General features: G+C 71.8%; 48 protein-coding genes and 1 pseudogene (1 of these 49 running past the window's edge). 26 read left to right on the forward strand and 23 right to left on the reverse strand.

The features are described from left to right. Both FMEAI12_RS37970 and FMEAI12_RS09845 read right to left on the reverse strand, forming a co-directional pair. Positions 1 to 313 (reverse strand): CoA transferase (locus FMEAI12_RS37970; protein WP_235013863.1); only part of this gene is annotated, 313 nt, incomplete at its 3' end. 137 nt (positions 314 to 450) lie between these two features. Continuing rightward, positions 451 to 1,215 carry an SDR family NAD(P)-dependent oxidoreductase gene (locus tag FMEAI12_RS09845; RefSeq protein ID WP_112105776.1) on the reverse strand — a complete coding sequence of 255 codons (765 nt, stop codon included), beginning with the start codon at positions 1,213 to 1,215 and terminating at the stop codon, positions 451 to 453. Positions 1,216 to 1,748: 533 nt separating this feature from the next. Between FMEAI12_RS09845 and FMEAI12_RS09850 the strand changes: the two genes are divergently transcribed. The 3 genes from FMEAI12_RS09850 (at position 1,749) to FMEAI12_RS09855 (ending at position 4,357) form a co-directional block, all read left to right on the forward strand. After that, the gene (locus FMEAI12_RS09850) at positions 1,749 to 2,783 is read left to right on the forward strand and encodes a dihydrodipicolinate reductase (RefSeq protein ID WP_112105777.1); all 1,035 of its coding nucleotides are present in this window, start codon (positions 1,749 to 1,751) and stop codon (positions 2,781 to 2,783) included. 204 nt (positions 2,784 to 2,987) lie between these two features. Next, on the forward strand, positions 2,988 to 3,158 hold the full coding sequence (locus FMEAI12_RS36565; RefSeq protein ID WP_157904370.1) for a hypothetical protein: 171 nt from the start codon (positions 2,988 to 2,990) through the stop codon (positions 3,156 to 3,158). Beyond that, the gene (locus FMEAI12_RS09855; RefSeq protein WP_112105778.1) at positions 3,155 to 4,357 is read left to right on the forward strand and encodes a CaiB/BaiF CoA-transferase family protein; all 1,203 of its coding nucleotides are present in this window, start codon (positions 3,155 to 3,157) and stop codon (positions 4,355 to 4,357) included. Before FMEAI12_RS36565 ends, FMEAI12_RS09855 begins: the two co-directional genes overlap by 4 nt. 55 nt (positions 4,358 to 4,412) lie before the next feature. On the opposite strand, the gene FMEAI12_RS09860 is transcribed toward FMEAI12_RS09855, so the two are convergent. Beyond that, a complete protein-coding gene (locus FMEAI12_RS09860; protein ID WP_071066754.1) occupies positions 4,413 to 5,132 on the reverse strand; it encodes an enoyl-CoA hydratase/isomerase family protein in 720 nt (239 codons plus the stop codon). A gap of 234 nt (positions 5,133 to 5,366) precedes the next feature. On the opposite strand from FMEAI12_RS09860, the gene FMEAI12_RS09865 reads away from it, so the two are divergent. From FMEAI12_RS09865 to FMEAI12_RS09895, 7 genes are all read left to right on the forward strand, one after another. Then, the gene (locus FMEAI12_RS09865; protein WP_112105779.1) at positions 5,367 to 6,962 is read left to right on the forward strand and encodes an AMP-binding protein; all 1,596 of its coding nucleotides are present in this window, start codon (positions 5,367 to 5,369) and stop codon (positions 6,960 to 6,962) included. Between the two features lie 30 nt (positions 6,963 to 6,992). Beyond that, positions 6,993 to 8,171 carry an amidohydrolase family protein gene (locus FMEAI12_RS09870; RefSeq protein WP_112105780.1) on the forward strand — a complete coding sequence of 393 codons (1,179 nt, stop codon included), beginning with the start codon at positions 6,993 to 6,995 and terminating at the stop codon, positions 8,169 to 8,171. Continuing rightward, positions 8,168 to 9,601, forward strand: coding sequence for a FadD3 family acyl-CoA ligase (locus tag FMEAI12_RS09875; protein WP_112105781.1), 1,434 nt, complete (start codon positions 8,168 to 8,170; stop codon positions 9,599 to 9,601). The genes FMEAI12_RS09870 and FMEAI12_RS09875 overlap by 4 nt, the downstream gene beginning before the upstream one ends. A gap of 121 nt (positions 9,602 to 9,722) precedes the next feature. Next, complete coding sequence (locus FMEAI12_RS09880; protein ID WP_112105782.1) at positions 9,723 to 11,300, forward strand: methylmalonyl-CoA mutase family protein; 1,578 nt, start codon at positions 9,723 to 9,725, stop codon at positions 11,298 to 11,300. Next, positions 11,300 to 11,701: a cobalamin-dependent protein gene (locus tag FMEAI12_RS09885; protein ID WP_018505316.1), complete on the forward strand. Its 402-nt coding sequence runs from the start codon at positions 11,300 to 11,302 to the stop codon at positions 11,699 to 11,701. The genes FMEAI12_RS09880 and FMEAI12_RS09885 overlap by 1 nt, the downstream gene beginning before the upstream one ends. A 55-nt stretch (positions 11,702 to 11,756) precedes the next feature. Further along, on the forward strand, positions 11,757 to 12,713 hold the full coding sequence (locus tag FMEAI12_RS09890) for an LLM class F420-dependent oxidoreductase (RefSeq protein WP_112105783.1): 957 nt from the start codon (positions 11,757 to 11,759) through the stop codon (positions 12,711 to 12,713). Next, positions 12,710 to 13,762, forward strand: a complete 1,053-nt coding sequence (locus FMEAI12_RS09895) for a CaiB/BaiF CoA-transferase family protein (protein WP_112105784.1) — start codon at positions 12,710 to 12,712, stop codon at positions 13,760 to 13,762. Before FMEAI12_RS09890 ends, FMEAI12_RS09895 begins: the two co-directional genes overlap by 4 nt. On the opposite strand, the gene FMEAI12_RS09900 is transcribed toward FMEAI12_RS09895, so the two are convergent. After that, entirely contained in the window at positions 13,753 to 14,742 is a 990-nt protein-coding gene (locus tag FMEAI12_RS09900; RefSeq protein ID WP_112105785.1) for a ferredoxin--NADP reductase, read from the reverse strand. The two genes, FMEAI12_RS09895 and FMEAI12_RS09900, sit on opposite strands and share 10 nt — an antisense overlap. Positions 14,743 to 14,856: 114 nt before the next feature. Here FMEAI12_RS09900 and FMEAI12_RS09905 point away from each other — a divergent pair, with 114 nt between their 5' ends. From FMEAI12_RS09905 to FMEAI12_RS09915, 3 genes are read left to right on the forward strand one after another with little or no spacing between them, the layout of a single operon-like run. Next, a complete protein-coding gene (locus FMEAI12_RS09905; RefSeq protein WP_112105786.1) occupies positions 14,857 to 16,260 on the forward strand; it encodes a class I adenylate-forming enzyme family protein in 1,404 nt (467 codons plus the stop codon). Next, a complete protein-coding gene (locus FMEAI12_RS09910) occupies positions 16,238 to 17,143 on the forward strand; it encodes an acyl-CoA dehydrogenase family protein (RefSeq protein WP_112105811.1) in 906 nt (301 codons plus the stop codon). The genes FMEAI12_RS09905 and FMEAI12_RS09910 overlap by 23 nt, the downstream gene beginning before the upstream one ends. Next, a complete protein-coding gene (locus FMEAI12_RS09915) occupies positions 17,130 to 18,218 on the forward strand; it encodes an acyl-CoA dehydrogenase family protein (protein ID WP_112105787.1) in 1,089 nt (362 codons plus the stop codon). The genes FMEAI12_RS09910 and FMEAI12_RS09915 overlap by 14 nt, the downstream gene beginning before the upstream one ends. Before the next feature lie 39 nt (positions 18,219 to 18,257). Here the strand turns inward: FMEAI12_RS09915 and FMEAI12_RS09920 are convergent, their stop codons facing one another. Then, complete coding sequence (locus tag FMEAI12_RS09920; protein WP_071066743.1) at positions 18,258 to 19,022, reverse strand: SDR family NAD(P)-dependent oxidoreductase; 765 nt, start codon at positions 19,020 to 19,022, stop codon at positions 18,258 to 18,260. A 209-nt stretch (positions 19,023 to 19,231) separates the two neighbouring features. Between FMEAI12_RS09920 and meaB the strand changes: the two genes are divergently transcribed. Further along, entirely contained in the window at positions 19,232 to 20,107 is an 876-nt protein-coding gene (gene meaB, locus FMEAI12_RS09925; protein WP_071066742.1) for a methylmalonyl Co-A mutase-associated GTPase MeaB, read from the forward strand. A 71-nt stretch (positions 20,108 to 20,178) separates the two neighbouring features. Here meaB and FMEAI12_RS09930 read toward each other — a convergent pair whose 3' ends face one another. After that, on the reverse strand, positions 20,179 to 20,871 hold the full coding sequence (locus FMEAI12_RS09930; RefSeq protein WP_071066759.1) for a TetR/AcrR family transcriptional regulator: 693 nt from the start codon (positions 20,869 to 20,871) through the stop codon (positions 20,179 to 20,181). A 393-nt stretch (positions 20,872 to 21,264) separates the two neighbouring features. On the opposite strand from FMEAI12_RS09930, the gene FMEAI12_RS09935 reads away from it, so the two are divergent. From FMEAI12_RS09935 to FMEAI12_RS09950, 4 genes are all read left to right on the forward strand, one after another. Further along, positions 21,265 to 22,263 carry an acyl-CoA dehydrogenase family protein gene (locus tag FMEAI12_RS09935; RefSeq protein ID WP_112105788.1) on the forward strand — a complete coding sequence of 333 codons (999 nt, stop codon included), beginning with the start codon at positions 21,265 to 21,267 and terminating at the stop codon, positions 22,261 to 22,263. Continuing rightward, a complete protein-coding gene (locus FMEAI12_RS09940) occupies positions 22,247 to 23,422 on the forward strand; it encodes an acyl-CoA dehydrogenase family protein (RefSeq protein ID WP_020461814.1) in 1,176 nt (391 codons plus the stop codon). The genes FMEAI12_RS09935 and FMEAI12_RS09940 overlap by 17 nt, the downstream gene beginning before the upstream one ends. A 10-nt stretch (positions 23,423 to 23,432) precedes the next feature. Beyond that, entirely contained in the window at positions 23,433 to 24,224 is a 792-nt protein-coding gene (locus tag FMEAI12_RS09945; protein ID WP_112105789.1) for an enoyl-CoA hydratase, read from the forward strand. A gap of 221 nt (positions 24,225 to 24,445) precedes the next feature. Beyond that, positions 24,446 to 25,672, forward strand: coding sequence for a CaiB/BaiF CoA-transferase family protein (locus FMEAI12_RS09950; protein WP_112105790.1), 1,227 nt, complete (start codon positions 24,446 to 24,448; stop codon positions 25,670 to 25,672). 284 nt (positions 25,673 to 25,956) lie between these two features. Here the strand turns inward: FMEAI12_RS09950 and FMEAI12_RS09955 are convergent, their stop codons facing one another. The 10 genes and pseudogenes from FMEAI12_RS09955 to FMEAI12_RS10000 form a co-directional block, all read right to left on the reverse strand. Further along, a complete protein-coding gene (locus FMEAI12_RS09955; protein ID WP_112105791.1) occupies positions 25,957 to 26,811 on the reverse strand; it encodes an acyl-CoA dehydrogenase family protein in 855 nt (284 codons plus the stop codon). A gap of 2 nt (positions 26,812 to 26,813) precedes the next feature. Further along, a complete protein-coding gene (locus tag FMEAI12_RS09960) occupies positions 26,814 to 27,911 on the reverse strand; it encodes an acyl-CoA dehydrogenase family protein (RefSeq protein WP_112105792.1) in 1,098 nt (365 codons plus the stop codon). Further along, positions 27,908 to 28,318 (reverse strand): nuclear transport factor 2 family protein, encoded by a 411-nt coding sequence (locus tag FMEAI12_RS09965; protein ID WP_071063054.1) that lies wholly within the window; start codon positions 28,316 to 28,318, stop codon positions 27,908 to 27,910. Before FMEAI12_RS09965 ends, FMEAI12_RS09960 begins: the two co-directional genes overlap by 4 nt. Beyond that, a complete protein-coding gene (locus FMEAI12_RS09970) occupies positions 28,308 to 29,516 on the reverse strand; it encodes an amidohydrolase family protein (RefSeq protein WP_112105793.1) in 1,209 nt (402 codons plus the stop codon). Before FMEAI12_RS09970 ends, FMEAI12_RS09965 begins: the two co-directional genes overlap by 11 nt. A gap of 1 nt (position 29,517) precedes the next feature. Beyond that, complete coding sequence (locus FMEAI12_RS09975; RefSeq protein ID WP_020461807.1) at positions 29,518 to 29,841, reverse strand: hypothetical protein; 324 nt, start codon at positions 29,839 to 29,841, stop codon at positions 29,518 to 29,520. Then, a complete protein-coding gene (locus FMEAI12_RS09980) occupies positions 29,825 to 31,096 on the reverse strand; it encodes an aromatic ring-hydroxylating dioxygenase subunit alpha (protein ID WP_112105794.1) in 1,272 nt (423 codons plus the stop codon). Before FMEAI12_RS09980 ends, FMEAI12_RS09975 begins: the two co-directional genes overlap by 17 nt. Positions 31,097 to 31,705: 609 nt before the next feature. Beyond that, positions 31,706 to 32,566 (reverse strand): NAD(P)-dependent oxidoreductase, encoded by an 861-nt coding sequence (locus FMEAI12_RS09985; RefSeq protein WP_112105795.1) that lies wholly within the window; start codon positions 32,564 to 32,566, stop codon positions 31,706 to 31,708. Continuing rightward, positions 32,563 to 32,946 carry a carboxymuconolactone decarboxylase family protein gene (locus FMEAI12_RS09990; protein WP_020461804.1) on the reverse strand — a complete coding sequence of 128 codons (384 nt, stop codon included), beginning with the start codon at positions 32,944 to 32,946 and terminating at the stop codon, positions 32,563 to 32,565. The genes FMEAI12_RS09985 and FMEAI12_RS09990 overlap by 4 nt, the downstream gene beginning before the upstream one ends. Positions 32,947 to 32,961: 15 nt before the next feature. Beyond that, the gene (locus tag FMEAI12_RS09995) at positions 32,962 to 34,383 is read right to left on the reverse strand and encodes an aldehyde dehydrogenase (protein ID WP_112105796.1); all 1,422 of its coding nucleotides are present in this window, start codon (positions 34,381 to 34,383) and stop codon (positions 32,962 to 32,964) included. 54 nt (positions 34,384 to 34,437) lie between these two features. Further along, positions 34,438 to 35,576, reverse strand: a pseudogene (locus FMEAI12_RS10000) (acyl-CoA dehydrogenase family protein). 976 nt (positions 35,577 to 36,552) lie between these two features. On the opposite strand from FMEAI12_RS10000, the gene FMEAI12_RS10005 reads away from it, so the two are divergent. Both FMEAI12_RS10005 and FMEAI12_RS10010 read left to right on the forward strand, forming a co-directional pair. Next, entirely contained in the window at positions 36,553 to 37,296 is a 744-nt protein-coding gene (locus FMEAI12_RS10005) for a CoA transferase subunit A (protein ID WP_071063147.1), read from the forward strand. 1 nt (position 37,297) lies between these two features. Continuing rightward, on the forward strand, positions 37,298 to 37,945 hold the full coding sequence (locus FMEAI12_RS10010) for a CoA transferase subunit B (protein WP_112105797.1): 648 nt from the start codon (positions 37,298 to 37,300) through the stop codon (positions 37,943 to 37,945). Positions 37,946 to 38,065: 120 nt separating this feature from the next. Here the strand turns inward: FMEAI12_RS10010 and FMEAI12_RS10015 are convergent, their stop codons facing one another. Continuing rightward, entirely contained in the window at positions 38,066 to 39,232 is a 1,167-nt protein-coding gene (locus tag FMEAI12_RS10015) for a glycoside hydrolase family 43 protein (RefSeq protein ID WP_112105798.1), read from the reverse strand. Between the two features lie 497 nt (positions 39,233 to 39,729). Here FMEAI12_RS10015 and FMEAI12_RS10020 point away from each other — a divergent pair, with 497 nt between their 5' ends. Next, positions 39,730 to 41,124: a lamin tail domain-containing protein gene (locus FMEAI12_RS10020; protein ID WP_200835241.1), complete on the forward strand. Its 1,395-nt coding sequence runs from the start codon at positions 39,730 to 39,732 to the stop codon at positions 41,122 to 41,124. Positions 41,125 to 41,164: 40 nt separating this feature from the next. On the opposite strand, the gene FMEAI12_RS10025 is transcribed toward FMEAI12_RS10020, so the two are convergent. From FMEAI12_RS10025 to FMEAI12_RS10035, 3 genes are all read right to left on the reverse strand, one after another. Then, positions 41,165 to 42,472 (reverse strand): EAL domain-containing protein, encoded by a 1,308-nt coding sequence (locus FMEAI12_RS10025; RefSeq protein ID WP_112105800.1) that lies wholly within the window; start codon positions 42,470 to 42,472, stop codon positions 41,165 to 41,167. A gap of 98 nt (positions 42,473 to 42,570) precedes the next feature. Continuing rightward, entirely contained in the window at positions 42,571 to 43,806 is a 1,236-nt protein-coding gene (locus FMEAI12_RS10030; RefSeq protein ID WP_112105801.1) for a pentapeptide repeat-containing protein, read from the reverse strand. A 23-nt stretch (positions 43,807 to 43,829) separates the two neighbouring features. After that, entirely contained in the window at positions 43,830 to 44,216 is a 387-nt protein-coding gene (locus FMEAI12_RS10035; RefSeq protein ID WP_071063080.1) for a VOC family protein, read from the reverse strand. A gap of 264 nt (positions 44,217 to 44,480) precedes the next feature. Between FMEAI12_RS10035 and FMEAI12_RS10040 the strand changes: the two genes are divergently transcribed. The 3 genes from FMEAI12_RS10040 to FMEAI12_RS10050 all read left to right on the forward strand — a co-directional run bounded on the left by FMEAI12_RS10040 (position 44,481) and on the right by FMEAI12_RS10050 (position 51,649). After that, positions 44,481 to 48,098 (forward strand): proline dehydrogenase family protein, encoded by a 3,618-nt coding sequence (locus FMEAI12_RS10040; RefSeq protein ID WP_112105802.1) that lies wholly within the window; start codon positions 44,481 to 44,483, stop codon positions 48,096 to 48,098. A 211-nt stretch (positions 48,099 to 48,309) separates the two neighbouring features. Beyond that, positions 48,310 to 49,197, forward strand: a complete 888-nt coding sequence (locus tag FMEAI12_RS10045; RefSeq protein ID WP_112105803.1) for a siderophore-interacting protein — start codon at positions 48,310 to 48,312, stop codon at positions 49,195 to 49,197. A gap of 232 nt (positions 49,198 to 49,429) precedes the next feature. Beyond that, on the forward strand, positions 49,430 to 51,649 hold the full coding sequence (locus tag FMEAI12_RS10050) for an NADP-dependent isocitrate dehydrogenase (protein ID WP_112105804.1): 2,220 nt from the start codon (positions 49,430 to 49,432) through the stop codon (positions 51,647 to 51,649). Between the two features lie 190 nt (positions 51,650 to 51,839). Here the strand turns inward: FMEAI12_RS10050 and FMEAI12_RS10055 are convergent, their stop codons facing one another. Then, positions 51,840 to 52,979: an aromatic ring-hydroxylating dioxygenase subunit alpha gene (locus tag FMEAI12_RS10055; protein WP_368672064.1), complete on the reverse strand. Its 1,140-nt coding sequence runs from the start codon at positions 52,977 to 52,979 to the stop codon at positions 51,840 to 51,842. Positions 52,980 to 53,694: 715 nt separating this feature from the next. Here FMEAI12_RS10055 and FMEAI12_RS10060 point away from each other — a divergent pair. Beyond that, positions 53,695 to 53,934 (forward strand): hypothetical protein, encoded by a 240-nt coding sequence (locus FMEAI12_RS10060; protein ID WP_020461788.1) that lies wholly within the window; start codon positions 53,695 to 53,697, stop codon positions 53,932 to 53,934. 103 nt (positions 53,935 to 54,037) lie between these two features. Here FMEAI12_RS10060 and FMEAI12_RS10065 read toward each other — a convergent pair whose 3' ends face one another. Next, on the reverse strand, positions 54,038 to 55,063 hold the full coding sequence (locus tag FMEAI12_RS10065) for an alpha/beta hydrolase fold domain-containing protein (protein ID WP_112105812.1): 1,026 nt from the start codon (positions 55,061 to 55,063) through the stop codon (positions 54,038 to 54,040). Between the two features lie 313 nt (positions 55,064 to 55,376). Beyond that, positions 55,377 to 56,813 (reverse strand): hypothetical protein, encoded by a 1,437-nt coding sequence (locus tag FMEAI12_RS10070; RefSeq protein ID WP_112105805.1) that lies wholly within the window; start codon positions 56,811 to 56,813, stop codon positions 55,377 to 55,379. A 434-nt stretch (positions 56,814 to 57,247) separates the two neighbouring features. Here FMEAI12_RS10070 and FMEAI12_RS10075 point away from each other — a divergent pair, with 434 nt between their 5' ends. Next, a protein-coding gene (locus FMEAI12_RS10075; RefSeq protein WP_112105806.1) for a hypothetical protein crosses the window boundary here: on the forward strand, positions 57,248 to 57,671 show its start. 623 nt of this gene lie beyond the right edge of the window; the window shows 424 of its 1,047 coding nt (coding positions 1-424); its start codon is at positions 57,248 to 57,250; its stop codon lies off the right edge, out of view.

Consider the following 57,671-nt stretch of genomic DNA (forward strand, 5'->3'; position numbering starts at 1 on the left):
CACGCTCGACGTGCTCGATCTTGATGACGTCGGCACCCCAGTCGGACAGCAACGCGGACGCAGCGGGTACGAACGTGTGCTCAGCGACCTCGAGGATCCGTACACCCTGCATCACCGCGGTCATGAAACCCCTCCCGCCCAGGAAGCGGTCGGCGTTCCTGCCGGCCGACAAGTATTTAACATTGACGTCGATACCAGCTTCTACTCGAGTCGGTCCAGGGACAGCCCGGCGCCCGTGTCGGGTGCCCCCGGGACGGGCTGCCGCCGGACGCCGCCGGCCGCGGCCCGCCGACACGCTCGGGCGGAGCCGCACAAACACCCCGCAACGTCTGTGACGACACTCTCATGTCGCCGTCGCAGAGGCCAGGAGCTCTCTCGGTAGCTGGTGATCGGCTTGTCGGCCGGTGGAGGTGCCGGTCGCGTCGGCGCGGTGCCGGCACCGACGCGGTGTCAGCGGGGCGCCATCCGCAGGGCGCCGTCGAGCCGGATGACCTCGCCGTTGAGGTAGGAGTTCTCGAGCAGGTCGGTGGCCAGGCGGCCGAAGTCGGCCGGAGTGCCCAGCCGCTTCGGGTGCGGCACCCCCGCGGCCAGGCCGTCACGGATGTCGTCGCGCAGCCGGCCCAGCATCGGGGTCTCGAACACGCCGGGGGCGATGGTGTTCACCCGGATCGCCCAGCTCGCCAGGTCCCGGGCCGCGACGATCGTCATCCCGCGCACGCCGGCCTTCGCGCTGGCGTAGGCGGTCTGCCCGATCTGGCCCTCGAAGGCCGCGACGGAGGCGGTCAGCACGATCGCGCCGCGGTCGCCGTCGAGCAGCTCCTCGTTCTTCGCCATCCGCTGCGCGGCCAGCCGCACGACGTTGTACGTGCCCACCAGGTTGATCCGGATGACGTCGGCGTAGCTGTCGAGCGGGCCGGCGTTGCCCTGCTTGTCGAGGATGCGGTTGCGGTCGCCGCCCCGGCCGGCGCAGTGCACGACGGCGCGCAGCGGGCCGGCGGTCTCGGCCTCGTCCAGCGCCGCGTCGAACTGCTCGGTGTCGGTGATGTCCGCGGCGACGAAACGCACACCGAGCTCGGCGGCGACGTCCTTGCCCGGCGACGACGGCAGGTCCACGACGGTGACCGCCGCACCGCGCTCCAGCAGGACCCGCACGGTACCCAGGCCCAGGCCCGACGCACCGCCGGTGACCAGAACAGACCTTCCGTTGAGCAGCACGAATCCTCCTGCGCGAGTGTTTGGGATGGCGGCCGTCGAGGTGCCCGTGGTGGCAGCCGCGTCATGAATCACGACGAGTTGGACCCACGACGAGCTGCGCCCATGACAATTCGGCCGTAGTCGCGACAATATTGACGGCCGTGTCAGGCCGAGCCTACGCTGTGGTGCAGAGCACAGACCGCGCCTCGTTCCGCGGTCGACCGGCGGTACGGGCGCCCCGGCCTGGTCGTTCTCCCGTACCCCTGCTCGTCGGCTCCTCGCCGACCCTGTCGGCGCGAGTCGTGTCGGCGCTGGTCTCCGTCGGCCGGCGCGCGGTGGCCGGTGCTCGCACCACATCGTCTGCCATACCGACTCCGGTGTCATATCGACGCGACTGTCACATCGACGCAGCTGTCACCTGATGCGGCCGTCAACGTCGTCGTCACACCGGAGCGGCCGTCACACGACGCCGCCGGCGCGGCTGTCGAGGGCATGTCGGGCTCGCCGTCATGCCCGAGGCCGCGCGTCCCGGCGTCCAGGAGGGGATGACAACAATGGGGAAGCACAGGGTCGTGCAGTGGGCGACCGGCAACATCGGCACGTACGCGTTACGTGCCGTCATCGAGCACCCTGGCCTCGAGCTGGCCGGTGTCTTCGTGCACTCGGCGGAGAAGGCGGGCCGCGACGCCGGTGACCTCGCCGGCGTCGGCGCGACCGGCGTGGCCGCGACCGCCGACGTCGACGAGGTCCTCGCGCTCGGCGCCGACTGCGTCCTCTACATGCCCAGGTACTTCGACGTCGACGAGGTCAGCCGGATCCTCGCCTCGGGCGCGAACATCGTCACGACCCGCGGCGAGTTCCACCGGCTGGAGGACATCGACCCCGAGGTGCGCAAGCAGGTCGAGGCGGCCTGCGAGCAGGGTGGCAGCTCCATCCACAGCACCGGCAGCAGCCCCGGGTTCATCTCGGAGGCGCTTCCGCTGGTGCTGTCCTCCATCCAGCGCCGGCTCGACCGGCTGGCCATCGCGGAGTTCGCCGACCTGTCACGGCGGGACTCGCCGGGCCTGCTGTTCGACGTGATGGGCTTCGGTCAGGCACCGGGCGAGTTCGACGAGGGCCGTCTCTCCCACGGCAAGACCAGCTTCGGCCCCTCGCTGAACCTCGTCGCCGACGCGCTCGGGATGCCGCTCGACGGGCTGGAGGCCTCCGGCGACGTGGGGACGTCGGCCAAGCCGGTGCACATCGCCGCCGGCACGCTGGAGGCGGGCACGGTGGTCGCCCAGCGGCTGACGGTGTCGGGCCTGCGCGGCGGCCGCGAGGTCATGAGCTTCCGGGCGACCTGGTACTGCACCGCCGACATCGAGCAGGACTGGGACATCCGCGCCACCGGCTGGCACGTCGCCGTCGAGGGTGACGCTCCCCTCGACATCGACCTGCGCTTCCCGATCCCGATGGAGCGCATGGCGGCGGTCGCGCCCGCGTACACCGCCAACCGTGCCGTCAACGCCGTGCCCACCGTCTGCGCGGCCGCGCCGGGCATCCGCACCACGGTCGACCTCCCGCAGATCTTCGCCACCGCGCTCGGATAACCGCGCGGCGCGGCGCGGTTTCCGGGACGCGGCACCCGGGTGCGCGGCGTGGTTGGGCTCGACGTCGCCAGGGCGCGATCGAGCGGGTCGGCGGCCGCCGAGCGCCCCCGCCGGCGGGGGCACCGGTTCGTTCTCACCGAACGGACGGTTGATTCGCTTGTCTCGAGAATGTAACTTTCAGTCATCCTTTCCGGGCATCGGGAGGTGGCGGCGGTCCGCGCCCCACCACCCGGCGACGTCGACCCGGCCGGCGCGACCGCGCGGGACGACGCGCGGGTGTTCGCGCACCGGCTCCGACGGCGGGTGCCCGGGAGTCGGCGCCGTGGGCTGGAGGAGCACATGAAGCACAGGACGATCGCGCGGGCGGCCGCATGAAGCCGCTCGAGGGGATCCGGGTTCTCGAGGTGGCGATGTACGGCTTCGTGCCGTCCGCGGGCGGCGTGCTCGCCGACTGGGGCGCCGAGGTCATCAAGGTCGAGCACGCCGTCACCGGCGACCCGCAGCGCGGGCTGAAGCAGACCGGCAATCTCAAGGTCGGCGACGGCCCGAACCCGAACATCGAGCACGCGAACCGCGGCAAGCGCAGCCTCGGCCTCGACATGTCGAAGCCGGAGGGCAAGGCGGTCCTCGAGGAACTGATCCGGCGCGCGGACGTGTTCCTGACCAGCTTCCTGCCACGCTCGCGCCGCAGCCTCGGCATCGACGTCGAGGACGTCCGCGCGATCAACCCGAAGATCATCTACGCTCGCGGGAGCGCGTTGGGCCCGCGCGGGGTGGAGTCGGAGAAGGGCGGCTTCGACATGACCGCCTTCTGGGCGCGTGCCTCCTGCGCGGCCAGCATCACCCCCCGCAGCCGCGACGGCATGACGCCGCCGCCCGGTCCGGCCTACGGGGACACGATCTCGGGCACGAACCTCGCCGGAGGGATCGCGGCGGCCCTGTTCCGGCGGGAACGCACCGGCGAGCCGTCCGTCGTCGACGTCTCACTGCTGGGCAGTGGGCTGTGGGCGATGGGGCAGTCGATCGCCCTGTCGCTCCTGCTCGACGAGCCGCTGGTGGCCCCCGAGCCGGGTTCGCTCGCCTCACCCAACCCGCTGTCCGCGCTGTACCGGACCTCCGACGGCCGGTTCCTCTCGCTGGTCATGCTGCAGGCCGGCCGGTACTGGCCGGACGTCTGCCGGCACATCGACCGGCCGGAGCTGGCCGACGACCCGCGGTTCGCCTCCGCCGAGCTGATCGCGGCCAACGCCGAGGAGGCGGTGAAGCTGCTCAGGGAGGCGTTCGCCGCCCGCACCCTGGCGGAGTGGACCGAGCGGCTGGCCACGCTGTCCGGGCCGTGGGCCCCGGTACAGGACTCGTTGCAGGTGGGCGGCGACGCTCAGATCCGGGCGAACGAGTACCTGCTCCCGGCCGGGGAGATCGAGCTCGTCTCCAGCCCGGTCCAGTTCGACGTGTCCGCCCCCGAGCTCGGACCCGCCCCCGAGTTCGCCGCCCAGACCGAGGAGATCCTCATGGAGCTGGGTCTGGACTGGGACCGCATCATCGAGCTCAAGGGCGCCGGCGCGGTCACCTGAGCCTGCCGCCCGTCGCGGGCGGCCGGGCTACCTGCCGCCCGCGACAGCGACAGCGTCAGCGGGTGCGCTTCGTCGCCCGCTCGACGGCCGCCCAGTGCTCGTCGGCCACCCACAGCCGGGCGAAGGTGCGGGCCGACTCCTCGGCGCCGACCCCGTCGCTCATGACGTACTTGATCGCCCGGGCCGGGGGAGTGGCGAGCGACCTCGCCAGCGCGCGCCAGCCCGCGTCGAACTCGGCGCGGGGCAGGACCCGGTCGAGCAGGCCGAGCCGCTCCGCCTCGGCCGCGCCGAGGGTGACACCGGTGCCGGCGAGCAGCAGCGCCCGGCCCCGCCCGACCAGGTCCGCCAGGCGCTCGGCGCCGCCCCAGGCGGGCATGATCGCCAGGGTCGACTGGGTGAAACCGATCTTGATGTCGTCGGCGGCGACCCGGATGTCCGCGGCCACCGCGACCTCGGCGCCCCCGCCCAGCGCGTGCCCGTTGAGCGCGGCCACGACCGGGGCGGGGAAGTCCGCGATCCGGTCGCAGATCTGGCGCATCCGCAGCGCCATGCCGGTGGCCTCGTCCTCGGTGCGCAGTGCGGCGAGCTCCTTGAGGTCGCCGCCCGAGACGAAGGCCCGGTCGCCGGCGCCCCGGACGACGAGCGCGCCCGCGCCCGCGGCGGCGTCCAGCGCCTTCTCCAGCTCGCCCATGGTCGCCAGCGAGATGGCGTTGCGCGCCTCCGGCCGGTCGATGGTGATGACGGCGAGCCCATCATCCAGCTCAAGATCAATCACGGGCGCGACTCCACGGCTCAGGAACGGTCCACGGCCAACGAGCGGCCGAGAATTCGATTCTTTGTAATGAAGAGTACCATTCCGGCCTGCTGGCAGGGGTCTGTCGGCGGCGTGCGCGGCCGTCCCACCACCCCGTCCGCAGATGCCGCTGTTGTGGTCGGTCGCGGGGAGAGGTGGAACTTGTCCTCTCTGCCTGAGAGAGTCTAGGTATCGTCAGAGATCGGAGCTCGCGTCATGCGCACGATCCCACCTGAGCTGGTCAAACGGTACGAGGGCGAAGGGTGGTGGACGCCCGAGACGCTGGGCGGCCTGCTCGCCGCCGGCCTCGACGCGACCCCCGACGCGGAGTTCCGCGTCCACTCGGCGGTCCGGCCGTGGTCCGGGACGTTCCGCGACGTCGAGCAGGTCGCCCGCCGGCTCGCCGCCGGGCTGCGGGCCCGCGGCGTCGGCCCCGGTGACGTCGTCGTCTTCCAGCTGCCGAACTGGATGGAGGCGGCCGCCGTCTTCTGGGCGTCCTCCTTCCTCGGGGCGGTTGTGGTTCCCGTCGTGCACTTCTACGGGCGCAAAGAGCTCGGCTACATCCTGGAGCGGACCTCACCCAAGGTCTTCGTCACCGCCGAGGGCTTCGGGCGGATGGAGTACCAGCCCGACCTGAGCCGGGACGTCACCGTCGTCGGCGTGGTCGGCCGCGACTTCGACGAGCTGCTCGCCGACGCCCCGCTGCCCGGCGTGATCGCCACCGATCCGGCCGCCCCGGCGGTGATCGCGTTCACCTCGGGAACCACCCGTGACCCCAAGGGGGTCATCCACACCCATCAGACCCTCGGCTTCGAGACGCGCCAGCTCGCCGGCCTCTACCCGCCGGACCGCGGCCGCCAGCTCACCGCCGCGCCGGTGGGGCACTTCATCGGCATGCTGAACGCGTTCCTGATCCCCGTCCTGGACGGCTGGCCGATCAACCTGGCCGACGTCTGGGACCCGGCCCGGGCCCTGGAACTGATGGTGAGCGACGGGCTGACCGTCGGCGGCGGCGCCACCTACTTCGTGACGAGCCTGCTGGACCACCCGAGCTTTTCGCCCGAGCAGCACCTGCCGGCGATGAAGTACGCCGGGCTGGGCGGGTCGTCCGTCCCAGCGGCGGTCACCACCCGGCTGGACGAGCTCGGCATCACCGTCTTCCGGTCCTACGGCAGCACCGAGCATCCGTCGATCACCGGCTCGCGCCACACCGCGCCGGCGGAGAAGCGGCTGTTCACCGACGGTGACCCGCTGCCCGGGGTGGAGATCCGGCTCGACGCCGACGGCGAGATCCTCAGCCGCGGCCCGGACCTCTGCCTCGGCTACCTCGACGAGGCCCTGACCGAGCAGGTCTTCGACGCCGACGGCTGGTACCGCACGGGCGATGTCGGTGTCCTCGACGCCGACGGCTACCTGACGATCGTCGACCGCAAGGCGGACTTCATCATCCGCGGCGGGGAGAACATCAGCGCGCTCGAGGTCGAGGAGGTGCTGCTCACCATGCCCGGGGTCGCCGAGGTCGCGGTGGTCGCGGCCCCCGACGTCAGGCTCGGCGAGCACGCCGCCGCGATCCTGCGGCTGCAGCCCGGGATCGGGCTGCCCACACTGGAAGAGGTGCGCGCGCACTTCGCGCGGGCCGGTCTGGCCCGGCAGAAGTGGCCCGAGGAGCTTCGCGCGATCGAGGACTTCCCCCGGACACCCAGCGGTAAGATCCAGAAGGTCGTGCTCCGGCGGGAGCTGCGCGCCGTCCCGCAGGGAGACCGTCAGGGGGACCCATCGGGACACATTGCGGCTGGGCAGGGAAGAGAATAGGGTTCTCCTTATCAGTAAGGGAGGATCTCAATGTCTACGCGAGTGCCGCCGTACCCGATCTTCGACGCGGACAACCACCTGTACGAGACCCAGGACGCGTTCACCAAGTACCTGCCCGAGGAGTTCAAGGGCGCGATCCGGTACGTCGAGGTGGACGGCCGGACCAAGATCGCTGTCCGGGGTCACATCAGCGAGTACATCCCCAATCCGACCTTCGAGGTCGTCGCCCGGCCCGGTGCGCAGGAGGACTACTTCCGCATCGGCAACCCGGAGGGCAAGTCCTACCGGGAGATCATCGGCAAGCCGATGCGCTCGATCCCGGCCTTCCGTGAGCCGAAGTCCCGCCTCGAGCTCATGGACGAGCAGGGCATCGAGCGGACGCTGATGTTCCCGACGCTCGCGAGTCTGCTCGAGGAGCGGATGAGCGACGACCCCGAGCTGACCCACATCGTCATCCACGCGCTCAACGAGTGGCTGTACGAGACGTGGCAGTTCAACTACGAGAACCGGATCTTCACCACCCCGGTGATCACGCTGCCGATCGTCGAGAAGGCGATCGAGGAGCTGGAGTGGGTCGTCGAGCGCGGGGCGAAGGCGATCCTGATCCGCCCGGCGCCGGTTCCCGGGTTCAGCGGCTCGCGGTCGTTCGGCCTGCCGGAGTTCGACCCGTTCTGGGAGAAGGTCGTCGAGCACGACCTGCTGGTCACGCTGCACTCCTCGGACAGCGGCTACAGCCGGTACACCGACGACTGGGAGAGCAACAAGCGGGAGTTCCTGCCGTTCCAGCCGGACGTCTTCCGGATGATCGGCCAGTGGCGTCCGATCGAGGACTCGGTGGCCGCGCTGATCTGCCATGGCGCGCTGTCCCGGTTCCCCACCCTGAAGATCGCCGTCGTCGAGAACGGCGCCTCCTGGGTCGGCCCGCTGATCAAGACCCTGAAGGACGTCTACAAGAAGTACCCGCAGCAGTTCGCCGAGGAGCCGGTGTCGGTGCTGCGGCGCAACGTGCACATCAGCCCGTTCTGGGAAGAGAACATGGCCGACCTCGCCGAGCTGCTCGGCGTCGAGCGGGTGCTGTTCGGCTCGGACTTCCCGCACCCCGAGGGCCTCGGTGACCCGGCGAGCTTCGTCGACGAGCTCAAGAACCTCACCGACGAGGAGAAGGCCCTGATCATGGGCGGAAACCTGGCCAGGCTGATCTCGGGATGAAATGGGAAACCATCCCGGAGATGGTGCTGAGCGCGGCCGACCGCTTCGACGACGCCGAGGCGGTCGTCGACGGTGCGCTGCGCCTCACCTACACCGAGCTGGTCGACCGCATCCGTGTCGCCGCGGGCTCGTTCGCGGCGGCGGGGGTGGGCAAGGGTGACCGGGTCGCGATCTGGGCGCCGAACTCCGCCGAGTGGATCATCGCGGCCTTCGGGCTGCTGACCGCCGGCGGGGTTCTGGTGCCGGTGAACACCCGGTACAAGGCGGAGGAGGCCGACGACATCCTCCGCCGGAGCGGGGCCAGGATGGTCCTGGTCCAGGAGGGTTTCCTCGGGCAGGTCTACGCCGGCACCACCTGTGTCCCCGCCGTCGACATCAGGTCGGGCTTCCTGTCGAGCGGCGCGCCGCTCGAGCGGCCGGTGGGCCAGGACGGCGACGAGACCGCCGACATCCTGTTCACCTCGGGCACGACCGGGCGTCCCAAGGGCGTCATGATGAACCACCGGCAGACGCTGCGGCTGTACGAGGAGTGGTGCGAACTCGCCGACCTGCGCGAGGGCGACCGCTACCTCTGCGTGAACCCGTTCTTCCACAACTTCGGGTACAAGGCGGGCCTCGTCGCGGCGCTCATCCGCGGCGCGACGATCGTGCCGATGGCGGTCTTCGAGATCGACAAGCTGATCGAGCTGGTCGAGCGCGAGAAGATCACGATGCTGCCCGGCCCGCCGACGCTCTACCACTCGCTGCTGGCGGTGCCGGACAAGACCGCGCTGGCCTCGCTCCGGTGTGCCGTCACCGGGTCGGCCGACATCCCCGTCGAGCTGATCCGGCGGATGCGTGACGAGCTGCCGTTTCAGTCGATCATGACCGGCTACGGCCTCACCGAGGCGGGGACGGCGACCGCGTCGAGGCCGGGCGACTCGTTCGAGGACATCGCGACCACGGTCGGCACCGCCTGCGACGGTGTCGAGGTGGCCGTCGCCGACGACGGCGAGGTGCTCGTCCGCGGGTACACGGTGATGCAGGGCTACCTCGACGACCCGGTCGCCACCGCCGAGGCGATCGACCCCGACGGCTGGCTGCACACCGGTGACCTCGGCACGCTCGACGAGCGGGGGCACCTGCGGATCGTCGGCCGCAAGAAGGACATGTTCATCGTCGGGGGCTTCAACGCCTACCCGGCCGAGATCGAGGGGTTCCTGCTCGAGCACCCCGCGGTCGCGCAGGCGGCCGTCATCGGCGTCCCGGACGAGCGGATGGGCGAGGTCGGCAAGGCCTTCGTCGTCCGGCGCGCCCCGGTCACCGCGGACGAGCTGATCACCTGGAGCAAGGGCAGGATGGCGGGGTTCAAGGTGCCGAGGACGGTGGAGTTCCTCGAGAGTCTTCCGCTGAACGCCTCGGGAAAGGTGATGAAGGACCACCTGCGGTGACCGGGTGTCCGGGGCCCGCGCGCCGCCGGCAGCCGGCGCGCGGTCGGTACCCGGTGAGCGCCGCGGCCCCGGGGCCGCGGCCGGTGTCGACGTTCCGTCTCCAGAAAGTGTCGAAGCGACGATGAGCGATTCTGTCCAGACCAACTCCGGCCTGCCGGTGGAGCCGGTGTACGGGCCGGCGGACCGCGCCACCGAGCCTCCCGCGCCGGGCCGTTTCCCGTTCACCCGGGGTAACTACGCCGCCGGGTACCGCGGGCGTACGTGGACGTTCCGCCAGTACTCCGGCTTCGGTACAGCCGAGGAGTCCAACAGCCGGTACCGCTACCTGCTGGAGCAGGGCGGCACGGGCCTGTCGGTGGCCCTCGACCTGCCCACCCAGTGCGGGTACGACTCCGACGACCCGGAGGTGACCGAGGAGGTCGGCCGGGTCGGCGTCGCGGTCGACACGCTCGCCGACGCCGAGGTGCTCTTCGAGGGCATCCCGCTGGACAAGATCAGCACCAGCTTCACGATCAACGGCACCGCCGCGATCCTGTTGGCCTTCTACGTGGCGGCCGCGGAGCGCTCCGGCGTGCCCCGGGCCAAGCTGACCGGGACGATCCAGAACGACATCCTCAAGGAGTACGCCTCCCGCGGGACGTGGATCTGGCCGCCGGAGCCGTCGCTGCGCCTGATCGCCGACACCATCGAGTTCTGCGCCGAGGAGGTGCCGCGCTTCAACGCGATCTCGGTCGCCGGCGCGCACTTCCGGGACGCCGGCGCCAACGCGGTGCAGGAGATGGCGTTCACCCTCGCCGACGGCGTCACCTACTGCGACACGGTGATCGAGCGCGGTCGGCTGTCGATCGAGAAGTTCGCGCCGCAGGTGTCGTTCTTCTTCTACACCCACGGCGACTTCTTCGAGGAGATCGCCAAGTACCGGGCGGGCCGGCGGCGGTGGGCGACCATCGTCCGGGAGCGCTACGGCGCCACCGCCGACAAGGCGTCGATGTTCCGCTTCGGCTGCGTGGCCGGCGGGGCGTCGCTGTACGCGCCGCAGGCGCAGAACAACATCGTCCGGGTCGCGTACGAGGCGATGGCGTCGGTGCTCGGCGGCGTGCAGTCGATGTTCACCGCGGCCTGGGACGAGCCGTTCGCGCTGCCCAGCGAGGAGTCGGCGACGCTCGCGCTGCGCACCCAGCAGATCCTCGCCTACGAGACCGGCGTGACCCGCACCGCCGACCCGCTCGGCGGCTCGTACTTCGTCGAGGCGCTCACCGACGCCACCGAGGCCCGCATCGTCGAGATCATGGACGACCTCGAGCAGCACGGCGGCATGGTCCGCGCGATCGAGGACGGCTATCTCCAGGGCATGATCGCCGACGAGGCGTACAAGCTGCACCAGGACATCGAGAACGGAACGGTGCCGATCGTCGGCGTGAACCGGTTCGTCTCCGACGAGCCCGCGCCGGACCTCGCCACCTACGAACTGGACGCCGAAGGCCGCGAGCGGCAGCTGAAGCGGCTGGCGAAGGTCAAGGGCGAGCGCGACGCCGCGGCCGTCCGGGCCAGCCTCGACGCGCTGGCCCGCGCCGCGGAGGGGAATGGGAACCTGATGCACAACCTGATCGACTGCGCCAACGCCTACTGCACAGTGGGCGAGATGGTCGCCACCCTCAAGAACGTCTGGGGCGAGTTCCAGCAGCCGGTGGTGTTCTGATGCCGGCGCGGGTACTGGTCGCCAAGCCCGGCCTGGACGGGCACGACCGCGGGGCCAAGATCGTCGCGCGGGCGTTGCGCGACGCCGGCTTCGAGGTCGTGTTCACCGGCATCCGGCAGCGCGTCGAGGACATCGTGACCATCGCGCTGCAGGAGGACGTCGCGGTCGTCGGGCTGAGCATCCTCTCCGGCGCGCACATCGCGCTGACCACGCGCACCATCGAGGCGCTGCGGGCGGCGGACGCGGCCGACATCGCCGTCGTCGTCGGCGGCACCATCCCGCCGGCGGACGTCCCCAAGCTGCTCGAGGCGGGCGCCGCCGGGGTGTTCCCGACCGGCACCCCGCTCGAGCAGCTGGTCACCGAGGTCCGCGCGCTGACCTCGACACCCACCCCGTCCTGATCCGGGGCACGGGCGCAGCGAGACATCGGAAACATTCGAGACCTGGAGGGGTCCAGTGCGGGTCGGCGTGATGATCGGACCGGAGCGGGGTGACTCCGCGCGCAAGGTCGGGCGGATGATCGACGACGTGTTGTGGGCCGAGAGCGCGGGGATGGACACCGCCTGGATCCCCCAGGTGCCCTCGGACTTCGACGCCCTGATCGCCGTCTCGCTGATGGGCGCGCGCACGGAGCGGATCGAGCTGGGGACGGCGGTCGTCCCGTTGCAGGCCCAGCACCCGGTGGCGCTGGCGCGCCAGACGCTGTCCGCGCAGGCGGCCACCGGCGGGCGGCTCGCGCTGGGCGTCGGGCCCTCGCACCACTGGATCGTGCGGGACATGCTCGGCCTGCCCTACGACAAGCCGGCGGCGTTCACCCGGGACTACCTCCAGGTTCTCCAGGTGGCGCTGCACGGGCCCGGCCCGGTGGACGTCGAGAACGACACGTTCCGGGTGCACAACCCGCTCGAGATCGGCCCGATCGCCCCGCTGCCCGTGTTCGTGGCCGCGCTCGGCCCGGTCATGCTGCGCATCGCCGGCGAGCACGCCGACGGGACGGTGCTGTGGCTGGCCGACGAGCGCGCCGTCGCCGACCACGTGGCGCCCCGGATCACCAAGGCCGCCCAGGAGGCGGGCCGCCCGGCGCCGCGGATCGTGGCGGGCATCCCGGTCTGCCTGTGCCTGCCGTCCGAGGTCGACAAGGCCCGGGAGCGGGCGAACCGCATCCTCGGCGAGGCCGAGGTCTCCCCGAACTACCAGCGGCTGCTCGACCAGGGCGACGCGACGAGCGTCGGCGACCTGTGCGCGGCCGGCGACGAGGCGGCCATCCTCGCCCGGTTCCGGCAGTTCGCCGACGCGGGGGTCACCGACCTCTCCGTGCGGCTGCTGCCCATCGGCGAGAACCGGGACGAGCTGGTCGCGTCCAAGCGCCGGACCCGGGAAGTGATCGCCGCCCTCGCGGCGGAAGTGAGATGAGCGCCGGACCGCTCGACGGCATCCGCATCCTCGAGGTCGGCCACATCCTCGCCGGCCCGTACGCGACGATGGTGCTCGCCGACCTCGGCGCGGAGGTCACCAAGCTCGAGCCGCCGGGCGGAGATCTCTCCCGGCAGGTGAGCGACGCCTACTTCGCCAGCATCAACCGTGGCAAGCGCAGCATCCGCCTCGACCTGACCAGCGAGGACGGCCGGGCCCGGCTCGGCGAGCTCGCCGCCGACGCGCACGCGCTGCTGGTCAACCTCAAGCCGTCGGCGATCCGCCGGTTCGGCCTGACCTACGAGGACCTGCGCAAGTACAACGAGAAGCTCGTCTGCGTCGCGCTGACCGGCTTCGGCCTGTCGGCGGGTGACGACCCGGCGTTCGACTACGTGATCCAGGCCGCCACGGGCATCGCCGCGCTCACCGGCGACCCGGACGGCCCACCGACGCTGCCCGGCTACTCCTCGGCGGACAACTCCGCCGGCCTCACCGCCGCGGTCGCGCTGCTGGCCCAGATCGTCTCCGGCCGCGGCGGCCAGCTCGAGGTCTCGCTGCGCGACGTGATGCTCTCCCAGCTCAACTACCGCGCGGCGGCCTACCTCAACGACGGGGTCGAGCCGCGCCGGCTGCCCTTCGGCGCGCACTCCTACTACGTCCCCGCCCAGCTCTTCCCGACCGCGGACGGCTACCTCGCCCTGTTCGTCACCCACGACGGCTTCTGGCGCTCGTTCGCCACCGAGGCGGGGGTGAGCGGCTTCGCGACGATGGCCGAGCGCGCGGCGCGCCGCGAGGAGGTCCTCGCGGTGGTCACCGCGGCCCTCGCCGCGGACAGCGCCGCGAACTGGGAGGACCGGCTGCGGCGGCTGGGTGTGCCGGCGGCGAAGGTGCGCACGCTGCCCGAGGCACTGGCGGCCACCCCCGAGGTCGTGGTGACCGCCGGCGACTTCCGGCTCGTCGGCAGCCCGATCCGCGTAGCGGGCTACGAGCCCGTCTACGGGCCGCCGCCTCGCCTGGGCGAGCACGGCGGCCGGCCCGATCACTCGTAACGGACGACGGTCGAGCCCGAGTCGGGCACTCCCTGGCAGGTCAGGATGTAGCCGTCGTCGATCTCGTCCTGGGTGAGGGCATCGTTGACCCGCATCGTCGCGGTGCCCTCCTCCAGCTTCGCGATGCAGGTGGCGCAGGTCCCGGATTCACAGGAGAACGGTGGGGCGAGGCCGCCGCGCCGCGCGCTTTCGAGGAGGGTCTCGCCCTCGCGCCTGGATACGGAGATCTTCTTCCGGCCGAGGAAGATGGTGACGGTTCCCTCGACCTCCTCACCGGCGGGCTCGGTGCTGGCCGGTGTGCCGAAGCGTTCGACGAAGACCCGCCCCGGCCCGGGAAACGCGCTCTCGACGAGATCCATGAACGGCTCGGGGCCGCAGATGTAGCAGTCGGCGTTGCCGTCGGCGCCGACGAACGCCTTGACGGCGGCGTCATCGAGGAATCCGCTGTCCGCGTCGAGGTGGCGCACGACGGAAAGGCGGTCCGGGTACTTCTCGACAAGCTCCGTGAGTGCCCGCTCGAAGATCATTGACGGCTTGTCGCGGTCGGCGCACAGCAGCCGGACAGTGCGGTCCGTGTTCGACAGCGCGCTCTTCGCCAGCGAGATGATCGGAGTGATTCCACTGCCGCCACAGAAACCCAGCAGGGGGACGTCGGTCTCCTGGAGGCAGAAGATGCCCTTGGGCTCGGTGACCTCGACCTCGTCGCCCGCGGTGACGTTGTCGATCAGCCAGTTCGACACCCGGCCGCCCGGCACCCGCTTGACCGTGGTCATGAGCTCGGAGTCGGTCTCCGGGGCGCTGGACATCGAATACGAGCGCAGGAGCTCCTCGCCGTCGATCTGCACTCGGAAGGTGACGAACTGACCGGCCCGGTACGTGAACGATCCCTCGCGCGGAGCGAGCACGAAGGTACGCGCATCGGCGGTCTCGTGAACGGTCCGGGTGACGGTCGCCCTCTGGAACAGAGGGGCTCTCGGCATCGACGGCCTCCTTCTGGTATGAAGATTCTGCTGAAGTGAGAATATAATTTCCGCAGCACCTGCGTCGTCCCGTGCCCGCCTCCGCGTTGACGTGACCGTCCGAAAGGAGCGGCAGTGAGTGACCGCCCCGCGCTCGTCTTCGAGGAACAGCGGTACAGCCTGGAGCGACTCGACGCGCTGACCGACGGGCTGGCCACGGGATTGGCGAAACATGGAGTCCGGTCTGGGGAACGCGTCGCACTGATGGCCTCGAACCGGCCGGAGTTCGTACTGGCCGTCCGGGCTGTCTGGCGACTGGGCGCGGCTATCGTACTGCTGAGTCCGTCCTGGCGGCGGGCCGAGATCGAGCACGCGCTGGCCGTCACCGAGCCCGCGCATGCCGTCGGTGACCAGGACGCGCTGGCCGAGCTGCTGCCGATGTGGCACCTCGACGAGCCGATCGGCGCGGGGGAGGGGCCGTTCCCGACACCGGACCCGCACGCCGACGCGCTGCTGGTCTTCAGCTCCGGCACGACCGGTCTGCCGAAGGCCGCCCGGCACACACGGGCCTCGTTCGGCGCGGCCGTCGGGCACTGGCGCGACGCACTCGGCCTCACCGCCGCGGACCGCGTCCAGATCACCACCCCGCCCTCGCACATCCTCGGCCTGCTCAACATCGTCACCGCCCTGGAGACCGGCGCCTGGATGCGGCTGCACCGCCGGTTCGACCTCGAGCTGATGCTGCGCTCGATCGAGACCGACCGGATCACCGTCGAGATGGCCGTCGCGCCGATCGCGCTGGCCATCGCCGCCCACCCCACGCTGGAGTCCTTCGACCTGTCGTCGCTGCGGTACATCATGTGGGGCGCGACACCGGTGACGGCCAGCGTCGCCGAGACCGTCACCAGGCGCACGGGCGTCGGCTGGGTGCCCGCCTACGGGGCCAGTGAGCTGCCGGTCATCGCCTGCAACCCGCTCGAGGGGGCCCGGCTCGACAGCGTCGGCCGGGCCGTCCCGGGCGTGCGGCTGCGGGTGGTCTCGCTGGAGAGCGGAGTGCCGGTCGGCCCCGGCGAGACCGGCGAGATCCAGGCCCGCGCGGAGTCGCTGATGGCCGGCTACCTGCCCGCCGAGGCGACGGCGGACGCGTTCGACGACGGCTGGTACCGCACCGGCGACGTCGGCAACCTCGACGCGGACGGGTGGCTCCGGCTCACCGACCGGGTCAAGGAGATGGTCAAGGTGCGCGGCTTCCAGGTCGCGCCCGCCGAGGTCGAGGGTGTGCTGCACGCGCACCCCGCGGTCGCCGACTGCGCCGTGTTCGGCCTCCCCGACACGGCCGACGGCGAGGTGCTCGTCGCGGCCGTCGTGACGAGTACCCAGGTCGACCCGGCGGAGCTCGTCGCGTGGGTGGGCGAACGGCTCGCCTCCTACAAGCGGCCCCGCCGGATCGAGCTCGTGGAAGAAATCCCCCGCCTGCCCTCGGGCAAGGTACTGCGGCGAGTCCTCAAGGAGCGCTATGGACGTACGTCTGACGACTGAGCAGCGGGAGCTGCGCGAGGCGGCCGCCCGGCTGGCCGACGACCTCGGCCCGGGATCCGTCATCGATCTCGACGACGCCGACCGCGCGGCGCGGCTGGAGAAGGCGGTCGCCGCCACCGGGTGGCGCTCGCTGCGCTCCGACGGCGCCTCCGGGGTCGAGGTCGCCCTCGTCGTGGAGGAGTTCGCCCGCGGCCTGGTGGACGTCCCCTTCCTCGGGCCCGTGCTCGCCGACGACCTGCAGGCCAGGTCCGGCGCGGCGGCCGAGCCGGTGGCGCTCGCCGTCGGCGGCGAGGTGGTGGACGCCCGCGGCCTGAGCGCCGCCCTGCGCCTGGTCGACAACCGGGTCGAGACGACCGGCGTCGGCGAGCCGGTGTTCGGGATCGACCTCACCCGGACGAACGCCGCCGTCACCGAGCCCGTCGCGGCGGTCGGCGAGCTCGCGGCGGACGCCGCGCAGCGCTGGCAGGCGCTGGCGCTGGTCGTCACCACCGCCGACATCCTCGGCGCCGCCCGCGGCGCGCACGCGCTGGCCTGCGACTACGCGAAGGTACGCAGCCAGTACGGCAAGACGATCGGGTCGTTCCAGGCGGTGGCCCACCTGCTCGCCGAGAGCCTCGCGCTGATCGAGGGCTCGGTCAGCATCCTGCGCTACGCCGCCTGGGCGGTCGACGAGCTGGATCCGGCGGAGGCGCTGCGGGCCGGCCGGTTCGCGAAGGTCTACACCGAGCGCGCCGCGCGGACCATCTGCGAGACGTCGATCCAGGTGCACGGCGGCATCGGCAACACCTGGGAGTGCCTCGCCCACGTCTTCCTGCGCCGCGCGCTGACGTCCGGCGCGCTGTTCCCCGTCTCTCTGGAGGAGATCGACCTTGGACTTTCGTGACTCGCCGGAGGAGGCCGCCTTCCGCACGCGGCTGCAGGACTGGCTCGCCGAGAACGCGAAGAAGTTCCCGACGTCGGGTGACGAGTACTGGGCCAAGGCGGCGCAGTGGCACCAGGCCCTTTACTCGGGCGGGTTCTTCGGGACCTCCTGGCCGAAGGCGTACGGCGGCCAGGAGCTGCCACCCGTCTACGACGTGATCGTCGACGAGGAGCTGGCCCGCGCCGGCGCGCCGGCGCGGCCGAGCCTGGGCTACCTGGTCATCGGCCTGGGCCGGCACGGCAGCGAGGAGCTGCGGCAGCGGTTCCTGCCGGGCATGATCAACGGCACCGAGCGCTGGTGCCAGGGCTTCAGCGAGCCCGGCGCCGGCTCCGACCTGGCCTCCCTGACCACGACGGCCACCCTGGAGGGCGACCACTACGTCCTCAACGGCCACAAGATCTGGACGAGCTACTCCGATGACGCCGACTGGTGCCTCGTGCTCGCCCGCACCGACCCGGACGCCCCACGGCACAAGGGCATCTCCGGATTCATCGTGAACATGCACCAGCCGGGCATCGAGCAGCGCCCGCTGCCGATGATCAGCGGGGTGACCAAGGAGTTCGGCCAGGTCCTGTTCGACGGCGCGACGGTGCCGGCCGACCAGATGGTCGGCGCGCCCGGCGAGGGCTGGAAGCTGGCCATGACGGTCGTCAGCCACGAGCGGGAGCCCTCGACGCTGGGCTTCACCGCGCGGTACGGAAAGACCGTGCGCAACCTGGCGGCCCGCCTGGACGGGGAGCCGTCGGAGTCGCTGCGGTGGGCCGCCGTGCAGACCGAGATGCTGCGCCTGCACGTGCGCCGGCGGCTGTCCGAGCAGCTCGACGGGCTCAGTCACGGCCCGGACGGCTCGCTGGACAAGCTGTTGATGACCTGGGTCGAGCAGTCGGTGGGGCACGCGTCGCTGGACGCGGGCGGCACTCGCGACGCCGAGCTGCTGGGCACCTACCTCTACAGCCGCTCGCAGAGCGTCATGGGCGGTACGTCGCAGATCCAGAAGAACATCATCGCGACCCGCATCATCGGTCTGCAGGCCTGACCCGGGACGGGTGCCTGCCGCCGGTCGGCGGTGCGGGGACTACTTCGGCGGGAAGCGCAGCGCGCCGTCGAGGCGGATGACCTCGCCGTTGAGGTAGTCGTTGGTGATGAGCTGCTCGGCGAGCGAGGCGTACTCGGGCGACTGGCCCATCCGCTTCGGGAAGGGGACCTGCGGGCCCCAGTAGGCCTCCAGCTTCTCCCCGGCCTTGCCGTAGGCCGGGGTCAGGATCGTGCCCGGAGCGATCGCGTTCACGCGGATACCCAGCGGCGACAGGTCACGCGCGGCGACCAGCGTCATGGAGATGACGCCACCCTTGGCGGCGGAGTAGGCGATCTGGCCGATCTGCCCCTCGAAGCCGGCGATCGACGCGGTGTTGACGATGACGCCCCGGGCGCCGCCCTCGAGCGGCTCCTCCTGGGCGATGGCGGCCGCCACCAGCCGGGTCACGTTGAACACCGCGGTCAGGTAGTACGTGACGGTCGTCGTGAAGGCGTCCAGGCTGTGCGGCGAGCCGTCCTTGCCGACGAGCCGACCGCCGCCGGCCGGGCCGCCGTGGGTGTCGACCGAGATCCGCAGCGGGCCCAGCGTCTTGGCCTCGGCGATCGCGGCGAGGATGTCCTCCTCCGAGGTCGCGTCCACGTGGACGTAGCGGATGCCCAGCTCGGACTCCAGCGCCTTGCCCTTCTCGTCCGCGACGTCGGCCACGACGACCTTCGCGCCCGCGGCGTGGAGACGGCGGACGGTGGCCTCCCCGAGGCCGCCGGTTCCACCGACGACGAGGGCGGAGTTTCCGCTGATCTGCATTAAGGTTTCCCTCTCTTGCTAGCCGCACTTTCGATCTGGAAGACTAACATTCTCATGAATGCGATCACGATCAAGAGCGCAGCCGCTTCGGTCGATGTGCGGCCCCGGATCTCGCGGGCCGTCTGTTCTGGTGCACACGTCGGTTCCGTCGGGGCCGCCGGCGTTACCGGCCGTGGCACGTCCCCAGCCGGCCCGCACATCGGACCCCGGTGAACATTCTGGAGACTGTGGCCGCCGCGCGCGCTGGTTCACTGCGCGCCGTCGGCCGGTTGCTGAGTCAGGTCGAGGGCGCCGGCCGTGACCAGGTGCTGGCGGCCCTCGAGCCGGCCACCGCCCGGGTGATCGGCGTGACGGGCCCGCCCGGCGCGGGCAAGTCGACCACGATCGGCGCGCTCGTCGGCGCCTACCGGGAGCGCGGCCTGCGGGTCGCGGTGCTCGCCGTGGACCCGTCCTCGCCCTACAGCGGCGGGGCGCTGCTCGGCGACCGGATCCGGATGGCCTCGCACACGAACGACCCCGACGTCCTCATCCGCTCGCTGGCCGCCCGCGGCCACCTGGGCGGGCTCGCCGCGGCCGTGCCGGCCGCCGTACGGGTGCTCGCCAACCTGGCCTACGACCTGGTCCTGGTGGAGACGGTCGGGGTCGGCCAGTCCGAGATCGAGATCGCCGCCGTCGCCGACCCGACGATCGTCGTGCTGACGCCGGGCGCCGGCGACGCCGTCCAGGCGGCCAAGGCGGGCCTGCTGGAGGTCGCCGACCTGCTGGTCGTCAACAAGGCCGACCGCGACGGCGCCGACCAGACCGTGCGTGACCTGCATCTTGAGGTCGACGCCCCGATCCTCACCCTCGTCGCGTCCAAGGGGGAGGGCCTGGCCGCGCTGGTCGAGGCGATCGACGCCCACCACCGCGCCGACACCCTCGCCCGCCGGACGGCCCGCGCGCACGCCCAGATCCTCTCGCTGGCGCAGACCCGCCTACGGGAGCACCCGGATCTCGGCCGGCTCGCCGACGAGGTGGCCAACGGCCGGCGCGATCCCTACGCGGCGGCCGAGCTGCTGCTCGGCGGCCTGCCCGAGAAGGCCTGACGGCGCGGAGAAAGACCTTCTCGGCGGCGGGCGACGCGGCGTATCGCCCGGCCGTGTCCAGGCGGATCCGATCAGGTGGTCTGCACACCACCGGTGAAACCGGTGAGGCAGAAATCCCACACTTCCTCGACGGTGATCGGATGTACGTTCTCGTCCTCGGACACCCCGTTGGACTGGGCCAGGAACATGACGGTCTGCATCACCATCGCGGCGGCGCGGCGTGGCTTGAGATCGGGGCGCAACTGACCGGCCGCGGCGGCCCTCGTCATCATGTCGGTGATCAGGGCGAGCAGCGGCGCGTGCGCGACCTTGACCTCGGCCGGGTGCGAGACCAGCAGCTGCGGGGCGAAGTCGGTGAACAGGGGCCGCTGCTGGCGGGCCCGGTCGGAGTGGCTCTGCTCGTACAGCAGGCGGACGGTGATCCTGAGCTGGCCCAGCGGGTCGGGCTCCGCGGCGGAGGCCTCGCGGATCTGCCGGGCGGACTCGTTGAGGGCGTCCTCGAACAGGGCGAGCAGGAGCTCGTGCTTGCCGCTGAAGTGCTGGTAGAAGCTGCGCAGCGACTGGCGTGACCGGTCGACGACCTCCTGCACGGTGAGGTCGATCGAACCCTTCTCGGCGATGATCGCCTGGGCCGCGTCAAGGAACTGGACGACACGCTGCTCGGCCCGGAGCTTGGCCGCCCGGGTCGAGCGCTCGACGGCACGCTGCTTCCAGGCCGGCTCTTCGGTCGGCGTGATCACGGGCAGCTCCGTCTTCTGTGCCATGTACAGAAAGTACTGCACTGCTGCGCAGACATACTGCTAACACAGCAGGTGGACCCACTCCGGTGCCGTCGAGATCATAGCTATCGATCAATGAGAATGATATTCTCGCACCTGTTCGGCGTGAAGGACCACAGGAGTGGTCCATACGTGACCTGGCACGTGCAAACCGACTCTGGGATGTTGGAAGGGCCGGCGGGGGTCGTCGGTCCCTCCGCGCGCACCGGGCCGGCAGGTGTGCCGTCCCCGGGGTGTTGTCGGGCAGTGTGTGCTCTCAAGGAGCCGATGTGACGATCTTCGCTGACCCGCGTGGCGGCACGGGAGGCCCGGCCGTGGCGCCCCCCGCCCGCCCCGCCGCGGCCGGCGCCGCCGCCGACGCGAGCCCGGGAGGGCGAGATGCTCTTTGAGTTCGACTCCGACCAGCGGCTGTGGCAGAAGACGATCCACGAGGTCCTGGTCAAGGAATGCCCGCCGGCGCTGATCCGCGGGATCGCCGACGAGGGCGCCGACCCCGCCCCGCTGTGGCGGGTCTACGCCGACCTCGGCTGGACCGAGCTGACCGAGCCCAGTGAGGCCGTGGAGCTGGCGATCGTCCTCGAGGAGCTCGGCTGGGCGACCGACCCGACCCCCTATCTGGCGACGATGACCTGGTTCGCCCCGCTCGCCCCGGGGGGCGCAGAGGGGGGCCAGACCGGCAGCGCCGTCCTGGACGGCGTGTCCGCCCGGCGTGACCGCGACGGCTGGGTCCTCAGCGGCGTTTCGCGGTACGTCCTCGACGGTGACCGCGCCGACCGGCTGGCCGTCGTGACCGACGCGGGGGTCTTCGTCGTCCCCGCGGCTGATGTGCGGGCCACCCGGGTCGACGTCTTCGACCCCACGCTGCACATCGCAGAGGTCTCGCTGCCCGGCGTCCGGGTCGGCGACGACGCGCGCACGGGCGCCGACCCACGGGCGGCCCGGGACCTGGCGCTCACCGGGCTGGCCCTCACGATCGTCGGGGCCTGCCGCCGTGTTCTGGAGCTGACGCTCGACCACGTGCGCACCCGCGAGCAGTTCGGTGCGCCGATCGGGTCGTTCCAGGCCGTCAAGCACAAGGCGGTGGACATGCACGTGGCGCTGGAACGCGCCCGCGCGCTGGCCTACTTCGCGGCGCTGACGATCGCGGCCGACGACCCGCGCCGCCGGCTCGCCGCCTCCATGGCCAAGGCCGCCGCCGGCGAGTGCCAGTCGGTGGTGTTCCGCAACGGCCTGCAGCTTTTCGGAGCCATGGGCTTCACCTGGGAGAACGACCTGCAGTTCGCGCTCAAGCGGGCCGTCGCGGGCGAGCTGCTGCTCGGCGGCGCCGCCGAGCACCGGGCGCTGATCGCCGAGGAGTACCGTGCAGCTCACGTTTGATGCCGACGTCGAGAAGTTCCGCGCCGAGTTCGTGGCGTTCCTGGACGCGCACCTGCCCAGCGAGGCCGAGACCGGCGAGCGCGCCTACTCCAGTGCGCACGTCCCCGAGTGGGCGCGGCGCTGGCAGCGGCTGTTGTTCGACTCCGGTTGGCTGCTGCCGGGTAATCCGCCGGAGTTCGGCGGGCGCAACGCCTCCATCCTCGAGCAGTACGTCCACCTCGAGGAGCTGGACCGCCGGCGCATCTACCACAGCTTCAACCCGCAGGGGCTCGGCATCATCGCCGCCTCGCTGCTGTCGTTCGGCTCCGAGGAGCAGAAGCGTCGCTGGGCGGTGCCGATCCTGCGGGTCGAGATCACCGCGGCGCTCGGGATGAGCGAGCCCGGCGCCGGCTCCGACCTGGCCTCGCTGCGCACCCGGGCGGTGCTCGACGGCGACCACTTCGTGGTGAACGGGCAGAAGATCTGGACGTCCGGCGCCCACGACGCGGACGTGCTGCTCACCTTCGTCCGCACCGACCCGGACGCGCCCAAGCACAAGGGCATCAGCGTGCTGCTGATCCCCACCGACACCCCCGGCGTCACCCGCCGGCCCTTCGGCTCCCTGATCGACCGCGACGACGTCGACTTCAACGAGGTCTTCTTCGACGACGTCCGGGTGCCGGCGGAGAACCTCGTCGGCGCGCTGAACAACGGCTGGCACGTCGCGAACGGCTCGCTCGGCCACGAGCGCACCCTGCTGTGGCTGAGCTTCGCGCTGCGACTGGAGGAGCTCGCCCGCGACTTCCGTCCCGTCGACGCGCTCGACCGCGACGCGTACGCACGGCTCGTCATGGACGCCCAGGCGCTGCGGCTGCTCGGTTCGGCGGCGCTGGCGCGGGCCGCGCGCGGCGAGCAGGACGTCGCCGCGCTGTCCGTTCTGAAGCTGCTCGGGTCGGAGGCGGTGCAGAAGGCCTCGGAGCAGGCGATGGAGTCAGCCGGGGTGGCGGCACTCGAGCATCCCGGGATGACCGCGCCATACGCTCATCTCAATCTCGAGGCGTTCTCCGCCGGGTGGTTCGAGCGCTACGCGCGGTCGTTCGCCGGCACCATCGCCGGGGGCACCTCGGAGATCCAGCGCACGATCGTCGCCGAGCGCGTGCTCGGTCTGCCCCGGAGCTGAGGAGCCAGGCTTGTTAATTCTCTACGACGTCGCCGACGGGATCGCGACGATCACCCTCAACCGCCCCGAGGTCGCGAACGCGCAGAACGGACCGCTCCTCGAGGAGCTCGACGCGGCGTGGACGAAGGCGGCGGCCGACAAGGACGTGGCGGTGATCGTGCTGCGCGCGGAGGGGAAGCACTTCTCCGCCGGGCACGACCTGAAGTCCGGTCAGCCGCTCCCCGACAAAATCACCCTGGAGATGCTCTACGAGCTGGAGGCACGGCGCTACCTGGAGTTCTCGCTGCGGTGGCGCAACGTTCCCAAGCCGTCGATCGCGGCGGTGCAGGGGCGCTGCATCTCGGGCGGGCTGCTGCTGTGCTGGCCGTGCGACCTGATCATCGCGGCCGAGGACGCGCTGTTCTCCGACCCCGTCGTCGCCATGGGCATCGGCGGTGTCGAGTACCACGGGCACACCTGGGAGCTCGGCCCGCGCAAGGCCAAGGAGATCCTCTTCACCGGGCGCGCGGTCACCGCCACCGAGGCCGAGAAGATCGGCATGGTCAACAAGGTGGTGCCCCGCGACCAGCTCGACACCGAGACCCGCGCGCTGGCCCAGCACATCGCGACGATGCCCAGCTTCGGGCTCCGGCAGGCCAAGCGCGCGGTCAACCAGACCCTCGACGTGCAGGGCTTCTACGCCGCGATCCAGTCGGTGTTCGACGTCCACCAGACCGGGCACGGCAACGCGCTGAGCGTCAGCGGATGGCCGGTCCTGGTCAACCTGGACCAGATGAAGTCAGCGATCAAGAAGGCCGACTAGGCCTGACCGGCCGGCCCGGAGCAGGGCCGACCGGTCTGGTGGGCCGGTTCGGAGCCAGGCCGACCAGGGTTCGGCGGGCCGGTCCGGCGCAACAAGGTCAACGGAGCCGGCCTGCCGGCCCGAGACACAGCCGACGGCGGCGGGCGGGGGCGCGTGACGGCCCCGCCGGCCGCCTTTAGCCGCGCGTCGCCCGCCGACGCCGGCACATCCCGGGAGGCACCATGACCGCAACGGACGAACGAGCCCTCGGCGGCACCATCCGCGGCGGGCCGCGCCCGCTGGAGGGGCTGCTCGTCGTCGGTCTCGAGCAGGCCGTTGCGGCACCGATCGCCACCCGGCACCTCGCGGACATGGGCGCCCGGGTGGTGAAGGTCGAGAACCCGCGCGGCGGGGACTTCGCGCGCCACTACGACGGCGCGCTCAACGGGATGGCGGCCCACTTCGTGTGGGTCAACCGCGGCAAGGAGTCGCTGACCCTCAACCTCACCGACCCGCGGGGAGCCGAGGCGCTCGAGCGGCTGCTGGGCCGGGCCGACGTCCTCATCCAGAACCTCGCCCCCGGGGCGGCGGCCCGGCGCGGCCTGGCCGCCGAGCAGGTGGTCGCCCGCCATCCGCGGATGGTCGCGGTCGACATCTCCGGCTACGGCGAGGGCGGTCCGCTGTCCCACAAGCGGGCCTACGACCTGCTGGTGCAGTCCGAGGGCGGGTCGTGCTCGGTGACCGGCGAGCCGGGCCGGCCGGCCAAGGCAGGCATCCCGATCATCGACCTCGCCACCGGGATGTACGCCCTGAGCTCGATTCTCGCGGCCCTCTACGCCCGCCGGGAGACCGGGCGCGGCTCGGCGATCTCGCTCAGCCTCTTCGACGTCGTCACGGAGTGGATGGGCTACTCCCTCAACTTCACCATGGGCACCGGTGTCGAACAGCAGCCGGCCGGGGTGGGCTCGCCCGCCGTCGCGCCCTACGGCGCCTACCCGACGGCGGACGGCCAGACCGTCGTCCTCGGCACCACCAACGACCGGGAATGGCAGCGGCTGGCCCGCACCGTCCTCGACCGGCCCGACCTGGCGGACGACCCGGCCTTCGCCGGCAACGCCGACCGGGTGCGCGAACGCGCCCGCCTCGACGAGGTGATCATCGCCTGGTCGAAGAGCGTCACCCTCGTGGAGGCCCAGGAGATCCTGGACAACGCCGAGCTCGGCAACGCCCGCCTCAACGGTGTCCAGGACGTCCTGGACCACCCGCACCTGCGTGAACGCGACCGCTGGCAGGAGGTCTCGACCCCCACCGGCACCGTCCAGGCGCTGCTGCCCCCGCCGATCGCCGCCGAGTGGACGCCCCCGATGGGCGCGGTCCCCGCCCTCGGTGAGCACACCGACGCCCTCCTCGCTGAGCTGGGCTACCCGACCGAGGAGATCGCCGCCCTGCGCCGCGACCGGGTGGTGTAACGCGCGCCCCGCAGCCGAGAGTACGGGTGCGGATCGCCATCTTTCGGGCAAAACACTCGAAGCTCCGGGTAGCCTGCTCGCCCTTTCGTTTCGTCCTCGCCGTTTCGGGGGTCGATCCCGGGGGAATCCGGTCCGAAAGGGCGAGAAGGAGAGTAAAGGGCGAGCAGGCTGGCCCCGGAACCCCCGCGCCGGCTTCCGCGGAGCATCCACCCGGAAAGCCGAAGGGCCTTCTCGCGGGAACCGTTCCGGTTCCCGCGAGAAGGCCCTTCGGCTTTTTCGACCTGTCAGAGGTTGACCAGGCGTGGGGCGTGGTTGTTCTGGCGGATGTGGGCGCCGGCCTGGCGGGTGAGGTCGCGGGTGCTGCCGAGGAGGCCGTCGAGGGTGAGGGTGCGGCGGAGGTGGTGGTGGAAGTCGTGTTCGGCGGTGAAGCCGATGCCGGCGAGGACCTGCTGACAGTGGCGGGCGGCGTCGAGGGCTGCCTTGCCGGCGGCTGCCTTGGCGAGCAGGGCGGTGAGCGCGATGTCGCCGGTGGTGGTGCCCGTTCCCGTGGTTGCGCCCGCGTCGGTGGCGGTGGTTGCCGCGGTGGTGGTGGCGGTGTGGAGGGTCGCTTCGGCGCCGTCGAGGGCGACGAGGGTTTCGGCGAGGCGGTGGCGGACGGCCTGGAAGGAGGCGATGGGCCGGCCGAACTGGGTGCGGGCGAGGGCGTGTTCGCGGGTGAGGGCGAGCATGGTGCGGCCGGTGCCCAGGAGCCACCAGCCCAGGGCTCGTTGTCCGGCGGCGAGGGGCAGGTTCGGGTCGCCGGTGCTGGTGGTGTGTAGCGGGAGCGCGGGGTCGATCACGCTGGGCTGGCTGGGGTCGGTGCGTTCCCAGGTGAGCCAGGTGCCGCCGGTGTAGGGCAGGGGGAGGGTGCCACCGAGGGGTTGTCCGGTGGCGTGCAGGAGGACGTCGTTGAGGATGGGGGCGTGTGCGCCGGTTTCGCCGAGGAGGGTGAACACGACGGGGATGGCGGTGTCGGGTTCCTCGGTGAGGAGTTCGGGCCAGCCGAGGTCGGTGAGGGCGGTGTCGAGGGCGGCGCCGGTGGTGCCGGTCATGGCCTTGCGGAAGGTCTCGGTGAGGAGTTCGCGTTCGGCGGCGTCCATGGTTATTCCTTGCCGAGGTCGAGGAGTCGGCGGGCGATGATGTTCCGCTGGATCTCGGCGGTTCCGCCGTAGATGGTGGCGGCGCGGGAGTAGAGGTACTCGGAGCGCCAGCGGGTGTCGGTGAGTTCGATGGTGCCCGGGAGCAGGTCGCGGGCGGTGTCGTACAGGCGTTGCTCGGCGGTGGCGAGCAGCACCTTGTCGATCGACGTCTCCGGGCCTATCCGCCCGCCCTCGCCGAGACGGCGCTGGGTGGCGTGGGAGCGGCAGCGGATGGTGTGCAGCGCCAGGTAGGCCGCACCCAGATCCGCGTCGTCCGTGCTGTCCCTGCTGGTCGTCTCGTCCAGCAGGCGCTCGAGCCGTTCGTAGAGGAACGCGATCCGGTGCCAGAAGCAGGTGGAGCGCTCGTGGGGGAGCAGGTCCATCGCGAGCTGCCAGCCGTCGCCGGGCTTTCCGAGCATGCGGTCGCCGGGGACGACGACGTCGTCGAAGAAGACCTCGGCGAACTCGTCGATGCCGTGCATGGTGCGCAGCGGGCGGACGGTGATGCCGGGGGTGTCCATGTCGACGAAGAACGCCGTGATCCCGCCGTGGCCCGGCGCGGTGCGGGTGAGCAGCACGCAGCGCTGGGAGTACTGGGCCAGGCTCGTCCAGACCTTCTGCCCGTTGACCACCCAGTCGTCGCCGCGGGGCTCCGCCCGGGTGGACAGCGACGCCAGGTCACTGCCCGACCCCGGCTCGGAGAACCCCTGGCACCACTGCTCGGCGCCGGACAGCAGCAGCGGCACCATCTCGGCCGCCAGCGCCGGGGGCGCGTACGAGATCATGGTCGGTGCCAGGACCTCGATCATCGAGTAGATGCCGGGCTCGGCGAGGTCCCGGGCCGCGACCTCCTCGCCGAGTACGGCGCGCAGCACCGCCGGGCCACCGAGGCCGCCGACCTCGGTGGGCCAGCCGTGGCGCATCCAGCCCGCGTCGTACAGGGCGCGGCGCACCCGCGCGAGCTGGGCCACCTGCCCGTCGAGGGAGTGGTCGGGTCCTGGGGTCAGGTCGTTCTCGGCCAGCCAGGCCTGCACGTCCGACCGGAACTCCGCGATGTTCACGGGGTCGGTTCGTAGGCGTGCGGCCGCCCCGAGTCGTGCGCTCCGCTGCGCCGGATGAAGGTCATCTTGCGCGTGCGCAGCCGCCAGCCGTCCGGCGTGCGGCGGTAGGTGTCCGAGTAGTACCCGATCCGCATGTCGTGCTTCGAGTGCTCGATGAAGCACAGCGGCTGGGTTCCGGTCGCCTCGTCGCCGTCGATCTCGACGAGCGCCGTCCCGGTCAGGAACAGGCCCTTCGGCGCGGCCGCGACCATCTTCGGGAACAGGTCGAGGGTGAACACGTCACCGAAGGCGCTGTAGGTGCCGTCCGGGGTGAAGACCGAGAGCAGCCCCTCGACGTCACCCTGGGTGATGGTAACGGCGTACTTCGCCAGCATCTGCTGGATCGCGACGACGTCGTCAGTGGACAAAGGTCTTGCCGCCCTTCATCACGAATTTCACGTTCTGCAGCGTGCTGATGTCCCGCAGCGGATCTCCGGCGACGGCGATGACGTCGGCCAGCAGGCCCTCGGCGAGCCGGCCCCGGTCCGTGACGGCCAGCAGCTCGGCCCCGGTGGTGGTCGCCGCCCGGATCGCGTCGAGCGGGGTCATACCGCGCTCGACCAGGGTCACCAGCTCGATCGCGTTCCTGCCGTGCGGGATCGCCGGGGCGTCGGTGCCCACGGCGATCTTCACTCCGGCGGCCAAAGCCTCCCGGATCGAGTTCCGGGCCCGGGGGAAGATCTGGGCCGCCTTCTCCTTCAGCTCAGGCGCCGCGTGGGAGACGTCCATGCCCTCGATCAGGGCCTGGGTCGCCACGAGGAACGTCCCGTGCTTGACCATGAGCTCGATCGCCTCGTCGTCGATGAGGAAACCGTGCTCGATGCAGTCGATACCCGCCTCGACGGCCGAGCGCACCGCCTGGGCGCCGTGGGTGTGCGCGGCGACCCGCAGGCCGTGGCGGTGCGCCTCGTCGACGATCGCGCGCAGTTCCTCGTCGGAGTAGTGCTGCGCCCCGGGCAGGCTGGTGTGCGACATGACCCCACCCGACGCGCACACCTTGATCAGCTGTGCGCCGTGCTTGATCTGGTAGCGCACCGCCCTGCGGACCTCGGCGACGCCGTTGGCGATGCCCTCCTCGACCGTCAGGTCGAGGACGTGCGGCGCGAACGCGCCGAACATCGTCGGGTCGAGGTGGCCGCCGGTCGGGGTGATCGCGTGCCCGGCCGGCACGATCCGCGGGCCGTCGACCCAGCCCGCGTCGATCGCCTTCATCAGCGCGACGTCGAGCAGGTAGCCGCCGGTCTTGCAGAACAGGCCGAGGTTGCGGACGGTGGTGAACCCCGCCCGCAACGTCCGGCGGGCGTTGCCGACGGCACGCATCATCCGCAGCGGGGGGTCGTCCCGGACGGGAGAGGTCACGGCATGCTCGCCGCGGCCGCCCATCAGCAGGTTGACCTCCATGTCCATGAGGCCGGGCAGGAGAACCAGATCGCCGAGGTCGATGATCTCGCCTTCCGGCGAGCCACCGACACCGACGATCCGGTCTCCGTCGATCTGGAGGATGCCGGGCCTGACGACCTCACCGAGGTCGACGTCGACAAGCCCGGCAGCCCTGATCGTGAGCACGTCAGACGACGGGCTCGACGATCACATCCAGGTAGGCCGCGCCGCTGTCGGGGACGCGGGGCTGCTTCCAGACCTCGACCGGGAAGGACACCATGACCAGCGACTGCATCAGGTGCATCAGGGTGCGGGCGTCCTCGGGCAGGTCGTCGATCGGGAACTTGTCGCAGTAGGCGATCGCGTCCTCGAGGAGCGGGAAGGCGACGTCGTAGAACTCCTGCATCTCGTCCATCGTGGACGCGAGGCGGCGGGCGTAGCGCTCGGGCTCGGTGGCCAGGTCCCAGGCCAGGTACGGCTCGAGGGCGGCGAACTCAGACGGCAGCGGCATCGCTGAACTCCTTCACGCGGTCGGCAACGGTCTTGTGCAGGTGCCGGAGCAGGATTTCCTGGTCGCACAGGGGGAACTCGGTGACCGTACGGGTACCGATCATCGTCTGGGTGGCCTCGAGGGTGTTGGCGTCCTGGAGCGCGTACTCCTTGAACGTCACCGCCGCCAGCTCCTGGGCCAGTCGCTCGCGGGCGTTCTTCGGCGGAGCGAAGTAGAGGCTCGCCTCGAAGGTGTGCTTGTTCACCGCGGTCGGCCAGTAGTGGTACGTCAGGTACCAGCCCGGCTTCCAGAACAGCAGGGTGAAGTTGGGGAAGATCTCGAACGAGTCGGTGCCCCAGGACTTGTGCTTCACGGGGTTGATCCCGGTCGGGAGCTTCTCGACCTCAAGGCCGTCGATCTCGGGCGTGTCCCAGGGGCCGAACAGGCCGCTGCGCAGCACGCGCTCGATCGGCTTGACCATTGACGGGTCCTTCGGCGGGGCCATGCCGCCCCAGGAGGACACCATCGAGTGCGGGCTGAACAACTGGTAGTGCAGCGCCTCGAACCCGTAGCCGATGAGCTTCTCGGCCTCGCCCTTGACGGCCTGCTTCTGGTGCAGGACGGGCGCGTGGTAGAACTCCGCGAAGGCGTCGATGAACAGCTTCCAGTTGGCGCCGACCTCGGCCCGGTAGGAGTAGACCTCGGTCAGCTCCGAGTACGGGTAGCCCTCGAGGCCCTTGACCATGTCACCGAGGTACTCGGTGAGGGTCTCCTGCGGGTTCAGGTTGATGAAGATGAAGCCTTCCCAGACGTCACAGGCGACCTCCTTGAGGCCGAACTGCTTCTTGTCCAGGTCGAAGAACTCGCCCTCCTGCTGGACGAAGGTCAGCTCGCCGGTGAGGTCGTAACGCCAGGCGTGGTACTTGCAGATGAACTGCCGGCAGCTGCCGGCGGTCTCCTCACCCGGGAAGTCGTTCCACACCAGCTTGTTGCCGCGGTGCCGGCACACGTTGTGGAACGCGCGCACCTTGCCGTCCGGGCCCTTGACGATGATCAGCGACGTCCCGGCGGCGGGCAGTTCCTTGGTGAAGTAGCTGCCGGTGCGGGGCAGGCGCTCGACCCGGCCCACGTTCAGCCAGGTGCGCTTGAAGATCGCCTCGCGCTCCTGCTCGTAGAACGCCGGGTCGATCGAGTCGTTGTAGTCGACGGGCGCGGTGCCGAGCTCGGGATAGTTCTCGGTCCAGCTCCCCGCCGGGGGCTTGCTGAAGTGGGGCACAGGTCTACCTCTCGTTTTCGAGCGCCATGCCGATGGTGGTGCGGGCGATGATGTTGCGCGCGATGGCAGGCGCGCGACACTCGCCGACGGTGCCGACCGGACCGTCGCTCAGCCGGACCGTTACCCGGCCGGATCCGTCACTCGGCGTCCGTCGAGGCGTTCCAGCAGGTCCGCGGGTGGCCGGACCGGACGCGCGCGGCACCGTCCCGTCCCTCGGCCCGGCTGGCCGGCCGGGTCGGGGCGTCGACGGGGTGGTGACACGCATGATCGTCCGGTCTCTCCTCGTCCCTGTGAGAACTACGTTCTCCATGTCGATAATTAGGTTTCCATGGAGAGGCCTCCGCGTCAACGTCACCGAACGCAATCGTGACAACGGGTACCCGAGGCGGGACGCAGGGGCGCGCCTCCCGTCGACCGGCAGTTCTCTGGAGCCGAGAAGCCGGCTTCCTCACTTGGAGAGGAGGATGCCACATCCTGCCCCGAACGGCGGCCTTCGGGCGTGACAGCAACGCGCCCGCGCCGCGGCCGCGGGGTGCGGTCGCGACACGGGCGCGGGGCAGGTGCTGGGCCGAGGGCGAGCGGCGGCTCAGAGGTTCTGGACGAACAGCTTCAGGAGCCCTGGACGAACGGGTAGATCCGGGTGAAGTCGACGCCCGGCTCGGCCGCGGCGAACTCCTCCCACACCGACGACGTGACCGTGCCCAGCGACGTCGGCCCGTCCAGCTCGCGCACCTCCTGGAGATAGAGGCGCAGGTCCTTCGCCATCAGCGAGTTCGCGAAGCCGGCCGAGTAGCGCTCGGTGAGCACCTGCCGGGGGAACTTCTCGGCGGTGGCGTTGTTCTGCCCGCTCGCCGTGTTCAGCACGTCGAGCATCGTGCCCATGTCGAGGCCGGCCGAGGTGCCGAACGCGACCGCCTCGCTGGTCGCGGCGAGCGCGACGGCGGCCAGGAAGTTGTTGGCCAGCTTGAGGGCCTGGGCGAGGCCGGGCCGGTCACCGACCCGGCGCCGGCGGTCGCTCAGCGCGGCCAGCACGGGCTCCACCCGGGCGCAGGCGTCGTCCGTGCCCGCGTACATCACCGTCAGGGTGCGGGCACGGGCGCCCGTGACACCGCCGGAGACCGGCGCGTCCACGTAGCCGATGCCGCCGGCGGCCAGCAGGTCGGTGATGCGCTGGGCCGCGCTCACCCCGATCGTCGAGGTGTCGACGACGTGGGTGACCCTGCGGTCGGCCGTCTCGGCAAGCCCGCGGGCCACCTTCTCCGAGATCACGCCGTCGGGCAGGCTGAGCACGACCACCTCGGCGTGCCGGGCGACGGCTGCCAGGTCGTCGAGATGGGTGGTTCCCTCCGGGGCGCGCTCGGGGCCCGCCGCGTCGTGGACGACAAGGTCGAGGCCGAACTGCGCGACGTTGGCCGCGAGCGCCCCGCCCATGTTCCCGAGGCCGACGAAGCCGACACGGGGGGCCGTCATGCGTCGTCGCGTTCCGCCCGCACGGCCTTGACCGCCCGCCGGGCCGAGATCGCGGCCGGCGCGCCGCAGTACGCCGCCACCTGGAACAGCAGCTCGTCGATCTCCGCGTCGCTGACCCCGGTGCGCGACGACGAACTCGCGTGCAGGCGGAACTCCTCCATCCGGCCCAGCGCCGCGGTCATCGCCATGACCAGCAGGCTGCGGTCCCGGGTGGAGAGCACGCCCTCCCTGGTCCAGACGCCCCACGCCATCGACGTGATGTGGTCCTGGAACTGCTGGCTGGTCTCGTCGGTGTCGCCGGTCGCACGGTCGACGTAGGCGTCGCCCAGCATGGCTCGGCGCATGGCGTAGGCGGCGCGTAGCTGCTCGGTCTGTTCCATGGGTCCTCCCGATCCTCAGTAGAGCGACAGGCTGACGGTCTTCACCCGGGCGTACTCGTGCAGGGCCTCGATGCCCTTCTCCCGGCCGTAACCGCTGGCCTTGTAGCCGCCGAACGGCGTCTCGACCGTGAGCGGGCCGCCGTTCACCGCAACCTGGCCGGCCTCGATCCGCTCCGCCAGCCGCAGGCCGCGCGCGACGTCCCCGCTCCAGACGCTGCCGACGAGGCCGTACTCGCTGTCGTTGGCGAGCGCGAGGGCCTCGTCCTCGCCCTCGAACGGCAGTGTCACCAGGACCGGGCCGAAGACCTCCTCGCGGGCCACCGGCAGGTGCGGCGCCACCCCGGCGTAGACGGTGGGCCGGATGTACAGGCCCTTCGCGCCCGGGCCGTCGGCGTAGGCGGCGCCCCCGGTGGCCGGCCGCAGCCCGGACGCCAGCGTCCGTGCGAAGAAGTCCAGCACCTTCCGGTACTGCGCCTCGGTGATGATCGGGCCGAAGTCCACGCCCGGGGTGAGCCGCTCCACCGCCGCGACCACCCGGGCGACCAGCTCGTCGTGCACGGACGCCTCGACGAGCAGCCGGGTCGTCGCCGAGCACACCTGCCCGGAGTTGGTCGCGACGGTCGAGACCGCGGCGGCGGCCGCCCGGTCCAGGTCGGCGTCGGCGAAGACCACCAGGGGAGACTTGCCGCCGAGCTCGAGGGTCGCCGGCACGAGCCGGTCGGCCGCGATCCGGGCCAGGTGCCGCCCGGTGGCGACCGAGCCGGTGAAGGTGACGCGCCCGACCCGCGGGTCGGCGGCCAGCGGGGTCCCGACTTCGGGCCCGGTTCCGGTCACGACGTTGAACAGGCCGTCCGGGAGCCCGGCCTCGCTCGCCAGCCGCGCGAGGCGGACGGTGGAGATCGACGTCAGCTCGGACGGCTTGACCACCACGGCGTTGCCCGCGGCCAGCGCCGGGGCCAGCGCCCGGCACGCCTGGTTCAGCGGCAGGTTCCACGGGGTGATCGCCGCGACCACCCCGTACGGCTCCAGCCGGGTGTAGGTGTGGCTGCCCCCGCCCAGGTCGATCGTGCGCCCGTGGTGCGCGCGCACCACCCCGGCGTAGTACCGGAAGTAGGCGGCGGACTGCTCGACCTCGAACCGGAGCTGGGTGGCGATCTTGCCGGTGGCCACCCGCTCCAGCTCCATCAGCTCGGCCGCGTGCGCGTCGATGACGTCGGCGACCCGGTGGAGCAGCTCGCCGCGCTCCGCCCCCGACCGCCGCGCCCACTGCGGCTGGGCCGCCGCTGCGTCGGTGACGGCACGGTCGACGTCCACGGGGGAGCCGGCGGCGATCTCGTCACCGGGCTCGCGGGTCGAGGGGTCGAGCGTGGGCAGGTAGCTCCCGCCGGCCGGTGCCGCGGCCTTCCCGCCGATCCAGTGGTCGTGACGGACGGTCACGTCAGGTCACCTCCGGGGTGCGGCGGGCGGGCGCGGGGCGCGGCGGGCGCACCGTCACAGCCCGAGCGACTTCGCGATGATCGTCTTCATGATCTCGCTGGAACCGCCGTAGATCCGCCCGACCCGGGCGTCGGCCCAGGCCCGCGCCACCGGGTACTCGTTGATGTAGCCGTAGCCGCCGAAGAGCTGCAGGCAGGAGTCGATCACCCGGCCCTGCATCTCCGTGCAGAAGAGCTTGACCATCGCGGCGTCGGCCGGCGTCGCGTCGCCCGCCACGTGCGCGAGGAGCACCTGGTCCAGCAGGGCCTGGCCCGCCTCGACCTCGGTCGCGCACCCGGCCAGCACGAACTTGGTGTTCTGGAAGGTGTTGAGCGTCTTGCCGAACACCTTGCGGCCGTTGACGTAGGCGACGGTCTGCTCGACTATCGACGCGGCCGCGCCCTGGGCGTTGATCGCGATGGAGAGCCGCTCCTGCACGAGGTGCGAGGTCAGGTAGGTGAAACCCTGGCCCTCCTCGCCCAGCAGGTTCGCCGCCGGGACACGGACGTCGTCGAAGAAGATCTCGACTGCCTCCTGGATGTGCAGCCCGATCTTGTGTAGCGGGGCCCCGCGGCTGACGCCAGGAAGGTCACCGGGGATCACCAGCAGCGACAGGCCGGCGTGGCGCTGGGTCGGGTCGGTTTTCACCGCGGTGAGGAAGAGGTCGGCGTTCAGGCCGCCGGTGATGAACGTCTTGGATCCGTTCACCACGTAGTGGTCACCCTCGCGGCGCGCGGTGGTGGTGAAACCGGCCAGGTCCGATCCCGCGCCCGGCTCGGTCAGCGCCAGCGCGGCGACCAGCTCGCCGCTGGCCAGGCCCGGCAGCCACCGAGTCTTCTGCTCCTCGTTGCCGTGGTCGACGAAGTACGGGACGGAGATGTCCGCGTGGATGCGCAGGGGCCCAGCGCGTAGCCGCCCCGGGCGGCCTCCTCGGTGACGACGGCGTTGAACAGGAAGTCCGCCCCGCCGCCGCCGTACTCCTCCGGGATCCCGAGCCCGAGGATTCCAACGTCCCCCGCCTTGTTGTAGAAGTCGCGCGGCGGTAGGCCGGCTTCCTCCCACTCGCGGTAGTGCGCCCCGATCTCCTTTTCGAAGAAGGTGCGGACGGCTGCCCGAAAAGCGTCGTGCTCGGGACCGTAGACCGTGCGTCGCATCCGGTCGCCCCTCTCCGGCCGAGGCGGGGTGTCCCGCCGACGTCGTCGTCTGAGTCACGGGCTCCGCGCATGACGGGCCCGTCGGGTTTCGTGTGCCTGGTCGTGTGCGTGCTGGATATCGCGTGCGTGTCGGATATCGGTTTCGTGCGCCGGGGACCGGCCGGCCCGGGGGACGGGCAGACCATGCTCAGGAGGAGACGGAGGTGGGCCGCCGCACCCCGGAGCGGCCGGCGGACCCGTGACCGGGACGCCGTCGGCCGACGTGGTGACGGGTCGACCACACTGCCCCGCCAAGCGCCGCCGACCGTGGGAATGCCATCGATCCCACGGGCTCCGGTCGCCTCCAGGCCACCTCGGACGCGTCACCGCAGCCGAACCGCCTCGGCGGGATCGCCGGGAACGGGTCGCCTCGAACTGCATCGCCTCGAACTGGGGTGGTCCCGGGAGTTCGCGCGCGGCCACACGCGGCGCGAGACCGGGGCTTAACGTACCTTCGCTGCCCGGACGCAGTCCAGTGGGCGGCGGCGCCCGTCCTGTCTGGTACGTACCGCGAACAGCCGCGATGGTCGACCGACGGCGGACCGGTGACGGAAGGTACCAGTCCGGGTACGTGGGCGTCGCGGAGGCAGTCGGGAAGATCTTCCGGACCCGTTCGGGTGAGCGTGTCCTCGGCCCAGTGAGTCTCTGCTAACGTGAACCGTCGGCCAACGTGATCAGTTGCGTGCACGTGAACCGTCGTGTGCCGGGTGGCGTGCATGCCGTCTCCCTGACCGCGCTCGCGGGTGTCGTGGCGCATCCGACACCGCGGGTTCCACCACCAGCCCCACCGGCGCGGCCGGTGGCCGCCCGGCTCGAGGGCGGTCGCGGGCGGGGCCGTCGCACTGATTGAACGCTGTCACTGATTGAACGCTGTGACCTGTTGTTACCTGCTGGACGGACGAGACCGTCGCCGGTGCGGGAGTGAGGGGTGGACAGGTTGGACAAGGTGGTTCCGAGCGCGGAGCTCGCCGTGGCGGACATCCCCGACGGGGCCTCGCTGGCGGTGGGCGGATTCGGGCTCTGTGGCATCCCGAGTGGCCTCATCCGCGCGTTGCTCGCCGCCGGCCCCAAGGACCTCGAGACGGTCAGCAACAACTGCGGCGTGGACGACTGGGGCCTCGGCCTGCTGCTGCGGGCGGGGCGGATCCGGCGCACCACCGGCTCCTACGTCGGGGAGAACAAGGAGTTCGAGCGTCAGTTCCTCTCCGGTGAGCTCGAGGTCGAGCTCGTTCCGCAGGGCACCCTGGCCGAGCGGCTGCGCGCCGGCGGCGCTGGCATCCCGGCCTTCTACACCCCCGCGGGCGTCGGGACCCAGGTGGCCGAGGGCGGCCTGCCGTGGCTGTACGACGGCTCCGGCGGCATCGCGGTCGCCTCGCCGCCCAAGGAGACCCGGATCTTCGACGACCGGACCTACGTCCTCGAACGCGGCATAGTCTGCGACTTCGCCCTGGTCCATGCCTGGAAGGGCGACCGGCACGGCAACCTGGTCTACCGGGCGAGCGCCGCCAACTTCAACCCGCTGTGCGCGACGGCCGGGCGGGTCACCATCGCCGAGGTCGAGGAACTGGTCGAGCCCGGCGAGCTCGACCCGGCCCAGGTGCACACCCCGGGGATCTTCGTCCAGCGGGTCGTGCACGCGCCCGACACGGAGAAGCGGATCGAGAAGCGGACGGTGAGCTGAGATGGCCCTGACTCGTACCGAGCTCGCGGCCCGGGTCGCCCGCGAGCTCGAGAGCGGACAGTACGTGAACCTCGGTATCGGCCTGCCGACCCTGGTTCCGAACTATCTGCCCGACGGCGTGACCGTGGTCCTGCACAGCGAGAACGGCATCCTCGGCGTCGGCCCCTACCCGGCGGACGCCGCCGTCGACCCCGACCTGATCAACGCCGGCAAGGAGACCGTCACCGTCCTGCCCGGGGCGGCCTTCTTCGACTCGGCCACCTCGTTCGGGATGATCCGCGGCGGTCATGTCGACGTCGCGGTGCTCGGGGCGATGCAGGTCTCCCGGGTCGGCGACCTGGCGAACTGGATGATCCCCGGCAAGATGGTCAAGGGCATGGGCGGCGCGATGGACCTCGTGCACGGCGCCCGGCACGTGATCGTGATGATGGAGCACGTCGCCCGCGACGGCAGCCACAAGATCCTCGACGAGTGCACGCTGCCGCTGACCGGCCGCGCCTGCGCTCAGCGGATCATCACCGACCTCGCGGTCATCGACGTCGTGCCCGGCGGTGTCCTGGCTCTGCGCGAGACCGCGCCCGGCGTGACCGTCGACGACGTCCGCGCCGCCACCGGCACGGAGCTCACCGTCGACCTGGTCACCACCTAGCGCCACCGGGATCGCCGCGAGCCGCGGTCGGTCTCGAGGTTCCGCGGAACCGGAACGTCTGCTGGCTGTGTCCGCTGCGGGCCGTGGTCGGTCCTGGGGTTCCGCGGAACCGGAGCGCTGTTAGCCACTGGCGGTCTGGCTGGCTGCCTGGACGCTGAGGACACGGCCCAGCTCGAGGCCGGCTCGAGCGGGCCGGCCGGGCTCCCGCCCAGGCAGCGCGGGCGGGCCGGCCGGAGCGAGTGGTGCCAGGACGAGCTGGCGGTCGGCGTGCGGTGAGGCCGCCGGCTGCCGGCGGTTCCAGGTGTGGAACGCCAGCCACCAGGCTCCGTCCGGCGCCTGGAAGGGTTCGGCGCCGCCGGGGCCGACGCCGGCGGTGCCGGTGCGCAGCAGGGGCTCCGGCCGCGGTGTGCAGGGGCCGAGTGGCCCGGCGCAGGTCGCCGAGCCCGTCGCGTAGTCGGTGCTGTGCCAGTCCCCGGCGGAGTAGAGCAGGTCGTAGCGGCCGTCGCGCGCCAGCATCGCCGGGCCCTCGACGACGCCGTGCTCCCAGTCAAGGGTTGGCGTGAGCAGCCGGGCCGGCTCGCCGAGCAGGGTGCGCCCGTCGGGGGAGAGGCGCTGCGCCCAGATCGCCGGGATGGTTCCGGGCAGGACGCCCTCGCTCTTCCAGGTGAGGTAGCGGTCGGCGCCCACGGTGTACGGGCTCGGGTCGATGCTGCCGCCCTCGGACTCCTGGCAGATCAGCGGCGCGGCCGAGGTGTCGGCGAACGGGCCGGTCGGGCTGGCCGCGTGGGCCGTCGAGACACACTGGTGCCCGGTGGCGGCGACCCGGGTGGCGTAGTAGAGCACATACCCGTCGTCGACCCTGGCGACCGCGGGCGCCCAGGTGGTGAAGCCGGTGTCCTGCGCCCAGCCGGGCAGCCGCGGCAGCGCGTCGCCGGCCCGCGTCCAGGTTCGTAGCTCCGGATCGGTGCTGACGAGCACGGGGATGTTGGCATCGTCCGCGTTGGTCCCGTAGGCGTAGCTGGTGGCGCCGGCGGCGAGCACGTAGGGGTCGGCGAGGTTCGATCCCCGGACGGCGACCACGCCGCGTTCGTCCGCCGGCGAGCCGGGCGATGAGCCGTCCGAGGGAGCGCCACCGGAACCACCCGGCGTGCCGCTCGCGCCACTCGTGCCGGTGCTCGGGACCGAGGCGGCGGACGGCGCCTGGGCGGAACCGCCCCGCGCGGCGATCGGTGCGGTGACCAGCACGGCGACGACCGCTCCGACGGCGATCAGGGCGCCGGCGGCCACGGCGGCCCGTCGCGGCGGTCGACCGCGCCGCCGCGTCGGCGGATCCGTCGGGGGGAGCGCCGGAGGCGGTGGGTGGGGCGCCGTGCCGGGACGGGGTTCGGCCGAAGTCGGCACGGCGGGCATCCTCCTGAGAACGGCGGGGGCGAAGCGGCACAGGACGGCGGGACGGCGGCGAAGCGAGCTGCGCGATGGCGGAGTGGCCGGGTGGCGGAGTGGCCGGATGGCGGGCCGGTCCGGCGTCGTCCGCAGTCTTGATGCCGTTGATGTGGGCCTCATGTGAGCCGCCAGGCGCTCGGATCCGGGCGCCAGCGCCGGCAGCGCTCACGGCGGACGTGGAACGTGCCTCAGCCGGCACGTCCACCCACGGATGGTGGCCATCTGTGTTGCCTGTGTTGTTGGTTGGGTGTTCAGCTTCCGGTCGACCGTGTGCTGAAGGCTTCGCCGGGGCGCGATTTCGCCGCTCTCCACTGGTCACCCTGGGAGAAGGAGTCACTGCGTTGCGTTGGAATTTGCGTGGGAGGGGGCGGCTCGCTGTCGCCGCCGCCCTGGCCATGGTCGCGCTCGCCCTGTTCGGCGTGCCGACGGCTATGGCCGGGCCGACCGACGTGCGGATCAACGAGATCGAGTCGAACGGCGGTTCGCCGGGTGACTGGGTGGAGCTGGTGAACACCGGTACGGCCGCGGTGAACATCTCGGGTTGGGTGGTCAAGGACAACAACAACTCGCACGTGTTCACGGTCGCCTCAGGCACCTCGGTGGCCGCCGGCGGACGCGTGGTGCTCGACGTGGATCCGGTGTTCGGCCTGGGCAGCGCCGACTCGGTGCGGCTGTACCAGCCGGGCGGGACGACGCTGGTGGACTCGTACACCTGGACCTCGCATGCCACGACGACCTATGGGCGGTGCCCGGACGGCAGCGGCGCGTTCACCACGACCAGCGTGTCGACCCGGGGCGCCGCCAACTCCTGTTCAGGCGGCGGTACGGCCGCGGCGTGGCCCGGTGGCACCGCGGTCACCGTCGCCGACGCCGCGAACGCGTTCGGCACCAACCTGAGCGGGCTGTCCTTTCAGAGTGCCAGCGTGCTCTGGGCGGTGAAGAACGGCCCCGGCGCGCTCTACCGGCTCGTGCCCAGCGGCGCGACGTGGATTCCCGACACCTCCGGCGGCTGGACGTCCGGGAAGGCGCTGCACTACGCCAACGGGACCGGCGACCTCGACGCGGAAGGCGTGGTCGTCACCCCCGACGGCGTGATGGTCGCCACCGAACGCGACAACAACGGCAGCACCAGCCTGCCGAAGATCGCCCGGTTCGACGTGTCCTCCACGGCCACCGCGCTCAACGCGACCGCGGAGTGGGACCTCACCTCCGACCTGCCCGCGGTGGCGGCCAACAGCGGCCCCGAGGGCATCGCGTGGATCCCCGACTCGTTCCTCACCGCGCACGGCTTCCGGGACGAGCACACCAGCGCCGCGTACAACCCGGCCTCCTACCCCGGCCACGGCAGCGGCCTGTACTTCGTCGGCCTGGAGGCCAACGGCACGATCTACGCCTACGCCCTCGACCAGACAGGTGGCGGTTACACCCGGATCGCCGCCGTGCCGAGCGGCTTCGCGGGCGTGATGGACCTCGAGTACGAGCCCAGCACCGGCCACCTGTGGGCGGCCTGCGACGACACCTGCCAGGGCCGCACCGCGACGCTCGACGTCAACGCCCAGGGCCAGCTCGCCGTCACGGCCGTCTACGAGCGGCCCACCGGAATGGCGAACTACAACAACGAGGGATTCGCCATCGCGCCGCAGGAGACCTGTGCGTCCGGCCTGAAGCCGGTCCTGTGGTCCGACGACGCCAACGACGCCAGCCACGCGCTGCGTGCCGGAACGCTCAACTGCTGACGTCCCCCTCAATGCTGACGTCCCACGCAATGCTGAGGTCCTAAGCGCTGCTGACGTCCTGGGCCCCGGTGGCCGGGCGGTGGTCGGGTGGTCCCGGGCCGCCCGGCCACCGGGGCCGGTGGAAGACGGGCAGCATCGGGTCCGGGGCGCCGAGATGGTTCCCCTGGCCGTAGCCGATCCCGGTGTCGCGCACCGCGGTGAGCTCGGCGGCGGTCTCGATGCCCTCGGCGATGATCCGGCTGCCGATCTTCCCGGCGAGGTAGACCAGCGCGATGGCGGTCGCGCGGCGGACGGGATCGGTGTCGATGCCGTGGATCAGGCACCGGTCCATTTTGATCACGTCGGGGCGCAGCTGCACGAGCCGGGCGAGCCCGGCGTAGCCGGCGCCGACGTCGTCGACGGCGATCCGGGTCCCGCGGGCGCGCAGCTCCCGGGCCGCGCGCAGCACGGCCGGGTCGTCCAGGCTGCGTTCCTGCTCGGTGATCTCGACGACGAGCCGGGTCAGGTCGATGTCCGGGAGGACACCGAGCAGACCACCGGTGAGCGCGGTCGGGGAGGCGTTGACCGCCAGGCGGGCGTTGGCCGGGATGGCGGGCAGCACGCCCAGCGCCCGCCGGACGGCGGAGAGCTCCAGCTCGACGCCGAGCCCGACGCCGGCGGCCCGCGCGAACCACTGTTGGGGATCGGCCGGCGGGCCGGGAAACCGGGCGAGGGCCTCGGCCGCCACGGCCGACCCGGTGCGCAGGTCGACGACCGGCTGGAACACCAGACGCGGCCCGCCGCTGTCGAGGACCTCCCGGACGGCCCGCCAGGTCCGGCCGGAGTGCTCCCACATCCGGTGCAGATCCCGGACCGACACGCTGAGCAGGTCCGCGATCAACATCAGGATCTGGACGTGCCGTGAATCCAGGTCCGGCCGGGGAACGCGCCCGATACAGCCGACGACCCCGTAGACGCGGTCGCCGTCGCGGACGGGCGTCGCCGCGTAGGCGCGGACACCGAGCTCAGTGATGGTGGGCAGACCCGCCGTCCGGGGGTCCTCCAGCGTGTCGGGAATGATCGGCGGCAGTCGGCCGGTCAGCACCCGCCAGTAGAGCGTGCGCTCCCGCTCCTCGGGCGAGCCGAGCACGGTCGTGCCCGGGCCGACGCCGTAGGAGGCGCCGTCGCCGTTATGGGCCTGCAGGACCAGCCGGTCGCCGTCGAAGCGGCACAGCCAGCTGAGATCCATCCCCAGCTGGTTGCGCAGCACGCCGAGCAGGTGCACCACTGCTGTGTCCGGTGTGTCCGGTGTGTCCGGTTCCGGGACGTCCACCGGCGTCCCCAGGATCGACAGACCGCCGGCCGTCATGCGCCGTCACCTCCACCGTCAGGATCGACTCGATCCCCGCGGCGCGCACATCCACCGCGCCCGCCGCGGCGGCGGACGTCCCCCGGCCGGGCCCGGTTCTACTGCCCGGCCGGCCCTTCCGCGGTGTCCCACGACGCCGGCCGGGCCAGGCCCGCCGGCAGGTGGGTCCGCCGGTCGCCGCGCGCGGAGTCCACCTGCTTCTGGGCCAGGCCGGTGGCCGCGGTGAGGTCGGCGCCGTCCAGCCGGGCGTTGGTGAGGTTCGCCCCGGAGAGGACGGCGTCGGCGAGGATCGCCTCGTCCAGGACGGCGTTCGTGAGGTCGGCGCCGCCGAGCTGGGCGCCGGTGAGATCGGCCCGGCCCAGCTGGGCGCCGGTGAGGGTCGCCCGGAAGAGCAGGGCGCCGGCAAGGGTCGCGTCGGCGAGCCGGGCGCCGGTGAGGTCCGCGTCGACAAGCTCGGCGTCGGTGAGGTTCGCCCGGCGCAGGTCGGCGCGGGCGAGATCGGCGTCGTCCAGGCTGCCGCCGGTGAAGTCGACCCCGGCCAGCCGGGCGTCGGCCAGGGTGGCGTTGGTGAGCGTCAGGTGGGCGAGGCTGGGCGCACCGGGAAGATCTGCGTGGTTGGTGAGGCCGGTGAGCCCGGTCAGGTCGGCGCCGGTGAGGTCCGCGGGGTGCGGGAGCCGGGCGAGGACGCCGACGGCGGCGCGGATGTCGACGGCGGGCGGCCGGGACGGCCCGCGCCGCCCGGGCCTGGCGGACGGCGCGGCGGGTGCGGCGGGTGCCGGGGCGCGCCGGGGATCGGTGCTGAGGGTGCGGACGAAGGCGGCGAGGACCTCGACGACGGCCCGCCGGTCGGCGGGGCTGTCGGCGACGATCCGTTCGAGGGCGTAGATGCCGCCCAGGCGGATCGTGTCGCTGTCCGAGCCGAGCTGGTCGATCGCCCGGGTGTAGAGCTCGCGGACGTGGGTGTTCGCGTAGGCCTGCCGCTCGCGTTCGTCGGCCGCCTCGTTCGCCCGCCGGGTCTCGGTGTTGGCCGCCCGGGTCTCGTCCAGGGCGACCAGGGCGCCGGCCACGGCGATGAGGGCCGAGGCCGCGGTCAGCAGGCCGCCCTGCAGGGCCGCCCGCGCGTCGGTGTCGCCCGGGTCCGGGTACATCCGCGGGGGGAGATGCCAGATCCCGACCGCGGCCGCCGCCGCGCCGGCCGCGGCCAGCCCGGCGACGATCCACAGCCAGCGCCGGCCCGCGGACCGTCGCGCGGCGCCGCTGGTGGCGACGCCGGCCGCGCCGCCGCAGGAGCAGGTTCCATGAGCGCCGGGGGTCACACCGGCGTTGTCGGTCATCTCCCGCCCCCGTCCTCCGGTCGCTACCCGTTGTTCCCGTAGGGGCGGGTGAGGATCTCCATCCAGTGCCCGGACGGGTCGAGGAAGTACAGGCCGCGCCCGCCGTGGTTGTGGTTGATCTCGCCCTTCTGTCGCCCCTGGGGATCGGCGTAGAAGGTGATGCCGGCCTGCCTGATCCGGGCGAACGCCGCGTCGAACTCCTCGTCCGACACCAGGAACGCGTAGTGCTGCGTGGCGATGGACTCCGCCGCGGTGGCGGCGAAGTCGAGGGCCACGCCGTTGGCCGTGACGACCGGCAGGAACCGGCCCGTCCGCGGCCCGACCTCGAGACCCAGGATGTGGGCCAGGAACCGGGCGGACTCCTCGTCGTTCCGGGCGTGGACGATCGTGTGGTTCAGCTCGACGGACATGGGTGAACGCCTCCGTGCGACACCTCGCGGCGCCTCCATCCCTCACCCGGCCGGTGACCGGAACGCGGCGCCGCAGTCAAGATCCTATGAAGCTTTCCCGTGCCGCGCCGGGTATCCCGGCAGACCCGTGGCCGCCCGGTGGGGGGCGGACGTGGACGGACCGCGCGCCGCGGGTACGACCGGTGTGTACCCCGCCGGTGGGGCCGTGTTGTCGGTGCTCGCGGCCACACTGTGAAAGACCGCCACACCGACCCGAGGACGGCGATGACCGCGGCAGTGAGCAGTAGCCCGCACGACCTGTCCGACCTGGGCGACGAGGCTGTCGCGCTGGTCCGCCGCTGGGTCGCCGAGGCGGCGTCCGAGCCGGTGGACCCGGCCGCCGCCCGGCTGGCCGCCGTCCTGCGGGAGCCGGGCGGGCTGGCGTTCACCGTGCGCTTCGTCGACGGGGTGATCCGTCCGGAGGACCCGCGGGTAGCGGCGCGCAACCTGGCCCGGCTCGCGCCGTCCGTGCCCGCCTTCCTGCCCTGGTACCTGCGCGGTGCGGTGCGGGCAGGGGGAGCGGCCGGGCCCGTGGTGCCGTGGGTCGTCGTCCCGGCCGCCCGGCGGGTGCTGCGCCGGATGGTCGGCCACCTCGTCGTCGATGCCACCGACCGCGGCCTCGGGCGGGCCATCGAGCGGCTGCGCCGGCCCGGCGTCCAGCTGAACATGAACCTGCTGGGGGAGGCCGTCCTCGGTGAGCGGGAGGCCGCGCGCCGGCTGGCGGGCACGACGGCGCTGCTCGCCCGGGACGACGTCGACCACGTGTCGATCAAGGTGTCGGCGAGCGTCGCGCCGCACGCCCCCTGGGCCTTCGAGGAGACCGTGGCGCATGTCGTGGAGACGCTGACACCGCTGTTCGAGCAGGCCACGGCAGCGCGGCCGGCGGAGTCACGGCCGGCGGAGTCGCGGCCGGCCACGTTCGTCACGTTGGACATGGAGGAGTACCGCGACCTGGACCTGACGATCGAGGTGTTCACCACGCTGCTCGACCGGCCGGCCCTGCGGCGCCTGGCGGCCGGGATCGTCCTGCAGGCCTACCTGCCCGACGCGCTCGGCGCCCTTACCCGCCTGCAGGAGTGGAGCGCGTCCCGGCGGGCGGCCGGCGGCGCCCCGGTCACCGTACGGCTGGTGAAAGGCGCGAACCTGCCGATGGAACGGGCCGAGGCGTCCCTGCGCGGCTGGCCGCCGGCGCCGTACGACACCAAGCAGGACACCGACGCCAACTACAAACGGCTGCTGGACTACGCCCTGCATCCCGACCGGGTCGCCAACGTGCGCGTCGGGGTCGCCGGCCACAACCTGTTCGACCTGGCCTTCGCGTGGCTCCTCGCCGGCCGCCGCGGCGCCCGCGGCGGCCTCCGCTTCGAGATGCTGCTCGGGATGGCGCAGGCGCAGGCCCGGGTCGTCGCGCGCGAGGTGGGCGGCCTGCTCCTCTACACCCCGGTGGTGCGGCCGGCGGAGTTCGACGTCGCCATCGCCTACCTGGTCCGCCGGCTCGAGGAGGGCGCGAGCCGGGAGAACTTCATGTCGGCCGTGTTCGACCTCGCCACCGACGAGACGCTGTTCGCCCGTGAGGAGAAGCGGTTCCGCGCCTCGCTGGCCGACGTCGACGACACCGTCCCGTCCCCGCGCCGCACCCAGAACCGCCTGCGCGCCGCGCCTCCCATCGGCGCAGCGGGGCCGGCCGGGCCTGATGGCGCAGGAGGCTTCCGGAACGCTCCGGACACCGACCCCTCCCTGGCAGCCAACCGGACGTGGGCACGGCGCGTCCTGGCCCGGGTGCCGGCGTCCACGCTGGGCGTCGACCTCGTCGCGGCCACCACGATCCGCTCGGCGGACGAGCTGGACGCGGTGCTGGCACGCGCGGTCGCCGCTGGCCCGGGTTGGGCGGCGCTGGGTGGGGCGGGCCGCGCGGCCGTTCTACGCCGGGCCGCCGAGGTGCTCGAACAGCGGCGCGGCGAGCTGGTCGAGGTCATGGCCACCGAGACCGCGAAGACCTTCGACCAGGCCGATCCGGAGGTCTCGGAGGCCGTCGACTTCGCCCGCTACTACGCCGAGCGGGGTGCCGGGCTCGACGACGTCGACGGGGCGCTGCTCGCGCCGGTGCGCCTCACCGTGGTCACGCCGCCGTGGAACTTCCCGGTCGCGATCCCCGCCGGGTCCACTCTCGCCGCCCTCGCCGCCGGCTCGCCGGTGGTGATCAAACCCGCTGGTCAGGCACGCCGCTGCGGCGCCGTCCTGGTAAGGGCGCTGTGGGACGCCGGCATCCCCCGCGAGGTCCTCCAGCTCGTCAACGTGGACGAGGGCGACCTCGGCCGGGCGCTGGTCGGTGACCCTCGCGTCGATCGGGTCATCCTCACCGGCGCGTTCGAGACGGCGGAGCTGTTCCGGTCGTTCCGCCGCGACCTGCCGCTGCTCGCGGAGACGAGCGGCAAGAACGCGATCGTGGTGACGCCGAGCGCCGACCCCGACCTGGCCGTGCGCGACGTCGTCGCCTCCGCGTTCGGCCACGCCGGCCAGAAGTGCTCGGCGGCGTCGCTGCTCATCCTCGTCGGCTCCGCGGCGGCGTCCCGCCGGCTGCGCGACCAGCTCGTCGACGCGGTCCGCTCGCTGGTCGTGGGGGAGTCGGCCGACCCGCGGACCCAGCTCGGGCCGCTCATCGAACCGGCTTCGGGCAAGCTGCTGCGCGCGCTGACCGAGCTCGGCCCGGGCGAGCGCTGGCTCGTCGAGCCACGGCGCCTCGACGAACAGGGCCGGCTGTGGTCGCCCGGAGTGCGCGCGGGGGTGTCCCGCGGGTCGGAGTTCCACCGGACGGAGTACTTCGGCCCGGTCCTGGGGATCATGGAGGCGGTCGATCTCGCCGAGGCCGTGGAGATCCAGAACGAGGTCGACTTCGGTCTCACCGCGGGTCTGCACTCGCTCGACGCGGCGGAGCTCGACTACTGGCTGCGCCACGTCCAGGCGGGCAACCTCTACGTGAACCGCGGCATCACCGGCGCGATCGTGGGCCGCCAGCCGTTCGGCGGCTGGAAGCGCTCGGCGGTGGGCCCGGGAACCAAGACGGGCGGCCCGACCTACCTCTACGCCCTCGCCGGCTGGACCAGCAGACCCAGCTCCGCGACGGCCGAGCTCGGGCCGGCCGCCCGCCGCCTGCTCGCCGTCGTCGCTGACAGTGACTGTGTAGGAGAGTCCGGCGACGGTGCCTCCGTTGGTGGCGCCTCCGCTAGTGATGCCTCCGCCGGCGGCGCGTCCGCTGGCGGTGCCGCGCCTGGCGGAGGCGCCGGTGGTGGGGTCGGCGCGGTCGCGGATCTCGCTGGGCTGGAACGGGCGCTGCGCAGCGACGCGGCCGCCTGGGCCGGCGGGTACGGCGCCGCCCGCGAGCTCGCCGGGCTGTCCGCCGAGCGCAACATGCTGCGCTACCAGCCCGTTCTGGTCGAGATCCGCTTCGCGGGCGGCGGGATCCACCAGCTCGTCCGCGTGGTCGCGGCCGGGCTGCTGGCCGGCTCGCCGTTGCGGGTGAGCTCCGCGGTCGAGCTCCCGCGGTGGCTACGCGCGGAGCTCGCCGGGCTGGCGGTCGGTAACAGCTGCCAGTCCGACGACGAGTGGCTCGCTGACCTGGCCCGACGCCCGGCGAGCCGGGCCGGGCTGCGGGTTCGGCTGATCGGCGGGGACGCCGGCGCGCTGACGGCCGCGGTCGGTGACCGCCTGGAGATCGCCGTCCACGCGCGGCCGGTGACCGAGTCCGGGCGGCTGGAGTTGCTGCCGTTCCTGCGCGAGCAGGCGGTCAGCATCACCGCCCACCGCTTCGGTACCCCGGACGGCCTCTCCGACGGCCTCCTCTGACAACCCGCGCCAACGCCGTGCGCTGAGAGCGGGGGCTCTGACCTGCCGGTGTGTGGCGTCGGCCGATCCGGCCAATGCGCCTCTTCCGACCGTTTCCTAGGTTAGGCTTACCTAAATTTCGGCGTTCGTGGGGCGGGAAGACCCGCGGTCCAGCTCCGCTCCCATCCTCGCTGAGCGTGCGCCGTGACGCAGCCGATCGAGGAGCTGAACCGTGGCCACTCTGCGTGAGTCCATTCGTGCCGCGTCCGCGCGGCGGGCCGGCCGCATGATCCAGTGTGAGGTGGCGGTCGAGGCCGTCGCCGTGGTCTCGCCGTCCTTCCGTCGGGTGACGGTGCGCGGCGACGGGCTGTCGGCCTACATCGACCCGCTGCCCGCCGACGCCTTCCGGCTCTTCCTCCACCCGCCCGCCGCGGCCGGCACCGGCTCCGGGGCCGACGCGGGCGCGGCCGGGCCGGATGATCGGGCCGAACTGTCGAGGGCCTTCACGGTGCGCACGTTCGACCCGGCGGCGAACCGGCTCACCTTCGACGTGCACCGGCACGGCTCCGGGTTCGCCGCCGGCTGGCTCGACCGCCTGCGGCCCGGCGACACCGCGGACCTTCTCGGGATGCGGGTCGAGTTCGCCCCGCCGGAAGCCGGCGCGCCAGCGCGGACCAGCACCGCGATCCTCGTCGCCGACGGTAGCGGGCTTCCGGCGGTCGCGGCCATCCTCGCCGCGCTGCCCGCCGGGCAGCCCGCAGTGGTTCTCCTCAGCGGTCCCGTCGAGCAGGATCTCGGGCTTCTGCCGGAACGCCCGGGCGACGACCTGCGCCTGGTGCCCGCCGGCGGGCTGCCGGCCGCGGTGCGGGCCCTGACCAGGCCGGACGGTGGCGCGCTGGCCTTCGTCGCGGCGGAGGCGAGCGAGGTCCGGGTGATCCGCCGCCTGCTCGCGGAGGATCTCGGCGTGCCGCGCGGTGACCTGCGGGCCTCCGCCTACTGGAGGGCCGGTGAGACCATGGAGGAGGCCGACGCCGCCGCGGAGCTCCGGTACGCCGAGGCGGCGGCGCAGGGCCGCGACCTCTCCGACCCCGCCGTGCTCGAGGAACTGGCACTCGCGTAGCGCGCCGCCCAGCCGCACCGGCCACCCGGCCCGGTTCACCGCCCTGGCGGGTGGGCGCCGGGTCGCGCAGGTCGCAAACGGTGGCACGGCGCACCCGCGGGCGGCGACAGTGGATGGCCGGGACGAGCGGCAACGCACGGTGCCACATGCCTCTGCGCAAGGATCAGAGGCTCGGGACGGGCAGGGCATACCTTGATACGACACGAAGTAGTAGACGTGAAGCGGAGTATCGGTGACTGATTCGGTGATCATCTACACCCAGACGGACGAGGCGCCGGCTCTGGCGACGTACTCGTTCCTGCCGGTGGTGCAGGCGTACGCGTCGACGGCCGGGGTCAGTGTCGTCAGTCGCGACATTTCCCTGGCCGGGCGGATCATCGCCAGCTTCCCGGAGTACCTCGAGCCGTCCCAGCGCATCGACGACGCGCTCGCCGAGCTCGGCGATCTGGCCCGCACGCCCGAGGCGAACATCATCAAGCTGCCGAACGTCTCGGCGTCGATCCCGCAGCTGCGGGCCGCGGTCGTCGAGCTGCAGCAGCAGGGCTACGCGCTGCCCGACTACCCCGACGACCCGAAGACCGACCAGGAGCGGGAGGTCCGCGCCCGCTACGACAAGATCAAGGGTAGTGCGGTCAACCCCGTGCTGCGCGAGGGCAACTCCGACCGCCGGGCGCCGGCGTCGGTGAAGGGCTACGCGAAGGCGCACCCGCACCGCATGGGCGCCTGGAGCGCCGAGTCGAAGACGAACGTCGCGACCATGGACGCCGACGACTTCCGTTCGACCGAGAAGTCCGCGGTGATCGCCGCGGACGGCGCCCTGCGCATCGAGCTGGTCGGCGACGACGGCACCACGACCGTCCTGCGCGAGTCGGTACCGGTGCTCGCGAGTGAGGTCGTCGACGCCTCCGTCATGCGGGTCGGGGCGCTGCGCGAGTTCCTCACCGCGCAGGTGGCCCGGGCCAAGGCCGAGGGCGTGCTGTTCTCGGTGCACCTGAAGGCCACGATGATGAAGGTCTCCGACCCGATCATCTTCGGCCACGTGGTGCGGGCCTTTTTCCCGGAGACGTTCGCCCGGCACGGCGCGGTGCTCGCCGCCGCCGGCCTGACCCCCAACGAGGGTCTCGGCGGCATCTTCAAGGGGCTGGAGGCGCTGCCCGAGGGCGCCGAGATCAAGGCCTCCTTCGAGGCCGAGCTCGCCGCCGGGCCGCCGCTGGCCATGGTCGACTCCGACCGGGGCATCACGAACCTGCACGTGCCCAGCGACGTCATCGTCGACGCGTCCATGCCGGCGATGATCCGCACCTCCGGCCACATGTGGGGGCCGGACGGTGCCGAGGCGGACACCCTCGCCGTCCTGCCCGACAGCAGCTATGCCGGCATCTACCAGGCCGTCATCGACGACTGCCGCGCGCACGGCGCCTACGACCCGGCGACGATGGGCTCGGTGCCCAACGTCGGCCTGATGGCGCAGAAGGCCGAGGAGTACGGCAGCCACGACAAGACCTTCGAGATCCCGACGACCGGCACCGTGCGGCTCGTCGACGGGGCGGGCACGGCGGTCCTCGAGCTGACCGTGAGCGCGGGTGACATCTTCCGCGCCTGCCAGACCAAGGACGCCCCGATCCGCGACTGGGTGAAGCTCGCCGTCACCCGGGCCCGCGCCACCGGCAACCCGGCCGTGTTCTGGCTCGACGAGACCCGCGCGCACGACGCCCAGCTCATCACCAAGGTCCGGACCTACCTGGCCGACCACGACACCACCGGGCTGCAGATCGAGATCAAGGCCCCGGTCGACGCGATCACCTTCTCGCTGGAGCGCATCCGCCGCGGCGAGGACACCATCTCGGTGACCGGCAACGTGCTGCGTGACTACCTGACCGACCTGTTCCCGATCCTGGAGCTCGGCACGAGCGCGAAGATGCTCTCGGTCGTCCCGCTGATGAACGGCGGCGGCCTGTTCGAGACCGGTGCCGGCGGGTCGGCGCCCAAGCACGTGCAGCAGCTCGTCAAGGAGAACTACCTGCGCTGGGACAGCCTGGGCGAGTTCCTGGCGCTGGCGGTGAGCTTCGAGCACCTCGCGCAGCGCACGGGCAACGCCCGCGCCCAGGTGCTGGCCGACACCCTCGACCGGGCGACCGCGACGTTCCTCAACGAGGACAAGTCGCCCACCCGCCGGGTCGGTGGCATCGACAACCGGGGCAGCCACTTCTACCTGGCGATGTACTGGGCCCAGGAGCTGGCCGCGCAGACCACCGACGCCGCGCTCGCGCAGGCGTTCGCCGGCCTGGCCGAGAGCCTCGCGGCCCAGGAGAAGACCATCGTCGACGAGCTGCTCGCCGTGCAGGGCTCGCCGGCCGACATCGGTGGCTACTACCAGCCCGACCCGGCCAAGGCCGCGGCCGTGATGCGCCCGTCGAAGACCTTCAACGAGGCCATCGCGACGCTTGCCTGATCTGCCGGCCTGACCACGTGTCAGGAGCGGGACGTCAGGAGAACGTGGGTCAAGGGAAAGGGCCCGGGCTCCGCACGGGCCCTTTCCCTGATCGTTCCGACCTCCCGCGTGCGGGCTCGCCGCCGGACCGGCTTCCGCCGGTGCGAAGCGGCCGCCGCCGGCACGGGGCGGTTGTCGTCCGCGCGGGCCGCTAGCGGCCGAGCGCGTCCTCGAGAACCTCGTGCCGGTGGTGCAGGCCGGGCTCGTTGCGCCCGAAGACGAGGTCCGCGCGCGCGCCCGAGGCCATGCTCGCCTGCACCTGGGCCGCCAGCGCGTAGTCCTCGTCGCGGACGGCGTTGTGCGCGTAGTCGAAGATCGTCTCCGCGGTCTCCCGGGTCGCCTCGTCGGTGAGGTCCATCGGGGACGCGTTCTGGTGGTAGGTGATCGAATGGCCCGGGCGCTCGCCCGGGTACACCCGGAACACCTCGCCGTTCGCGACCGTCACGGACAGGACGATGTTGGGGAACAGGGCGTAGATCAACACGAAGTTGTTCAGCGGCTCCCACTCCTCCTCCGGCTTGTCCGCCAGGTCGGTGATGTGGTTCATCGGGAAGACCAGGCGGTGGTGCGGCCCGTAGGAGTCGAACAGCGCGCAGTTGCTCTTGTTGATCAGCGCGAACGTGTCCCGGTGCACCGACGCGAAGTGGTAGCTCTCGGCGAACGTGTCGAGCGCGAGCTTCCAGTTGACCGGTGAGTCGATGACCTTCTCGCCCACCGGCGCCCACGACCCGATGTTCCAGGACGCCAGCTCCGGGCCCAGCTCGCCCAGGTGCGCGTCGATGTCGAGCGGCCCGGCGGCCGGGTCCAGCCCGACCCACAGGAACCCCGCGTTCTCGGCGGCGGGCAGCTCGGTGAGCCGCGCCTGACCGTTGAGTGTCGCGGGGAAGCCCTCCCGCCCCGGACCGCCGACGAACTCGCCGTGCGCGTCGTACGTCCACGCATGCCAGGGGCAGGTGAACCGCTGCGCCACGCCGCAGCCCTGGGCGACCTGAGCCTGCCGGTGGGCGCACACGTTCTGGAAAGCGCGCACCGTTCCGTCATCGCCGCGCGTCAACAGCACGGGGACGTCCATCACGGTCTTTGTGCAGTAGGTTCCGGCCTCGGGCAGTTCGGAGCTGTAGCCCACGAGCTGCGGTGAACGCCGGACGACTTCACGTTCCAGTTCGAAACGTTCCCGGCTGGTATAGGCCGTCGCCGCCACGCCGCCTTCCGTCGGCGTCATGTCGGTTGTATTGTCGGTCGCTATTTTCAGCGCCCGTCGCGTGAGGTCGACGAGCTCGTGGCGGTCGATGTGAGCCCTCCCAATTCGATGACGGCATCATCCCGCGCGCGGGGCGGCGGGATGGGATCAGGTAGACAGAATTGTATGTGCTCACCACCAACGGTCTTTACTCGGGCTAAGTCACCATCCCGACAGGAAGGGGTGCACTGCCGTGCGTCACGGCCAGGTGCGACGAAAGTGGCCGGCGCGGGCCCGGTGCCGGCAGCCGGCACCTGGGTGGGGGTGACCCCGCCGGAGGTGATTGCTCCGTCGTGCCAGGCACTCCTGCCCCCGGGTGTCCCGTTGAGCGGGACGTCAGCCGGTGTGCCGGCGGGTCCGCCGCCGTGGGGAGGGTCGGGGCGGCGGCGTCCCGACGGCCGCCGACGGGCCGCCCCGCCGGCCCTGACGGACGGCCCGGCCCGGCCCCGAGGCGGGGGAGAAACGCGGCCCCGCCCGTGGCGGGGATTCTCGATGGGATTCGGCGTCCCGTGACGTGGGTCACGACAATCGGCGGTGAGTGACCCGCGCCACCTCGGGGTGTCGGTTCCCCGACGCCCCCGTCGGGGTTGTGTCCCACGGCATAGACGTGGCCCACATTGTAGTGCGTCCGACCCCCGAAGGTGCGGCCGAGGTCACGTCCTCAGTATGGATTATCGCGCCGTCGCAGCGGCATTATTAATAGCGACGGCCGAAATCCAGCCGCCCGAAATCCAGCCGCCGCTGAGGATGCTTCAGGGGGATTGACGTGAACCTCACCAGCTCCGACCGTCCGGGCCTCTACCAGAAGCTTGCCGCCCGCCGTGCCGTCCGCCGTATGCGCCACGAGTTCGATCTCGTCATCAGCTCGACCGAGACGCCCGCTGCGCGGCAGGAGATCCAGGCGATCTACACCCGGCACAACGCGGCCAGCGGCCCGTCGGTCGTCCCCGGCCAGCGCAAGGTGGATGACTCCGAGGTCAGTGCCGACGCGACCGAGCGCGACTGACCAGTTAGCCACGCCCCAGCTCCAACTACCCACTCCCCACCACCAGCCCTGGACGGGCCCGTCGCGGCGTGAGCCGGCGGTCCGTCCTCGGGCCCCCGGCGCCTCAGTCGCGGCCGTGCAGGGCGGCGCGGAGGGCGGCCACCGTCTCGGGTGAGGCGGCGCGCCGCCTGGGCGCCGGCTCGGGGGCCGAGCCGGCGACGACCTGCAGCCGCGCCGGGACACCGGCGGAACGCAGCGCGTCGGCGTAGGCGACTCCCTGCTCGCGCAGGCGGTCCCGCTCCTGGACGCAGACGTACGCCGGCGGCAGCCCACGCAGGTCCTCGGCCCGCGCGGGCGCCGCGTACAGCGGTACGCCGTCGGTTCCCGCCCGGCCCTCACCGAGGTACGCGTCCCAGTGCACGGCGGTGTCGGCCCGCCGCGCCGCGCCGACGGAGCCGCCGTCCGCCCCGGCGCTGTCTGTTCCGGCACCGGTCGTTCCGGGACGGTGCTCGCGGCCGCCGCCGAGCGCGTCGCCGAGGCCTACGGGGGCCGCCGCCAGGCTCGGCACCGCGCGCCGGTCGTCGAGCTCGGGGAAGTCCAGGCACTGGAAGCACAGCGCGGGCCCGCCCCGGTCACGGGTGAGCAGCGCCAGCGCCGCGGCCAGGCCCCCGCCGGCGTGCGCCCCGTGCACGGCGATCCGGTTCGGATCGACGCCGAGCCGGTCAGCGCGGGCCGCCATCCAGCACAGGGCCGCGTAGCAGTCCTCGAGCGCGGACGGATAGGGATGCTCGGGGGCCAGCCGGTAGTCCACCGCGACGACGACGGCACCGACGGCCCGGCTCAGCCCGATGTTGGCGCGGTGCTCCGTCCCGAGGCCGCCTGCGACGAAGCCGCCGCCGGGCAGGTGCAGGACGGCCGGGGTGGGTCGGGCGACACCGACCGGCGTGTAGATGCGCACCGCCACGTCGGGGGCGTCCGGTGGGCCGGGTACGCAGGTGTCGGTGATGTTGACCCCGGTCAGGTCGATCTCACGCGTGGCGGCGAGCATCAACTCGGCCGCGCGGGCGCGCGTCGCGGTGATGTCGTCGACGGTGACGTGCGGCGTGATCTCGACCAGCGAGGCGAGTTCGGGATCGAAGCGGTACGGCATCGCATCCTCCAGCACACGTGTCGGGCACTCGCGGTCTGACGCGCCCCCCGCTCGTCCAAACCACGCCCAATGTTCACCCCTGGAAGCCCCTCAGGATGCCCTTAGGGCCGTTGTTTTGACGGATCGGCATTCCGCGCACCGCCCGGACGGACATCTTCAGGTGGTGCGTGCCGTGCTGCGCGTAACTGGTCGCCGACGGCCTGGTCGCGGCTGGGCCGCCGGGTGGGAACTACTCAGCCGTGCCGGCGCGGCACGGTGGGCCACCCGTGGTGCTCCGTGCTCGGATCGATCTTCACCCGGCCGGGGCCGACCTTCAGTCCAGGGTTCCCACGTACTGCCGGAACATCGGATGCACGGTGAAGGTCGAGACACCCCTGGTCGAGGTGAGGGAGTCAGCGCGATCGCTCCCCGCCCACGATGCGGACAGCACTGAGTGGTCGCGGATGAAACCCACGTTCCACAGTGTCTCCAGCAGATGGTCGGGATCCCGGTCGGAGATCCACTTCGTGGCCTCCCTGCTGGTCCGCACGGCTCCCGTCGCGATGTCCAGCAGCAGGTACTCGAGGTCGTCCCGGGCCCAGACCGCCGGGCGGCCGCGGAACGCCTCGAACACGCTGAGCAGGCCCGGGTGCTGGAACCGGTACTCGGCGGCGATGTCGCGGGTCCGCTCGCCGGAGTAGGTGGCTTCCACGGCGAGGATGTCGCGCCGCGCGATCCGCCGGCCACCGGCGGACCGGTTCTGGCGCGCGTGTTCGAGCGCGTGGCTGCAGTACTGGATGATCTCGCGTGGGCGGCGCAGCGAGCGGTCGACGATGTAGCGGAACGACCAGCGCGGATCGCGGAACACCGCCGCCCAGCACTCGTCGTCGCCCACACCGCTCAGCCCGGGCACGGTGTGCCGGATACGGCAGGCGATCAGCTGCCACAGGTGCGGCTCGTCCCACCGCACCACCTCGATCAGGTCGCGGAACTTCTGCGCGTCGTCGTAGAGGGCGGGAATGTTGTCGTAGAGCTCCTGGCGCAGCGACATGAAGACGTGCAGGTGCGGCGAGAGGTCGTTCAGTGACATACAGGCCTGGAAGAGACCGGCGACGAAGGCCTGCGCGTCCTCGCTCGCGTCCCAGCCGCGGTCCAGCTCGTCGACCAGGACGGTGACCCCCGAGCGCGCGCACAGGCGGCTCAACGGCTGGATCAGGTGTTCCAGCTCCTGGAGTTTGTAGAGGCGCTGGAGCTCCGTCGTGCGGATACCGGCCTCGAAGCTTCCCAGCTTCACCGACTCGATGCGGCGCAGATAGGAGACGAACGAATCCAGCGGGGTTACTGCGGCGCCGCGGTGATTGTCGCGCAGGTAGGCGTATATCTGGCTCTCGGCGCCGCGTCTTATCCGGCCGTGCCGTTTCGTCAGCTCCTTCATGATGAGCACGAGCAGCAGGTATTTCCAGGCCACGGCGTACGCGCCGAGCTTGGCCCACGCGCCGTCGGCCTCGCGGGTCATCGCCCCGCTGAGGAATTCGTACGAGTAGTCCTCGGGTGCGAGCTCGATGACCGAGGCCCCGCGGTCGCGGTGCCGGCGGGCCATGGTCTTGAGGATCGCGCTCTTGCCGGCACCCCGGTTCGCGACCAGGATCGTCTTCGTTCCGGTGTTCATGTTGCGGTACGCGGCCGACTCGATGAAGTAGGCGTCGAGCCCGCGCCTGATGTCGCGTTCGGCGGCCGGCGCACCGAAACTGAGGTGGCTGAAGTCGGGCACGCGGCCTCCCGTGCTTCCGTCGGTTCCCGCTACGAGAGCCTAGACGGGCGAGGGCCGCTTCAGTAGTGAAATATCCAGAGGGGCGACAATCGTGGACGGCTGCGGCACAGTGGCCGGGTGGAGACCGATGCCCGGGGGACGGCCCGGTCGTCGGGCTGGACGGGCTGGACGGGCTCTTGTGGGTGCCACGCCGCCACCGGACGTACCGGCCCGTCCGGTGGCCAGGGCCAGGGTCTGCGGAAGCTTGTACGGTCCGTGCCCCGCTGTTATACAAGTGTTCAGCGGCGGGGCTGGTGGATCAAGAGTTTCCGGTGACGTGAGACGGAGCGGATGTCCCGCTCCCGGTGTCGGCGGCGTCGAAGGTGCGGCCGGCAGCGGGTCCGACGCCCGTATCGGGGCGGCAGGGCGCTTCGACCGAGAGGACGGGCAGGCGTATGGAAAGGCTTCGTGTCATCCAGTGGACCACCGGAAAAGTGGGCAAGCTGACGTTACGGGCGATACTTGATGATCCGCGTCTGGACCTTGTGGGTGTGTACGCCTGGTCGGCGGACAAGGTCGGCACCGATGCGGGAACGCTGTGCGGTCGGCCGCCGTGTGGCGTCGCGGCGACCAACGACATCGACGCCTTGATCGCGCTCAAGGCGGACACCGTCGTCTACACCCCTTTCATGGCCGATCTCGACCATGTCCTGCCGCTGCTTGAGGCGGGAATGGACGTGGTCAGCACCAACCTGTTCTTCAACGTCGGCGGAGTCAAGGGTGAGACGAAGGAGCGGCTGGAGGCCGCCTGCGCCCGCGGGAACAGCTCGCTCTACATCACGGGCATAAGCCCCGGGTGGATCAACACGATGGTGACGG

The sequence above is a fragment of the Parafrankia sp. Ea1.12 genome (assembly GCF_900465275.1).
GTDB classification, from domain to species: domain Bacteria; phylum Actinomycetota; class Actinomycetes; order Frankiales; family Frankiaceae; genus Parafrankia; species Parafrankia soli.

Excerpts from the sequence above, each read along its gene's own strand:
- FMEAI12_RS09900 (WP_112105785.1), bottom strand. The coding sequence starts at position 14,742 with ATGCCGAGAGCCCCTCTGTTCCAGAGGGCGACCGTCACCCGGACCGTT.
- FMEAI12_RS10035 (WP_071063080.1), bottom strand. The coding sequence starts at position 44,216 with ATGTCCGTCGAGCTGAACCACACGATCGTCCACGCCCGGAACGACGAG.
- FMEAI12_RS09865 (WP_112105779.1), top strand. The coding sequence starts at position 5,367 with ATGCGCACGATCCCACCTGAGCTGGTCAAACGGTACGAGGGCGAAGGG.
- FMEAI12_RS09930 (WP_071066759.1), bottom strand. The coding sequence starts at position 20,871 with ATGGCACAGAAGACGGAGCTGCCCGTGATCACGCCGACCGAAGAGCCG.
- FMEAI12_RS10010 (WP_112105797.1), top strand. The coding sequence starts at position 37,298 with ATGGCCCTGACTCGTACCGAGCTCGCGGCCCGGGTCGCCCGCGAGCTC.
- FMEAI12_RS10065 (WP_112105812.1), bottom strand. The coding sequence starts at position 55,063 with ATGCCGTACCGCTTCGATCCCGAACTCGCCTCGCTGGTCGAGATCACG.
- FMEAI12_RS10040 (WP_112105802.1), top strand. The coding sequence starts at position 44,481 with ATGACCGCGGCAGTGAGCAGTAGCCCGCACGACCTGTCCGACCTGGGC.
- FMEAI12_RS09975 (WP_020461807.1), bottom strand. The coding sequence starts at position 29,841 with ATGCCGCTGCCGTCTGAGTTCGCCGCCCTCGAGCCGTACCTGGCCTGG.
- FMEAI12_RS09850 (WP_112105777.1), top strand. The coding sequence starts at position 1,749 with ATGGGGAAGCACAGGGTCGTGCAGTGGGCGACCGGCAACATCGGCACG.
- FMEAI12_RS09985 (WP_112105795.1), bottom strand. The coding sequence starts at position 32,566 with ATGACGGCCCCCCGTGTCGGCTTCGTCGGCCTCGGGAACATGGGCGGG.
- FMEAI12_RS09955 (WP_112105791.1), bottom strand. The coding sequence starts at position 26,811 with ATGGACGCCGCCGAACGCGAACTCCTCACCGAGACCTTCCGCAAGGCC.
- FMEAI12_RS09895 (WP_112105784.1), top strand. The coding sequence starts at position 12,710 with ATGAGCGCCGGACCGCTCGACGGCATCCGCATCCTCGAGGTCGGCCAC.
- FMEAI12_RS09935 (WP_112105788.1), top strand. The coding sequence starts at position 21,265 with ATGCTCTTTGAGTTCGACTCCGACCAGCGGCTGTGGCAGAAGACGATC.
- FMEAI12_RS09910 (WP_112105811.1), top strand. The coding sequence starts at position 16,238 with ATGGACGTACGTCTGACGACTGAGCAGCGGGAGCTGCGCGAGGCGGCC.
- FMEAI12_RS09885 (WP_018505316.1), top strand. The coding sequence starts at position 11,300 with ATGCCGGCGCGGGTACTGGTCGCCAAGCCCGGCCTGGACGGGCACGAC.
- FMEAI12_RS10030 (WP_112105801.1), bottom strand. The coding sequence starts at position 43,806 with ATGACCGACAACGCCGGTGTGACCCCCGGCGCTCATGGAACCTGCTCC.
- FMEAI12_RS09990 (WP_020461804.1), bottom strand. The coding sequence starts at position 32,946 with ATGGAACAGACCGAGCAGCTACGCGCCGCCTACGCCATGCGCCGAGCC.
- FMEAI12_RS09920 (WP_071066743.1), bottom strand. The coding sequence starts at position 19,022 with ATGCAGATCAGCGGAAACTCCGCCCTCGTCGTCGGTGGAACCGGCGGC.
- FMEAI12_RS09870 (WP_112105780.1), top strand. The coding sequence starts at position 6,993 with ATGTCTACGCGAGTGCCGCCGTACCCGATCTTCGACGCGGACAACCAC.
- FMEAI12_RS09880 (WP_112105782.1), top strand. The coding sequence starts at position 9,723 with ATGAGCGATTCTGTCCAGACCAACTCCGGCCTGCCGGTGGAGCCGGTG.
- FMEAI12_RS09855 (WP_112105778.1), top strand. The coding sequence starts at position 3,155 with ATGAAGCCGCTCGAGGGGATCCGGGTTCTCGAGGTGGCGATGTACGGC.
- FMEAI12_RS09875 (WP_112105781.1), top strand. The coding sequence starts at position 8,168 with ATGAAATGGGAAACCATCCCGGAGATGGTGCTGAGCGCGGCCGACCGC.
- FMEAI12_RS09950 (WP_112105790.1), top strand. The coding sequence starts at position 24,446 with ATGACCGCAACGGACGAACGAGCCCTCGGCGGCACCATCCGCGGCGGG.
- FMEAI12_RS10025 (WP_112105800.1), bottom strand. The coding sequence starts at position 42,472 with ATGACGGCCGGCGGTCTGTCGATCCTGGGGACGCCGGTGGACGTCCCG.